The following is a 56,289-nucleotide window of genomic DNA, read 5'->3' on the forward strand; positions in this document are numbered from 1 at the left end:
CCCCCGCGAGGTCAAGCGCTCTCGCAGCAAGTTCCCAACAAAGAAAATGCCAGTCAGGGCTTAACTGACTGGCATTGGCCTTCGGGCGGTTTTTCTTTGCGGGCCTGTCGCTCAGGTCAGCAGGAAGTTCACCGGTTCCAACGCGGGCGGCAGGTCTTTTTCGCCCAGCGATTCGCGCAAATTGATCTCGATGGCCCGGCACAAAGTGTCGAGCGGCAGATCGTTGCTTTCCATTCCGAAGGGTTCCTCGATCTCGTCGCCCAGCGCGTCCAGGCCGAAGAAGGTGTAGGCCACGATGCCCACCACAAAGGGCGTCATGAACCCCGTGGTGTCCACCAGGCCGAAGGGCAGCAAAAAGCAGTACATGTAGGCCGTGCGGTGCAGCAGCAGCGTGTAGGAAAACGGCACGGGGGTGTTCTTGATGCGCTCGCACGAGGCGGCCGAGGCCGTCAGGGAGGACAGCGTGGCATCCACCGATGCCGCCAGGCAGGGCTCGATCTGGCCCTGGCGCACGCACTCGCCCAGGTCGCGGCCCATGTGCAGCATGATGGCGTCGGCGGGGCTCGAGGTGCTGCGCGCTTTTTCAAACTCTGCCGCCGTCAGCCAGCGCTGCAGCACGGCGTCATCGCGCTGGTCGCGCAACTGCAGCCGCAGCGCATGCACGAAGGCGATGGCGCGGTGCACCATGCGCACCCGCACATCGTCGTCACGCCGGGCGGGGTTGGGCGGCGCAGGCAGCTGGATCAGGCCCTGGCACTGGCGCGACAGCGTGCGCGTGCGGTGCACGATTTCGCCCCAGAGCTTGCGGGCTTCCCAGTAGCGGTCGTAGGCGGTGGTGTTGCGAAATCCCAGAAAAATCGCCAGCGGCAGACCGATCAGGGTGAAAGGAATGGCGGTGAGCGTGATCTTGAGCGTGAACAGGTTGCCGTGCACCAGCGTCACCAGGGTCGCCAGCAAGACGTTGAGCAGCAAGGTGAGGCGGATGCGGTGCAGCACCGAGCCGCGCAGGACCAGAAACAAGCGCAGTCCCGACGGACGCTCACGAACAATCATGCCAAAAAACCAAGGGAAAACCCTTATTGGACCACAGCCCACCCCGTGGCGCCAAGGCGGTGCGCCCCCCGATGGGCCACGGGCGGAACGGCCCGGTCAGACCAGCAACCGCGACGATTTGGGCACATGGGCCATCAAAAACTCCATCTGGTCGACCAGGATGCGCCGGTTGCGCAGGATGAAGTCTTCCCACAGGCTGGGCACATAGGGCGCATACAGCAGGGGCATGTGGGCCTGCTCGGGCGTGCGCGGGCCCTTGCGGTGGTTGCAGGGGCGGCAGGCCGTGACCACGTTCATCCAGTGGTTCTGGCCGTTGCGCGCAAACGGCACGATGTGCTCGCGCGTGAGGTCTTCTTCGTGAAAATGGCCGCCGCAATAGGCGCACACATTGCGATCGCGCGCAAACAGCTTGCTGTTGGTGAGGCTGGGCTTGAGATCGAAAGGGTTGATGCCCGGCACGCCGCGGGTGCCGACGATGCTGTTGACGGCAATCACCGATTGCTCGCCCGTGAGGGCACTGTAGCCGCCCCGGAAACGGGCAATCTGTCCGCCCGACTCCCAGCGCACCTCCCCGGCGGCATAGTGAATCACCGCCTGCTCCAATGTGATCCACGATTGGGGCAGCCCTTGGGCCGACAGCTTCAAGACCTTCACAACACGCCTCCTGGAACAAAAGTACACAAGGATTCGGAACGCAGATGGCACTGCGATCACAATATACTCCGTTTTCATGACAAATTGGCGTCTTGCGCTTGATACATCAGCGCAGGCTGCTATTAAAACAATATCAAACCGATGAAGATCTTTCGCGGCTTCCACCACCCGGACATCGCCCGCGCCTGCGCGCTGACCATTGGCAATTTCGACGGCGTGCACCGGGGCCACCAGGCCATGCTGGCCCTGCTGAACAGCGAGGCCACCCACCGGGGCGTGGACAGCTGCGTGCTGACCTTCGAGCCCCATCCACGCGACTATTTCGCCGGTGCGCTGCGCAAGCCGGACCTGGCTCCGGCCCGCATCGGCACGCTGCGCGACAAGCTCACCGAGCTGCAGCGCTGCGGCGTGCAGCAGGCCGTGGTGCTGCCATTCGATGCGCGGTTGGCCGCCCAGTCACCCCAGGCCTTCATCGACGAGGTGCTGGTGCGCGGCCTGGGCGCACGCTATGTACTGGTGGGCGACGATTTCCGCTTTGGCGCCCAGCGGGCGGGCGACTACGCCATGCTGGACTCGGCGGGCCAGCATCTGGGTTTTGACGTGGCCCGCATGAACAGCTATGAGGTCCATGGGTTGCGCGTTTCCAGCTCCGCCGTGCGCGATGCGCTGCAGCGCGGCGACATGGCCGCCGCCGCCAGCCTGCTGGGCCGGCCCTACACCATCAGCGGCCATGTCGTGCACGGGCGCAAGCTCGGGCGTGCGCTGGGGGCCAGCAACGCTGATGTCGGCGACGGTTTTCGCACCCTGAACCTGCGCTTCGCGCACTGGAAGCCTGCCGCCAGCGGCATCTTTGCCGTGCTGGTGCATGGCCTGGGCCATGCGCCCCTGCCCGGGGTCGCCAATCTGGGTGTGCGGCCCTCGCTCGATCCGGCGGATGTGAACGGCGGCCGCGTGCTGCTCGAAACCCATTGCCTGGACTGGCCCGCCGATCTGGGGCCCGAGGGGGCGTACGGTAAAATCATCCGCGTGGAACTGCTGCACAAACTGCACGACGAGCTGAAATACGACGGTCTCGATGCCCTGACGGCGGGTATTGCCAAAGACTGCGCCGATGCACGTGCCTACTTTGCGTCGGCCCACGCCCCCTCCGATACCGAGACCCGGCGCCAGACCACGCGCGACCGAATTTGAGGTGGCTGCCCTGCGCAGCGCCTGCTCGGGCGACCCATTCGCCTCCCGTGCCCTCCTCCCGTTTTGACCCGGGCCCGCCCCGGAATGCCCTGTTTTAAGGCTTATCCATGTCCGACAACGCCAGTCCCGCACCCACCGACTACCGCAGCACGCTGAACCTGCCCGACACACCGTTCCCGATGCGCGGCGATCTGCCCAAGCGCGAGCCGGCCTGGGTCAAGGAGTGGGAAGACCAGGGCGTCTACAAGAAGCTGCGCGATGCGCGCTGCGGCAAGCCCAAGTTCATCCTGCACGACGGCCCGCCCTATGCCAACGGGCAGCTGCACATCGGCCACGCGGTCAACAAGATCCTCAAGGACATGATCACCAAGGCGCGCCAGCTCGAAGGCTTTGACGCGCTGTATGTGCCCGGCTGGGACTGCCACGGCCTGCCCATCGAAAACGCCATCGAAAAACTGCACGGCCGCAACCTGCCGCGCGACGAGATGCAGGCCAAGAGCCGCGCCTTTGCCACCGAGCAGATCGCGCAGCAGATGCAGGATTTCAAGCGCCTCGGTGTGCTGGGGGAGTGGGACAATCCCTACAAGACCATGAACTACGCCAACGAGGCGGGCGAGTTGCGCGCCTTGAAGCGCGTGATGGAACGCGGCTACGTGTACCGCGGCCTCAAGCCCGTGTACTGGTGCTTCGACTGCGGCTCGTCGCTGGCCGAGTTCGAGATCGAATACCAGGACAAGAAGAGCCAGACGCTGGACGTGGCCTTCAAGGCGCACAACCCGGCCCGGCTGGCCGCCGCCTTCGGCCTGCCGGCCTTGGCCAAAGATGCCTTCGCGGTCATCTGGACCACCACCGCCTGGACCATCCCCGCCAACCAGGCGCTCAACCTCAACCCCGACCTGCCCTATGCGCTGGTGGACACCGAGCGCGGCCTGCTGATCGTGGCCGAAACGCTGGTGGAATCCTGCCTGCAGCGCTGGAACCTGCAAGGCCAGGTGCTGGCCGTGGCCCAGGGCCGGCAACTCGGCGGCCTCGAATTCGAGCACCCGCTGCACGATGTGGATGCCGGCTACCGCCGCCTGTCGCCCGTGTACCTGGCCGAATACGCCACGGCCACCGACGGCACCGGCCTCGTGCACTCCTCGCCCGCCTATGGGGTGGAAGACTTCAACTCGTGCGTGGCGCATGGCATGCAATACGACGACATCCTCAACCCCGTGCTGGGCAACGGCCGCTATGACGAATCGCTGGCGCTGTTCGGCGGCCTGAACATCTGGAAAGCCTGCCCCATCATCATCGAGGCGCTGCAGGCCGCCGGCCGCCTGCTGGGCACCACCACCATCACCCACAGCTACCCGCACTGCTGGCGCCACAAGACGCCCGTGATCTACCGCGCCGCCGCCCAGTGGTTCGTGCGCATGGACGAAGGCGAGGGCGTGTTCACCACCGACAAGGCCCCCGGCACGCTGCGCCAGACGGCGCTGGCCGCCATTGAGCAGACCCACTTCTACCCCGAGAACGGCAAATCGCGCCTGCGTGACATGATCGCCGGCCGGCCCGACTGGTGCATCTCGCGCCAGCGCAGCTGGGGCGTGCCCCTGCCGTTTTTCCTGCACAAGGATTCGGGCGAGCTGCACCCACGCACCATGGAGATCATCGACCAGGCCGCAGCCATCGTCGAGCAGGGCGGCATCGAGGCCTGGAGCCGCATGACGGCCGAAGAGGTGCTCGGCGCCGCAGACGCCGCGCACTACACCAAGAGCACCGACATCCTCGAAGTGTGGTTCGACTCGGGCTCCACCTTCTGGCATGTGATGCGCGGCACGCACGGCAGCATGCACCACGACGAAGGTCCCGAGGCCGACCTGTACCTGGAGGGCCACGACCAGCACCGGGGCTGGTTCCACAGCTCGCTGCTGCTGGCCAGCGCCATCTACGGCCGCGCGCCCTACCGCGGCCTGCTCACGCACGGCTTCACGGTGGACGGCCAGGGCAAGAAGATGAGCAAGTCGCTGGGCAACACCGTCTCACCGCAGGAGGTGAGCGGCAAGCTGGGCGCCGAAATCATCCGCCTGTGGTGCGCCGCCACCGACTACTCGGGCGACCTGGCGATTGACGACAAGATCCTGGCGCGCGTGGTCGATGCCTACCGCCGCATCCGCAACACGCTGCGCTTTTTGCTGGCCAACGTGAGCGACTTCGACCCGGCCCAGGATGCCGTGCCGTTCGAGCAGATGCTGGAGATCGACCGCTACGCGCTGGTGCGCGCCGCGCAGTTCCAGGAAGACCTGCTGGCCCACTACCGGGTGTACGAGTTCCACCCCGTGGTGGCCAAGCTGCAGCTGTACTGCTCGGAAGACCTGGGCGGCTTTTACCTGGATGTGCTCAAGGACCGCCTCTACACCACGGCCCCCAAGAGCCTGGCGCGGCGCAGCGCCCAGACCGCGCTGCACCAGATCACGCACGCCATGCTGCGCTGGATGGCGCCGTTCCTGTCGTTCACGGCGGAAGAAGCCTGGAAGATCTTTGGCAACTCCGAGTCGATCTTCCTCGAGACCTTCTCGGCGCTGGGCCACAGCGACGACGGCCTGCTGGCCAAGTGGCGCCGCATCCGCGAGATCCGCGACGCCGTCAACAAGGACATCGAGGCGCTGCGCGCCGCCGGTCAGGTGGGCGCCTCGCTGCAGGCCTGCATCACACTGACGGCGCCCCCCGAGGACCACGCGCTGCTCGCCAGCCTGGGCGATGACCTGAAGTTCGTCTTCATCACATCCACCATTGAATTAATAGCTGGAAGCGTTTTACAGGTGAGCGCCAGGGCCAGTTCCGACGCCAAATGCGAGCGCTGCTGGCACTACCGTGACGACGTAGGCCACGACGCGGCCCACCCCACCCTGTGCGGGCGCTGCACCAGCAACCTCTTTGGCAGCGGCGAAGAACGGAAGGTGGCCTGATGGCCCAGGGCAGCACCCCATTGATGCGCAGCCCGGGCGCCAGCCTGTGGCCCTGGCTGGCCTGGGCGGCGGTCATTTTGCTGGCCGACCAGTTCACCAAGACGCTGATCCTGGGCTACTACCGGCTCGGCGATGCCACCACCATCACCAGCTTTTTCAACATCGTGCGCGCGCACAACACGGGTGCGGCCTTCTCGTTCCTGTCCGATGCGGGCGGCTGGCAGCGCTGGCTGTTCACGGGCATCGGTGTGGCCGCCACGCTGTTCATCGTCTGGCAGCTGCGCGCGCACCCGGGGCAAAAGCTGTTCTGCTTTGCGCTGGCGAGCATCCTGGGCGGCGCCGTGGGCAATGTGGTGGACCGGCTGATGCACGGCTACGTCGTGGACTTCCTCGACTTCCATGCGCGCGGTTGGCATTTTCCGGCGTTCAACATCGCCGACGCGGCCATCACCGTGGGCGCGGCCTGCCTGATCCTCGATGAATTGCTGCGCGTGAAAAACGCGCGCTGAACACGTTCTGGCCGACCGGTTGCCGATCCCCTGAGGGACGGCGGCCGCCAGCGCGCACCCATCCACCCGCTGGCCGGCGCAGCCTTTGCGCCCAGGCACCGGCTTGCGGGCTATAGTTGCATGCTTCTTTTCCATGAAGCATCTTCTCAACCTTCTGGCCGCCGTGGCCCTGCTTGTGTGGGGCACCCATCTGGTGCGCACAGGCATCCTGCGCGTCTTCGGCACCAACCTGCGCCAACTCATTTCGCGCAGCGTCAGCACCCGCCTCACCGCCGTGCTCTCGGGCATCGGCGTCACGGCCCTGGTGCAGTCCAGCACCGCCACCGCCCTCATCGTGTCCTCGTTCGTGGGCCAGGGCCTCGTGGGCCTGCCGGCCGCGCTGGCCGTGATGCTGGGCGCCGACGTGGGCACCAGCGTGATGGCCGTGGTGTTCGCGATGGACCTGTCGTGGCTGTCGCCCCTGTTCATCTTTGTGGGCGTGGTGCTGTTCATCGCGCGCCAGGACACGCCCGTCGGGCGCGTTGGACGGGTGCTGATCGGGCTGGGGCTGATGCTGCTGGCCCTGCGGCTCATCACCGATTCGACCACGGTGCTCACGCAGTCGCCCACCGTGCGCACCCTGCTGGGGGCACTCACCAGCGACTTGCTCCTGGAGCTTTTCACGGGTGCCGTGCTGGCGGTGGTGTCCTATTCCAGCCTCGCCACGGTGCTGCTGACCGCCACGCTGGCGGGCTCGGGTGGCATTCCGGTGGAGGTGGCCCTGGGCCTGGTGCTGGGCGCCAACCTGGGCAGCGGCCTGCTGGCGGTGCTCACCACGCTCAAATCGAAGGTGCAAACGCGCCAGGTGCCGCTGGGCAATCTGGTGTTCAAGATCGTGGGCGTGCTCATCATGATGCCGCTGGTGGGCCTGTGGCTGCGCCATGTGCGCCCCTATGTTCCCGATGCGGCCACGCTGGTGGTGCTCTTCCATCTGGCGTTCAACACCGTGGTGGGCCTGGTGTGCATCGGCCTGACCGGCATGGTGGCGCGCGTCGTGCAGCGGCTGCTGCCCCACGAAGAGGCGCCCGCGGCCGGGGCCCGGCCCAGGCACCTCGATCCCTCGGCGCTGGCAACGCCTTCGCTGGCCATCTCCTGCGCGGCCCGCGAGGCGCTGCACCAGGCCGACGTGGTCGAATCCATGCTGATGGGCATGCACCAGGTCATCCGCACCGATGACCTCAAACTGGCCCACGACCTGCGCCGCCTCGATGACCAGGTGGACGACCTGTATTCGGCCATCAAGTACTACATGACCAAAATCTCGCGCGAGGCGCTGGACGAGCGCGAGGGCCAGCGCTGGGCCGACATCATCAGCTTCACCATCAACATGGAGCAGATCGGCGACATCATCGAGCGCGTGCTCGTCGACATTGAGGACAAGAAGATCAAGAAGGGGCGCCAGTTCTCCGATGCCGGCATGGAAGAGATCAACGAGCTGCACGCGCGCCTGGTGGACAACCTGCGCCTGGCCATGAGCGTTTTCTTGAACGGCAATGTGCGCGATGCGCAAAAGCTGCTGGAAGAAAAGGCGCGCTTTCGCGATCTGGAGCACGCCTACTCGGCCACCCACCTGGCCCGCCTGTCCGACAACACCGTGCAGAGCATCGAGACCAGTTCGCTGCACATCGACCTGATCAGCGAACTCAAGCGCATCAACTCGCTGCTGTGCTCGGTGGCTTACCCCATTCTGGAGTCAGCCGGCGCCCTGGCGCCCAGCCGGCTGCGCGCCTCGGTGCAGTAGCCGGCGAGAGCCCGTCCAAGATCAGGCTGCGGAGCGCAGCGGCGTTTCCCTCCGCGCTCACCAATGCGCTTGCGGCGCCATCGCCGCACAATGGTTTTCGCTATTAATAAATGAGCTCCCCGCGACCACCGGATAAGCGCCAGAGCCAAAAAAAGTCTGAAATATCCAGATGCTGGCTGCCCGGCACCCACGCCGGCGCCGTGCGCGGCTTCAATCGCCCAGACGGCCGGCCACCAGCCGCAGCACGCGGTCGCAGCGCGCGGCCAGCGACTCGTCGTGCGTCACCATCACGAACGCCGTGCCCTGCTCGCGCGCCAGTTGCAGCATGAGGTCGAACACGCCATCGGCCGTGCTGCGGTCCAGGTTGCCGGTGGGCTCGTCGGCCAGCACGCAGGCCGGCCGCGTCACCAGGGCGCGCGCAATCGCCACCCGCTGGCGCTCGCCGCCCGAAAGCTCTGCCGGACGGTGGTGCAGGCGGTCCTTCAAACCGACGGAGGTGAGCACCCCCTCGGCCTCGGCATGGCACTGCGCCAGCAGCAGGCGCCGGATGCGCAGCGGCATGGCCACATTGTCGAGCGCGCTGAACTCGGGCAGCAGGTGGTGAAACTGGTAGATGAAGCCCAGGTGCCGGTTGCGCAGCTGCCCCTGGCGTTCAGCCGACAGCGCGGACATTTCCTCGCCCTTGAGGCGTACCGTGCCCGTCGTGGGCGCATCCAGCCCGCCCAGCAGGTGCAGCAGCGTGCTCTTGCCCGAGCCCGATGCACCCACGATGGCCAGCGTTTCGCCGGCATGGATCTGCAGGTCCACGCCCTGCAGCACGGTCACATCCAGGCGGCCTTCGGTGAAGCGTTTGGTGAGGCCCCGCGCCTCCAGCACCACGGGGGCGCCCGACACGGCGTTTGCGGAGTTGGCAGCCGAGCCGCCGCCGGGCCGCCCCAAGGCAGCGAGCGCCCCCTCGGGGGGCAGCGAGGACACGCCAGTGCCGAGCGTGGGGGTGGTGTTACTCATAGCGCAATGCCTCGGCAGGATTGACACGGCTGGCGCGCCAGCTGGGGTAGAGCGTGGCCACGAAGGCCAGCACGAGCGAGATGACGCCGATGGGCACGATGTCGCTGCTCTGCGGCTCGCTGGGCATCTTGCTGATGAGGTAGATGTCCTTGGGCAGAAAGCTCGCATTCAGCGCGCGCTCGATGGCGGGCACGATCACATCGATGTTGAAGGCAATGCCCAGGCCCAGCAGCAGGCCCACCACCGTTCCGATCACGCCCACCATGGCGCCCTGCACCACAAAAATGCCCATGATGCTTTTCGGGCTGGCGCCCAGCGTGCGCAGGATGGCGATATCGGCGCGCTTGTCGGTCACCGTCATCACCAGCGTGCTCACCAGGTTGAAGGCCGCCACGGCCACGATCAGCGTGAGGATGATGAACATCATGCGTTTTTCCAGCTGCACGGCGGCAAACCAGGTCTTGTTCTGCTGCGTCCAGTCGCGGATCAGCAGCTGGTCGCTCAGGCTGCCGGCCAGTTGCCGGGTCACCTCGCGCGCCTGGTGCAGGTCCTTGAGCTTGAGGCGGATGCCCGTGGGGCCCTCGAGGCGGAAGATGCGCTGCGCATCCTCGTGGTGCAGCAGCACCAGGGCCGAGTCGTATTCGTAGTGGCCCGAGTCGAATGTGCCCGCCACCGTCATCTGCTTGAGGCGCGGCACCACACCCGCGGGTGTGACCTGGCCTGCGGGGGCGATCAGGGTCACCACATCGCCCGCACGCACGCCCAGGGCGCGGGCCAGCTCGCCGCCCAGCACCACGCGGAACTCGCCGGGCACCAGCAGCTGGAGCGTCTGCTCGTTGGTGGCCGCCAGATCGGTCACCGCGCCTTCGAGCGCCGGGTCGATGCCGCGCACCAGCGTGCCCTTCATGTCCTCGCCGCGGGCCAGCAGGGCCTGCGCGCCCACAAAGGGCGCGGCGCCGATCACGTTGGGGTTCTGCCGGGCCTCGGCCAGCGTGCGCGCCACATCGGGCAGGGCCGCGCCCTGGGGCGCAAAAATCTCGATGTGCGAGACCACGCTGAGCATGCGGTCGCGCACCTCTTTCTGAAAGCCGTTCATCACCGACAGCACGATGATGAGCGCCGCCACACCGAGGGCAATGCCCAGCATGGACACGCCCGAGATGAACGAGATGAAACCATTGCGCCGCGTGGCGCGGCCCGCGCGCGTGTAGCGCCAGCCCAGGGCCAGTTCGTAGGGAATTTGCATAAGCTGGCGATTGTGGCACCGCACGCCAGCGCGCCCAGTCTTCAGCTGCTCGCGCGCAGCCCACGCCCGCCCCGGCGCCGGTCGGCCTTGGGCAGGTCGGCGCCGCGCTGCATGGCATCGGCCTGGTGCTGCAACACTGCCAGCAGCGCGTCCAGCTGGTCTGCCTCGACCGGACTCAAGGGAGCCACCAACGCCTGGTGGATAGCCATCATCCGGGGCAGCACAGCCTCGTACAGGGCACGGCCCGCGCCGCTCAGGTGCAGGACCACTTGGCGGCGGTCGTGCGGGCGGGGCACACGCACGACCAGTTGCCTGGCCACCAGCGCCGTGACGGCCCGCGAGGTGCGCGCCCGGTCCAGCTGCGCCGCGTCGGCCAGCTCGGACGACAAAATGCCGTCACGCTTGCCCAGTTGCGCCAGCACCCGCCATTCGCGCCGGGTGATGCCGAACTCACCCTCGCAGATGCGGGTGACCAGGCTGCCGGCCGTTCCCAGTACCCGACCCAGGCGGTACAGCAGCATGTCGTCGATGCCCTGGGGGTTGAGGGTTTTCACGGTAATGAATTGATTAGAACAATGATCCACATCAATCTTACAGTCGATCCAGCCTCTTCATTTTTGCGAGCGAGACACCACGATGCGCACTCTTTTTCCCACCCGCCGCCTGGCCTTGCTGGCCCTCAGCACCTGTGCCCTGGCTCCGCTGCTGCACGCCCAAACCGCTGACTACCCCAACAAGCCGGTGAAGTTCGTCAACGCCTTCACGCCCGGCGGCCCGGCCGATGTGCTGGCCCGCTCGCTGGGCGAAGCCCTGCAAACGCAGTTCAGGCAGCCCTTCATCGTCGAAAACAAGCCTGGTGCGGCCGGCAACATCGGTGCTGACCTGGTGGCCAAAAGCCCGGCCGATGGCTACACGGTGATGTTCGGCATCGACACCACCTTCACCATCAACCCGCACATCTACCCCACCATGCCGTTCAAGCCGGGCGACCTCAAGCCGCTGATGGTGGTGGCCACGTCCGGGCTGATGGTGGTGGCGCACCCGTCCACCGGCTTCAAAAGCCTGTCGGACATGGTGGCCACGGGCAAGGCGAAGGGCGTGAACTTCAGCTCCGCCGGCAGCGGTAGCCCCGGCCACCTGGCCGCCGAGATGTTTGGCGGCGCCACGGGTATGAAAATCCAGCACATTCCCTACAAGGGCAACGCGCCCGCTGCCACCGCCGTGCTGGCCGGCGAGGTGGACGGCGGCGTGCTGGGTGTGCCTGCGCTGATGCCGCACGTCAAGGCCGGCAAGATGACGGCGCTGGCCGTGACCAGCCGCCAGCGCTCCAAAGTGGCCCCGGACGTGCCCACCGTGGTCGAAGCGGGCTACCCACAGCTGGTACAGGAAATCCTGTACATGGCCATGGTGCATGCCGCCACGCCCGAGCCGGTGGTGCAAACCCTGCAACGCAGCATGCTGGAGGCCCTGCGCCGCCCCGACATCCAGGCCCGGCTGGCAGCGCTGGACTTGCAGGTGGATGGCGCAGTGGGTGCAGCCGCCAGCAAACGCCTGGCGGATTTGTCGGCGCAATATGGCCGCGTCGCCAAAGCCACCAACATGAAGGTGGATTGAAAGCGCCCACCATGCAAAAACCCAATCTGATCTTTATCGTGGCCGACGACCTGGGCTTTGCCGACCTGGGCTGCTACGGCGGGCGCGATGCCGCGTTCGGCCCGGTCTCGCCAGTGCTCGACGGTCTGGCCTCCCACGGGCTCAAGCTCACCCAGGGCTATTCCAACTCGCCGGTGTGCTCGCCCACCCGCTTTGCCATGATCACCGGGCGCTACCAATACCGCTTGCGCGGCGCGGCGGAAGAGCCCATCAATAGCCGCAGCAAGGGCAGCACCACGCTGGGCCTGCCGCCCGAGCACCCCACCCTGCCCTCGCTGCTCAAAGAGGCGGGCTACCGCACGGCGCTGATCGGCAAATGGCACCTGGGCTACCCACCCGCTTTTGGCCCGCTGCAATCGGGGTACGAAGAGTTTTTTGGCCCCATGTCGGGCGGGGTGGATTACTTCAGCCACCACAGCAGTGCGGGCCACCACGATCTGTATTTTGGCGAGGAGAGCCATACCGAAGAGGGCTACCTGACCGACCTGTTCTCGCAGCGCGCGGTGGACTATGTGAACCGCATGGCCGACCAAGATGCCCCCTTTCTGCTCAGCCTGCACTACACCGCCCCGCACTGGCCCTGGGAGACGCGCGACGACCAGGCGCTGTCCGAAGAGGTGAAATCCAACCTCTTTCACCTGCATGGCGGTAACATCCACCAGTACCGCCGCATGATCCACCACATGGACGAGGGCATAGGCTGGCTGGTGGAGGCCCTGCGCACCAATGGTCAGCTGGACAACACGCTGATCGTCTTCACCAGCGACAACGGCGGCGAGCGTTTCTCGGACAACTGGCCGCTGGTGGGCGGCAAGATGGATTTGACCGAGGGTGGCATCCGCGTGCCCTGGATTGCCCACTGGCCCGCCGTGATCGCCCCGGGCCGCGAGAGCACCCAGCAGTGCCTGACCATGGACTGGACCGCCACGCTGCTGGACGCCGCCGGCGTGGCCGCGCACCCGGATTACCCGCTGGACGGCGTCTCGCTGCTGCCCGTGCTGCGCACGCCGGGACAAGAGTTTGACCGACCCGTACATTTCCGCATGAACCACCGTGGCCAGCGGGCGCTGCGCGATGGCGACTGGAAGTACCTGCGCGTCGATGGCAACGATTACCTGTTCAACATCCCGCAGGACGAGCGCGAGCGCGCCAACCTGGGCATGCGCCAACCCGAGCGCCTGGCCCAGATGCGCGCCAGCTGGGAAGCCTGGAACGCCACCATGCCCGCCATCCCGCCGGATGCCACGGTATCGCTGGGCTATTCGGTCAAGGACATGCCGCCGCGCTGACACGCCCATGCGCCTGTGGCAGGGCGCGCTTGAAGCTCCAGTCTTGGCGCCATGAAACACCTGTTTCCTTTTTTGCACTGGCCCCGGCCCACTGCGGCGCTGCTGCGCAGCGAAGCGCTGGCAGGCCTGACCGTGGGTCTGATGGTCTTGCCCCAGGGCGTGGCCTACGCCGCGCTGGCCGGCATGCCGCTACAGACGGGCATTTACGCCTCCATGCTGCCGGCGCTGATTGCAGTGCTGTTCAGTGCCTCCACGCGGCTGTCGGTGGGGCCAACGGCACTGAGCTGCCTGCTGATCAGCGCCTCCCTCAACGGCCTGGCAACGCCGGGCAGTGCGCAATGGGTCAACCTGGCGGTGTGGCTGGCGCTGCTCAGCGGCCTGCTGCAAACAGCGCTGGGGCTGCTGCGCTTTGGCTGGCTGCTGAACCTGGTCAGCGCACCGGTGCTGATGGCGTTTACCCAGGCGGCGGCGGTGCTGATCATGGCCTCGCAATTGCCCGTGCTGCTGGGTATGGGCAGCACGGAGCTGAGCGTGTGGGAAGGCGGCTGGCCCGACCTGCGCGCCATGGGCTTTGGTCTGGTCAGCCTGGCGCTGCTGGTGCTGGTGCGCCGCTGGCGGCCCGCGTTTCCGTCGGTGCTGCTGATTGTGCTGCTGAGCGCGGCAGTGTCGGTGGCCATCGGCTTTGCCACGCTGGGCGGCCCGGTGGTGGGGGTGCTGCCACACGGGCTGCCCGGGCTGTTTGTGCCGCGCTGGCCGGGCTGGGAGGCGCTGGGCCAGTTGGTGCTGCCCACGTTGGTGATCACGCTGGTGAGTTTTCTGGAAACCGCGTCGAGCGCGCGGGTGGACAGCGACCGCGCTGGCAAGCCCTGGAACCAGAACCAAGACCTGATCGGCCAGGGCCTGGGCAAGCTGGCAGCGGGTTTATCGGGCGCGTTTCCGACCAGTTCGTCGTTTTCACGCTCGGCGCTGAATTTGTACGCGGGGGCGCAGACGGGCTGGGCCACGATGGCCTCGGTGGTGGTGGTGGTGCTGGCGCTGCTGCTGTTCATGCCGGTGCTGCAACAGGTGCCCCACGCCGTGCTGGCGGCGATTGTGCTGGTGGCGGTGATCGGGCTGCTCAAGCCGCACGAGTTTGTGCGGCTGTGGCGCATCTCCCGCGTGGAAGCGGCCATTGCCGGTGCCACCTTTGTCGTCACGCTGCTGGCAGCGCCCCGGCTGTACTGGGGCGTGCTGACCGGCATCTTGCTGGCACTGGGCCATTTTTTGTACCAGCGCCTGCACCCGCGCATCATTGAAGTGGGCCAGCACCCCGACGGCAGCCTGCGCGACCGCCAGCTGTGGCATCTGCCGCCGCTGGCGCCGCGCCTGTACGCGCTGCGCATGGATGCTGCGCTGGACTTTGCCGCCGCCAGCAGCTTTGAGCGCACCATCGTCGAGCACCTGGCGCAGCACCCCGGCACGCAGCATGTGTGCCTGCTGGCCCAGCCCATCAACCGCATCGACGCCACGGGCATCGAGGTGGTGGCCAAGCTGTGCGCCCAGCTGCATTTGCAAGGCATCACGCTGCACATCAGCGGCCTGAAGCTGCCCGTAGAGACGCCCCTGCGCCGCGCAGGCGCCCTGCCTGCGGGCGACTCGCTGCGCCTGTACCGCACCGATGCCGAACTGCTGGCCGCGCTGGCCCGGCTGGACGAGGGGCCAGACGACCTTGCGGGGGCGGCGATTTAAAACGGCTTGCACAACTCAGCGAAGCGGTTCTGGCGAGGCGCTGCGCCGCAGGCCGTGCGAGTGGTGCGAGTGGTGCGAGTGGTGCGACACGACGCTGCAACGACGCCAGAAGAGGTTTTTAGCCGCCCTGAGGCCATCCCGGACAATAGTGCCCCATGTCCGACCCGCTCCATCTGCTCGTTCCCTACGCCGCCAGCCACCACCCCGGCTGCCAGCACGCGCTGCAAACGCTGTCCCTGCCCCACCTCAACTGGCTGCTGCGCCACCTGCAGCGCACCGGCAGCGACACCTTCGACGAAGACCACCCTGCCATGCCCCACGAGCGGGCGCTGGCGCGCGCCCTGGGCCTGCCGGGCGACGGCGCAAACGCGCCCTGGGCTGCCTGGCAGGTGCAGCAGCAAACACAGGCGGCGGATGCGCAGGCCTGGGCCTTTGTCACGCCCTGCCACTGGCAGGTAGGCACCGACCACATCACCCTGCGCGACCCGCAAGCGCTGGCGCTGGACGAAGCGGCCTCGCGCGCCCTGCTGGACATCGTGGCGCCCTGGCTGCAAAGCGATGGCATCGCCCTCACCTACGACCAGCCCACACGCTGGCTGGCCAGCGGTGCGCTGCTGGCGCACCTGGCCACACCGTCGCTGGAGCGCGCACAAGGCAGCGATGTGCGCGGCTGGCTACAACACCAGGCGCAAACCACCGGCCAGCAAAGCGCGCAGGTGCAGGCGGCGCAAACCTGGCAGCGCCTGCACAGCGAATTGCAAATGCTGCTTTATACCCACCCCTTCAACGACGCCCGCAGCGCCCAGGGGCTGCTGCCGGTCAACGCTTTCTGGGTGCATGGCGCAGGCCGCCTCGATACTGCCCCGCAGCCGAACGCAGTGCAGGTGCAAGACACCCTGCGCGCCAGCGCCCTGCGCCAAGACTGGGACGCCTGGGCCAAGGCCTGGACCGCACTGGACGCCGGCCCCCTGGCCCAGTTGCACGCCCAGGTGGCGCGCGGCGTCAGCGCGCAGCTCACGCTGTGCGGCCAGCGCAGCGCCATCACCTGGCACACCGGCCAACGCAGCCTGCGGCACAAATTTTTGAATCTTTTCCGGCCCCAGCGCTTTATTGATGTTCGCGAACAGCTATGAAAATAATAGTACGCGACATTCCCCCCCGCGCCGCCTGGGCGCTGGAGCAGGCCGGCGTGCATCCGCTGCTGGCCCGCCTGTATGCCGCACGCGGCGTGCGCGCCAAGGACGAGCTCGACGATGGCCTGGCGCGCCTGCTGCCACCCAGTGGCTTGAAAGGCATTGGTGAGGCAGCGCGCTTGCTGGCCGACGCCATGGCGCAGAACCAGCGTCTGGTCATCGTGGCCGACTACGACTGCGACGGCGCCACCGCCTGCGCCGTGGGTGTGCGCGGCCTGCGCCTCCTGGGCGCCCAGAACGTGGACTACCTCGTGCCCGACCGTGTGACCGACGGCTACGGCCTCACGCCCCCCATCGCCCGCCGCGTGGCCGAGCGCGGCGCCGACGTGCTGATCACCGTGGACAACGGCATTGCCAGCGTGGAAGGCGTGGCCACAGCCAAGGCGCTGGGCCTGCAGGTGCTCGTGACCGACCACCACCTGCCCGGCCCCGCGCTGCCCGCCGCCGACGCCATCGTCAACCCCAACCAGCCCGGCTGCCCATTTGAGAGCAAATCCATGGCGGGCGTGGGCGTGATGTTTTATGTGCTGCTGGCCCTGCGCACCGAGCTGCGCGCGCGCGGTGTTTTCGACACCGCCACCCAACCCAAGCTGGACACCCTGCTGCCGCTGGTGGCGCTGGGCACCGTGGCCGATGTGGTCAAGCTCGACGCCAACAACCGCCGTCTGGTCGCCCAGGGCCTCAAGCGCATCCGCGCCGGTGCCATGCCCGCCGGCATTGCAGCGCTGTTCAGCGCTGCAGGCCGCAAGGCGGCGCAGGCCACCACCTTCGACTTTGGCTTCGCTTTAGGCCCGCGCATCAACGCAGCAGGCCGCCTGGCCAACATGACGCTGGGCATCGAATGCCTGCTGACCGACGACGCAGGCCGCGCCGCCGAGCTGGCGGCCACGCTGGACGGCATCAACCGCGAGCGCCGCGAGATCGAGGGCGGCATGCGCGACCAGGCCCTGCTGATGGCCGAGAGCCTGTTCCAGGAGGACGAAGAGCCGCCGCCCGCCATCAGCGTGTTCGACCCCGATTTCCACGAAGGCGTGGTGGGCATCGTGGCCAGCCGCATCAAGGACAAGCTGCACCGCCCGACCTTTGTCTTTGCCGCCAGCAGCGCACCGGGCAAGGCGCACGAGCTCAAGGGCTCGGGCCGCTCCATCCCCGGCTTTCACCTGCGCGATGCGCTCGACCTGGTGGCCAAGCGCCACCCCGGCGTGCTGCTGAAGTTTGGCGGCCACGCCATGGCGGCGGGCTGCACCGTGGCCGAAGAAGCCTTCGAGGTGTTTGAGCGCGCCCTGGCCCAGGTAGCGCAGGAATGGCTGGACGCCGCCACCCTCACCCGCCGCATCGAGACCGACGGGCCGCTCGCGCCCGAATACTGCCACGCCGACATCGTGGACACCCTGCACCACGAGGTGTGGGGCCAGGGCTTTGCGCCGCCCACATTCAGCGAAGAAGTGCAGGTGCTGAGCCAGCGCCTGGTGGGCGAGGCCAAGAACCACCTGTCGATCAAGCTCATGCACCAGGGCAACCCCGTCGACGCCATCTGGTTCGGCCACACCGAGCAGCTGCCCGCGCGCGTGCTGCTGGCCTTTCGCCTCGACGTGAACGAGTGGAAGGGCGAGCGCAAGGTGCAGTTTCTGGTGGAAGGCGCGCAGACATGATCTGGCTGGTTTCAAGAAAACCCGCCTGCAGATCCGATGGATAAAGCGCCCAGCGCTATTCATCCAGAAGCATTCTGGCGTCTGGCGCAGTCCCGGTTTGCGTCGGGCCCCAAGGGGCTGCGCGGTTCGCCAACGCCAGCGCCCGACGCGGCAAACCCGTAGAATCGGTTGGTGACCACCTACCTCAACGCCGACCTGCACTGCCACTCCGTGGTATCGGACGGAACCATGGCGCCCGAAGACCTGGCGGCGCGGGCCAAGGCCAACGGGGTCGAGCTGTGGGCCCTGACCGACCATGACGAAATCGGTGGCCAGCACCGCGCCGCTGCCGCCGCCCGCAGCCTGGGCATGGCCTACCTCACCGGCACCGAAATCTCGGTCAGCTTTGCCGGCACCACGGTGCACATCGTGGGCCTGGGGTTCGACCCCGACAACCCGCAACTCGCGCAAGGCCTGGCCGCCACCCGCGGCGGCCGCGGCGGGCGCGCACGCGAAATGGCCGCGCAGCTGGCGCAGGCAGGCATTCCCGGCGCCTATGAAGGTGCACTGCAGTTCGTGGGCAACCCCGAGCTGGTTTCGCGCACCCACTTTGCGCGTTTTCTGGTGGACACCAAGGTCTGCCGGGACACCGCCGAGGTGTTTCGTAAATACCTGATCGAAGGCAGGCCCGGCTATGTGCCGCACCGCTGGGCGGCGCTCTCCGATGCGGTGCGCTGGATCACCGAAGCCGGCGGCGTGGCGGTCATCGCCCACCCCGCGCGCTACAAGCTCACCGCCAACGAGGAATACGCGCTGTTCTCCGAATTCAAGGCCCATGGCGGCCAGGGCGTGGAAGTGGTCACCGGCAGCCACAGCGCGGCCGAATACGTCACCTACGGGGCCATGGCCCACGAGTTTGGCCTGGCCGCCTCGCGCGGCAGCGACTTTCACAGCCCCGAAGAATCCCATACCGACCTGGGCGCCCTGCCCCTGCTGCCCGGCACCCTCACCCCCGTGTGGGAGCTGCTGGCCGAGCGGGTACAACCCGCCGCCTGACATTGACCTGGAGGCATTGACTGCCATGGCCCAGTATTTCGAAGTCCACCCCGAAAACCCCCAACCCCGCCTGCTCAAACAGGCGGCGGCCCTGCTGCAAAAAGGCGGCATCGTGGCCGTGCCCACCGATTCGAGCTACGCGCTGGTGTGCCACCTCGACGACAAGGACGCCGTCGATCGCCTGCGCCGCATCCGCCAGGTGGACGACAAGCACCACCTGACCCTGCTGTGCCGCGACCTGTCGGAGTTGGCCAACTACGCCCGCGTGGACAACCGCCAGTACCGCCTGCTCAAGCTGGGTACGCCGGGGCCCTACACCTTCATCCTGGAAGCCACCAAAGAGGTGCCGCGCCGCGTGAGCCACCCTTCGCGCAAGACCATCGGCCTGCGCGTGCCCGACCGCAAGGGCCTGCAGCTACTGCTGGAACTGCACGGCGCGCCACTGCTGGCCACCACCCTGATTCCAGCCGGCGAAACCGAGCCCCTCAACGACCCGCAGGACATCCGCGACCGCTATGAAAAACTGGTGGACGCCATCGTGGACGCGGGTGCCTGCCCCCTGGAGCCCACCACCGTGATCGACCTCACGCCCATGGGCAACGGCGGCGACCCCGAAGTGCTGCGCGAAGGCCGCGGCAGCGTGCAGGCCCTGGGGCTCTGAGCCCGGCCGCGCGCGCCAAGGTTCAAAGCCCTGCGGGCGGCCAGCCCGCCGGCGTCTGAGACAATCTGGCCGGTGGACATCTCCAATCTCATCCAAACCGTTCTGATCTACGCACTGCCGGTGCTGTTTGCCATCACCGTGCACGAGGCGGCCCATGGCTATGCCGCGCGCCACTTTGGCGACAATACCGCGGATATGCAGGGGCGCATCACCCTCAACCCCCTCAAGCACATCGACCCGGTCGGCACCATCCTGATGCCGCTGCTGCTGTACTTCGCCACCTCGGGCGCCTTCCTGTTCGGCTACGCCAAGCCGGTGCCGGTGAATTTCGGCAACCTGCGCAACCCCAAGCGCCACATGGTGTGGGTGGCCCTGGCGGGACCGGCCTCCAACTTCATCCAGGCCGTGCTGTGGGCCATTGTGCTGGTGGCCCTGGTGGGCACGGGCGTGGACGAGCGCTTCTTCGTCGAGATGGCGCGCGCCGGCGTGCTGGTCAACCTGGTGATGTGGGCGTTCAACCTGTTTCCGCTGCCACCGCTGGACGGCGGGCGCATCCTGGTGGGCCTGCTGCCCTGGAAGCAGGCGCACATGGTGTCGCGCATCGAGCCCTGGGGTTTCTTCATCGTGATGGGCCTGGTGATTGCCGGCGTGGTGGGCACGCTGTGGCTGCGCCCGCTGATGTCGCTGGGCTACAGCGCCATCAACCTGCTGCTCACACCCCTCACGGCGCTCCTGCGCTGACCCCCTCTCACTCTTTCTGCGGCTTCGTTTCATGAGCACCACCCGCTTTCTCACCGGCATCACCACCACGGGCACGCCCCACCTGGGCAATTACGTGGGCTCCATCCGCCCCTCGGTGGCGGCCAGCCGCACGCCGGGCGTGCAGAGCTTCTACTTCCTGGCCGACTACCACGCGCTCATCAAGTGCGAGGACCCGGCCCGCATCCAGCGCTCCACGCTGGAAATCGCCGCCAGCTGGCTGGCCGCGGGGCTGGACCCCGAGCGCGTCACGTTCTACCGCCAGTCCGACATCCCCGAGACCACCGAACTGACCTGGCTGCTCACCTGCGTCACCGGCAAGGGCCTGCTCAACCGCGCCCACGCCTACAAGGCCGCGCAGGACAAGAACGCCGCCGCTGGCCGCGAGCCCGACGATGGCGTGACGGCGGGCCTGTTCATGTACCCGGTGCTGATGGGGGCCGACATCCTGATCTTCAACGCCCACAAGGTACCCGTGGGCCGCGACCAGATCCAGCACATCGAGATGGCGCGCGACATGGCGGCCAGCTTCAACCACCTGTATGGCGAGCATTTCACGCTGCCCGAAGCGGCGATCGACGAGCATGTGGCCACGCTGCCGGGGCTCGATGGCCGCAAGATGAGCAAGAGCTACGACAACACGATCCCGCTGTTCTCCTCGCGCGAGCAGCTCAAAAAGCTGATCGGCGGCATCCTGACCGACTCGCGCGCGCCCGGCGAGCCCAAGGAGGTCGAGGGTTCGGCCCTGTTCCAAATCTACCAGGCCTTTGCCACGCCCGCCGAAACCGAGGCGCTGCGCAAGCACTATGCCGAAGGCATTGCCTGGGGCGATGCCAAGCAGCTGCTGTTCGAGCGCATCGACCGCGACGTGGCCCCCCTGCGCGCGCGCTACGAGGACCTGATCGCCCACCCCGAGCAGATCGAGCAGACCCTGCTGGCGGGTGCCGAACGCGCGCGCCAGATCGCCACGCCCTTTGTGCGCACGCTGCGCGCCACCGTGGGCCTGCGCAGCTTGGCCCAGGGCGCCGCAACGCCCAAGGCCGCCAAGGCCGCCAAGACCGCCCTGCCCAGCTTCAAGCAGTACCGCGAAAACGACGGCCAGTTCTACTTCAAGTTCGTGGCAGCCGACGGCCGCCTGCTGCTGCAAAGCACGGGCTTTGCCGCGCCCAAGGACGCAGGCCAGGCCATCGCCCGCCTGCAGCGGCAGGGCGAAAGCGCCCTGGCCACCCTGACCGGCCAGCTGGCGCCCGTGCAAGGCGTGCTGCCACAGGACGTGGCCGCCGCCCTGCAGCAACTGGCCGAGGCCGCCAACAGCTGATGGGCAGCACCGGATGCTATTATTTATATAGCGATTAGCGCTTGATACATAAGCACCGGAGGTCCAGAATGACTGATAAGCTTGCCCTCCTCCTGCTTTGTGCGCTGGCGCCCGTGGCCAGCGCCCTGGCGGCAGCGCCCAAGGCGCCTGGCCCCCAGATCTGGACCAACACGCTCGGCATGGCCTTCGTGAAGGTGCCGGCCGGCAGCTTCTGGATGGGCAGCGATGAAGCCCCCGAAACGCTGGCCGAGGCGTACCCCCAGCTGGAGCATGAGCGGTTCACCCTGCTCACCGATGAAGCCCCGGTGCACCGCGTGCGCATCGGCCGCGCTTTTTATATGGGGCAGCATGAAGTCACCGTGGGGCAGTTCCGGCGCTTCATCGAGGCATCGGGCTACCGCCCGGAATCAGAGGCCGATGGCACCGGCGGCTATGGCTACAACCCCGATTACGACCCCGCCACCACCACCCGCGGCGATGCCTTCGAAGGGCGCGACACACGCTATTCCTGGCGCAATCCCGGTTTTGCCCAGGATGACGACCACCCCGTCGTCAACGTGACCTGGAACGATGCCCAGGCGCTGGCCGCCTGGCTCAGCCGCACCGAAGGCCAGCGCTACCGCCTGCCCACCGAAGCCGAATGGGAATACGCCTGCCGCGCCGGCACCCGCACCCGCTACCCGCACGGCGATGCACCAACGGGGCTGGAGCGCGCGGCCAATGTCTTCGACCAGGCCGCCGCGCCCTATTGGCCGCGCTGGCAGCAGCACGCCCTGGCCGGCAGCGACGGCTACGCCTTCACGGCACCCGCAGGCCGCCTGGCCCCCAACGCGTTCGGGCTGCACGACATGCTGGGCAATGCCTGGGAGTGGGTGGCGGATTGGCATGGCGACCACTACTACGCCCAGTCCCCCCGCACCAACCCGCAAGGCCCCACCGACGGCAGCGTGCGGGTGCGCCGGGGCGGCTCATGGCACACGTGGCCATTCTATGCCCGCTGCAGCTACCGCAACTGGAACAGCCCCGACACACGCTACACACTGGTGGGCATGCGCCTGGTGCGCGAAATCGGGCGGCCCTGAGCGCGTTGGTACGAACGGATGTCTGCGCTGTTCTGCCCGCCGCCGGCGCAGGCGACAATGGCCCGCATGCCATGGGACTGTGCACAACCGTTCACGCAGGCCGCTGCACCGCAGGCGCACGACATAGACGGCCTGAACCACACCAACAACGCCGTCTATGTGCAATGGGGCGAAAAAACCGCCTGGGCGCACTCGCAGGCCCTGGGGCTGGACCTTGCCGAATACCACCGCCTGGACCGCGCCATGGCCATCCGCCGCAGCGCCTACGACTACCTGCTGCCCTCGGTGCTGGGCGACGCGCTCACCCTGGGCACCTGGCTGACGGCCAGTGACGGCAAGCTGACCATGGAGCGGCGCTTCCAGCTCATCCGCAACCGCGACCAGGCCACCATCTTGCGGGGCCACTGGGAGCTGGTGTGCATCGAGCTGGGCAGCGGCAAACCGCGGCGCATGCCCGAGGAGTTCTGCCGCATCTACCTGCCCGCCCTGGCCACACCAGCCGCCCGCTGAGTAGCGCAGGGGCCCCGCCACTGCCGGCGGTGTCGCCCACGCTGTCATCACCGTGCCATCCGCACGGGCGCTAATCCCCTTGAACTTGCGGAGACTCTACCGATGCTCAAGGAAAAAGCGGTGGCATCCCTGGGGCAGCCCTCGCTGCTGATGCCCGCGTGGATCCAATCCGCCCTGGCGGCCAATGACCGGCTCAAGCTGCACCTGACCCTGCTGCAATCGGCAGCGCAGCACGCATCCACGCCCGATGCACCGGCGGGGCAATGGGAAAAAGGCCTCGCGCACACAGAACTGCAGGACGCGCCCTGGACCCAGGAGCTGGTGGGCGGCGCCTATTGCGATGACGATCTGCTGATCCTGCCGCACCTGGAGAACCTGCTGGAGGCGCTGTCGAACGACCTGACCACCATGGCCCGCCCCCTGTGCGACACCGGGCAGCCCAGCGCCGCGGCGCTGGCAGTGCGGCGCGACCACTGGCTGCAGCAACTGCACGCCCTGGCCGACGATGAGGGCTTGCGCCATGCCGCCCTGACCGAACTCACCCACGGGGATCGCCAACGCGGCGATAGCCTGCACCTGCTGGTGATGGACCTGCACAAGCAGATCAATGCGCTGTCGAGCGAACTCGCCACCGAAGACATCGATGGCGCCCACGCCTGGCAGGTGCAGGACGACGACCGGCCGCTGATCCGCGCCTTCATGCGCGGACTGCACCGCACGGCCGCCCTGAAGTTCTCGCACCCCGGGCTGGACACCGCCGTGACGCGCGACGGCAAGCGGCTGCTGATCCAGAACGATATCGGCACCAACGACGTGCATGTGCTGGTGATCGAGGTGCAGGGCAGCACCATCTCGCTCACCTATTCCGACCTGCACCCGGGCCGCTTCGGATTTTTCCGGCAGATGCTCGAAGACCTGGGCTTTGCATGGCAGGTTTTCGACCCCCGGGTCTCCGAAGGGCTCAACGCCGGCAAGCCCTACCTGGTGGGCCAGGCCCGCCTGGAGGCGCAGGACAGCGCCCAGCTGCAAACGGGGCTGGACAACATGGCCTCGCGCATCGTCTTCGTGATCGACTGGAACCGGGCGCGCAAGCGCCTGCAGCATTTCGTGAACAAGCCCCGGGCGCAGCAGCTGCTCGCGCAGGCGGCACGCAGCGACTGGGGCCACATGGCCTGGCTGCTGGCCGGGGCCGAGCGCCTGGTCTACAACGCCATGCAGGCCGTGGACAGCGAAGCCTTCCACGTCGGCGACCGGCTCGATGACGTGCTCGGTGAAGCCACCGCCAGCGCCTACCTGCTGGAGCTGCTGCGCATTTCCAGCATGCTGCTGCGCCAGCAGCAGCCCGTGTCGCTGGTGGCCGATGAAGCCCGCCTGCTGCTGGCCCGCGTGCTGCGCCAGCGCACCTTCGAATTCGACCTGCTGGCCGAGCACGCTGCCTTCACGCACGCGCTGGCCGAGGGCCTGTGCGATGCACTGGAAAATCCCGGCGATGCCGCCCAGACCCAGGCCCAGGTGCTGCGCGCAAAAAACTGGGAACGCCAGGCCGACCACCTGCTCATGGACGCCCGCCAGCGGGCCGAGCGCCGGCCCCGCTGGCTGCTGGTGGTGGACTGCCTGGCCCAGGCCGACGATGTGGCCGATGCGCTGGAGGAAGCTACTTTCATGCACTCGCTCACCCTCATCCATCCGGCACCGGGCTTGCCCGCCGAAGTGCGCACCGCCCTGTGCCAGCTGGCGGCCACCACGCTGTCGGCCATCCAGGATCTGGTCAAGGCCATCGAAATCGCCCGCCAGGTCAGCCAGCGGGCCGACGGACCCGACAGCGAACTGTTCCTGCAGACGCTGTGGCGCATGCTGCGCGCCGAACGCCAGTGCGACGACCTGTTTCGCCAGGCCCGCACCACCATGGTCAAGAGCCTGCGCAGTGCCCCGGTGGACCTGATGCTGGCCAACGACCTGGCCGCCACGCTCGAAAAAGCCACCGACAACCTGCTGCGGGTGGGCTACGCACTGCGCCAGATGGTGTTCAACAAAACCGGAATGTCGGCATGAAATCCAGCTCCAGTCTGCCAAAGCATCTGTACCTCATCACCACACCGGCCAGCCCGAACCTGCACAAGCCCTCACCGGAAACCATGGGGTCCAAGGGTTTCAATCTGCACCGCATGACCCAGGCCGGGCTGAACGTGCCGGTTGCGCTGGTGATTGGCACGCACTACACCCACGCCCCGCAGGACTGCTTTCTGCCGGTGTTCTCCGTGGGCCTGCACGCGCTCGAAGAGAGCACCGGCCTGCTGTTTGGCGACGAGCGCAACCCGCTCATCCTGTCGGTGCGCTCGGGTGCACCGGTATCGATGCCGGGCATGCTCGAAACCCTGCTCAACATCGGCCTGAACGACCACACCCTGCCCGGCGTGGTGCGCCAGACCGGCAACCCCCGTATGGCCTGGGATGCCTACCGGCGCCTGGTGGCCAGCTACGGCGAGGTGGTGCAGGGGCTGCCCGCCGCCCTTTTTGAAACCGAGATCGAACGCATCACCCAGGGCCAGGACGAGCGGCTGCTCGATTTCAGCCAGCTGCGCCAGCTCACACGCAGCTTTCTCGCCCTTTATGAAACCCATGCCGGTCGGGCCTTTCCGCAGGACGCCCGGGAACAGCTCTCCGGCGCCATCGGGGCGGTGTTTGCCTCGTGGAATGCCGACAAGGCGGTGGCATACCGGCACATCCACCAGATCGACCATGGCATGGGCACCGCCGTGATCCTGCAGCGCATGGTGTTCGGCAACACCGGCGGGCATTCTGGCGCTGGCGTGGGCTTCACGCGCGACCCCAGCACCGGAGAAAACCGCCTGTGGGTGGACTTTCTGGCCAACGCGCAAGGCGAAGACGTGGTTTCGGGCCGGCGCAACGCGCACGGCCACGCCACCCTGGCGGCCGTGGCGCCCGATGCCTGGCAGCAGCTGCAGGCCTCGGCCCAGGCACTGGAGCAGCATTTCAAGGACATGCAGGATTTCGAGTTCACCGTGCAGGACGGCGTGCTGCATCTGCTGCAAACGCGCGCGGGCAAGCGCACGCCGCTGGCCACCGTGCGCATTGCCCTGGACCTGCTGGACGAAGGCCTGATCGACAGCACCGAGGCCTTGCGCCGCACCGAATCCATTCACGAAGACGCGCTGGGCACCGTGCGCATGGTTGCCAGCGACGACGCCGACAGCACGCCAACGCCCCTGGCCCTGGCCCTGGCCAACCCGGCCTGTTCTGGCGTGGTGTCGGGTGCCATTGCGCTGGATGCGCAGGCGGTCGAACGCCTGGTGCAGCAGGGTATGCCGGCCATCCTGGTCCGCCAGGACGCCGAAACCAGCGACATTGCCGCCATGCAGGGCGCGCAGGGCCTGCTCACCCAGCGCGGCGCCCGCACATCGCACGCCGCCGTGGTGGCACGGCAGATGGGCAAAACCTGCCTGGTGGGCTGCACGGCGCTGCACATCGACGAGGCCGCCCGCGCGGTGCAGATCGGCCACCTGACGCTGGCCGAAAACGAACTGATCACCCTGGACGGCAACGACGGCGCCATCTATGCCGGGCAAGCCACCAGCGCGCTCGTGCCTGACACGGCCCTGCAAGAGCGGCTGGAAGATCTGCGCAGCCAGCACCATGGCAAGAGAGTGCGCCACCATGAACACTGATCGCACTGAACAGGCGGCGTGGGATGGCCTGCATAACCCTCGCGAGTCGGTGGTCGTGCGGATCGGGATGGGCCACAAGGCGTCTTTTTGCGGCCAATAGCTCGGCTCTTGGCAAGAAAAGCAACGCAGTGGACCGCCCGAGGCCGCGCTAGCACAGACCGCAGGGAGTTATGCAGGGCATCCCATGGGGTGTTTGATACAGGCATTGGCCTCGGCCAGCACCGTTACTTATCCGGCCTGGTGAAGTTTGAACCCCTCGCACCGCCTGTCGAAGGGCTTCGACAAGCTCAGCCTGAACGGAAGTTGATACATCAAAGGGCCGGATCAGAAGTGCCAACTTCGCCGCGGCAGGGCCCAGCCGTGTGCAGCAGCGCGATGGCAAAAGACCAGTTGGCAACTGGTTTCAGCCCGCTTGGCTGGAAATGCTCACCGGGTTATCGCATGCGGTTGCGAAATCAAAAGGCGGTTGCGCCCTCCATGCTTGGCTTCATAGAGGGCTTCGTCGGCGCGGGCGATGAGTTGCTCCATCGTTTCATCGGGCTTGAGCGTAGCCAGGCCCAGCGACAGCGTGACCTTGCCAACTTCTGCGTCGCCATGGGCTTCGACGCGACGCCGGATGCGTTCGGCCAACACAACGCCAGGTGCCTGCTCGCAATGCTCGAGCAGCACCAGGAACTCTTCACCACCCCACCGAATGGCGCAATCTCGGCTGCGAACCGCTGAACGCAGGATGTGCGCCACATCACGCAGCACACGGTCACCCGCCAAGTGACCGAAGCGGTCGTTGACTTGCTTGAAGTGGTCAATGTCGCAAACAAGCAGCGTGAGTGGTCTGCCCTGCGTATGTGCAGCGAGGATTGCCTTGCCAAGGGTCTGTTCGCCATAGCGACGGTTGTGAAGGCCGGTGAGCTTGTCGTGGCTTGCCTCGTGAAGAAGGGCCTGCTCTTTCTCCACACGGTCGGAAATGTCCTTGCTGACGCTCACATAGTGGGTTACGCGCCCCTTGTCGTCGCATAGTGGGGAAATGCTCTGTTCAGAATGGTAAAGCGAGCCGTCGCGCCGGCGGTTGACGAAGGTGGCCCGGAAGTCTTTTCCGGCGTCAAGGGATGCCCTCAAGAAGCGATAGAAAGCTGCGTCGTGCGCTCCGGACTGAAACACGGCCGGCGTCTTCCCCCGCACTTCATCGATGGTGTATCCAGTGACTTTAGCAAAGGCCGTGTTGACGAAGGTGATCCGTGCACGGGCATCGGTCAGCACCACAGGGTCACTGGTGGCATTGAGCGCACGCGCAAGCAGCAGGTTCTCTTGTGCAGCGCGCACGGTATCGGAGATATCTTGCTGCACGGACACAAAATGCGTGAGCACACCTTCGTCGTCGCGCACCGGGGAGATATTCCAGCGAACCACGTAGCTCGCGCCATCCTTGCGGTAGTTGATCGTTGTGCCTTCGAAGTAACGTGCCTCCTTCAGGCAGGCGCGCAAGTCATCAATGACGGCCGGGTCGGTATCGGGGCCTTGCAGCATCTGGAGCGTGCACCCGCGCAATTCATCCAGCGCATAACCTGTCATCGAGCAAAACGCTGGATTGGCAAACTGCACACGGTAACCCGCCGCACCATCGGCATCGGTGATGACGATGGCATTCCAGGACTGCATGAAGGCAGCCTTGAATAAACTCAGTTCAGATGTGGTCATGCTTTGCAATGGTCTGCGTACCGACGACGGACTGTCGCTTCAATGACTGAGAGTCCGCTGGTCATACCCGGACCTGGTGGCTTCGCACGATAATTGCGCCAGTGCCGGATGCGCGGCCAATTGTGCATCAAAGCCACCGCAGCCAGATACACAGTGAACCCGGCAAAAGGCGCCGTTGGTCGCCGCATCTTGGTCGGCACCGCAGAAAAGCGGAGCGGGCACCATGACTCCATGAGTGGCCTTCTTGCTGACAGTGTCTGGCAAGGCGGCGCAGACCTGCGTAATGATGCCAGTCCGGTGCGTGCTGGAAAGGCACCGCTCGCACCCCGAAAAATCGATGAAAACCAGGTTGGACAGGTGGCCAGGTTGAGGACACGCATGTGCAAATTGCTGGTACCGACGCCAAAAGCAAAAAAGGTTTGCTGCCAAATTAATAGCAGCAAACCCTTGTGCATACTGGCGGAGAGGGTGGGATTCGAACCCACGGTAGTGTTGCCACTACGCCTGATTTCGAGTCAGGTACATTCGACCACTCTGCCACCTCTCCTGTGTGTCGAAGCCTGCGAGTATAGCAAGGTTTTCAGGGAGTGAGCACGGCCGTGCCGCCCAGGTAGGGGCGCAGCACCTCGGGCACCGTCACGCTGCCATCGGCCTGCTGGTAGTTCTCCAACACGGCCACCAGCGTGCGGCCCACGGCCAGGCCGGAGCCGTTCAGCGTGTGCAGCAACTCGTTCTTGCCTTGTGCGTTCTTGAATCGGGCCTGCAGGCGGCGGGCCTGGAAGGCCTCGCAGTTGCTCACCGAGCTGATCTCGCGGTAGGTGTTCTGCGCGGGCAGCCACACTTCCAGGTCGTAGGTCTTGGCGGCGCCAAAGCCCATGTCGCCGGTGCACAGGCCCATCACGCGGTAGGGCAGGCCCAGCTTTTGCAACACGGCTTCGGCGTGGCGGGTCATTTCTTCCAGCGCTTCATAGCTCTTGTCGGGGTGCACGATCTGCACCATCTCGACCTTGTCGAACTGGTGCTGGCGGATCATGCCGCGCGTGTCGCGGCCGTAGCTGCCGGCCTCGGAGCGGAAGCACGGCGTGTGGGCCGTGAGCTTGATGGGCAGGTCGGATTCGGCCACCACCACGTCGCGCACGAAGTTGGTCAGCGGCACTTCGCTGGTGGGGATCAAGTACAGGGCCGCGTTGTCGGGCACTGGTTCACCATCCTGGCCCCCCTTTTTGGCAGCGAACAGATCGCCCTCGAACTTGGGCAGTTGACCCGTGCCCTTGAGCGAGTCGGCATTCACGGCGTAGGGCACGTAGCACTCGGTGTAGCCGTGCTCCTGGGTCTGCACGTCCAGCATGAACTGGCTGAGTGCGCGGTGCAGGCGGGCGATGGAGCCCTTCATCACCGTAAAGCGCGAGCCCGAGAGCTTGACGCCCATGTCGAAATCCAGGCCCAGCGGGGTGCCCACATCGACGTGGTCTTTCACCTCGAAGGTGAAGGCGCCGGGCGTGCCCCAGCGGCGCACTTCCACGTTGCCGGATTCGTCACTGCCCACGGGGACCGATTCGTGCGGCAGGTTGGGCACGGCCGCCAGCATGGCCTGCAGTTCGGCCTGGATCTGGTCCAGGCGGGCGGCGGATTGTTCCAGCTCTGCCTTGCCCGCAGCCACCTGGGTCTTGATGGCTTCGGCGCCATCCTTGTCGCCCCGGCTCATCAGCATGCCGACCTGCTTGGACAGCTGGTTGCGCTGGGCCTGCAGCTCTTCGGTGCGGGTCTGCAGCGTCTTGCGCTCGGCTTCCAGGGCCTGGAAAGCGGAAACGTCCAGGAAGGCCTGGGGTTTTTTGCGGGTTTCCAGGCGCGCGATGGCGGTGTCGAGGTCTTTGCGGAGGAGAAGGATGTCAAGCATGGGCTGGATTTTAAAGGGGCGGTCGGTACCGGCTCAGGCAAGAGTTCCAGGGTCAAAGTTGGCACCGCACAGGATGAGGGCCACCGTCTCCTGCGGCTGGGGCCGGTAGGCGCCGGTCTGCAGCGCCGCCAGGCCCAGCGCGGCAGCGGGCTCCACGGCCAGTTTCAGCTCCTTCCACAGCCAGCGCTGGGCAGCGCGAATCGCGTCGTCGGGCAGCAGCAGCGCATCGTGCACATGCCGCTGGCTCACTTCCCAGCCGATGGCGCCGATGCGGCGCGCGCCCAGCGAGTCGGCGGCCACGCCACCCACCTCTACGTCCACCGGCTGGCCCGCAGCACGCGCGCAGTGCAGTGTGGGCGCGCGTTGGGGCTCCAGCGCCACCACATCGGCGCGGCTCTCCACCCACGCAGCCACACCGCCGATGAGGCCGCCGCCGCCCACGCTGACCAGCACGCTGTCGGGCAGACGTCCGGCCTGCTCCTCCATCTCCAGCGCCAGCGTGCCAGCACCCGCCACCACCTCGGGCTGGTCGTAGGCGTGGGCCTGCAGGGCGCCGGTGACCTGCTGGCGGACCACGCAGGCTGCAAACGCCTCTGCATAGGCCGCACCCGTGACGACCACCTCGGCCCCCAGGTCGCGCAGGCGTGCACGCTTGGCCTCGGGCGAGGTCTCGGGGACGAAGACTTCGCAGCGCACGCCCAGGGCCCTGGCGGCAGCGGCCACGGCAATGCCGGCGTTGCCGCCGGATGCGATGATCACGCCGCTCTCGGGCACGGGGTTGGCCAGCAGGCGGTAGAGCATGCCGCGCGCCTTGAAGCTGCCGCCCACCTGCAGGTGCTCCAGTTTCAGCCAGACCTCGCCGCAGCCCACCCCCAGGGATCGTCCCGGCACGCGCATCAGCGGCGTGGTGCGCAGAAAGTCAGGCTGGGCGGCCAGTTGGCGGCGGGCAGCGGCAATGGCGTTGCGGTCGATCATGCAGGGGCTCCGGGCGGGCAAAGACAGGCAGTTTAGAAGGCGGTGCAACGCGAAGCCGGGCAGAGCAGACCCACAAACTGGCGCCGCCCCCCCAAGCTCTGCGCACGCGCAGCGCGGAAGTGAGCGACATGCCACCGCTGGATCTGTGGCGCGGGCCGGCGGTGCCGCTGTAGCAAGCGGGGTGCGGAATTTGGATCAAAAAGACCGCCAGCGCATGCCCATCAAATGCAAGAAGCTATCAATAAAGAAGCAATCGCAAAGCAACCACTCAATGCCCCGCCGGCCCCGTCTCGGGCAGGCGCGCGGAAATCTCCAGACCGGTGGCCGCATCGATCTTGAGGCCCTTGGGCAGCGGGAACTTGATGGTTTCCTCGATGCCCTGCATCTTGCGCACCGACACCGCGCCCAGCGCCTTGATGCGCTCGATCACCTGCTGCACCAGGATTTCGGGGGCCGAGGCGCCGGCCGTGAGGCCCACGCGCGCAATGCCGTCAAACCACTCGTGGCGCAGCTCGTCCACGCTGTCCACCATGTAGGCCGTGGTGCCCAGGCGGGCCGCCAGCTCGCGCAGGCGGTTGCTGTTGGAGCTGGTGGGGCTGCCCACCACGATCACCAGGTCCACCTGCGGGCTCAGCAGCTTGACGGCGTCCTGCCGGTTTTGGGTGGCGTAGCAGATGTCCTGCTGCTTGGGCTCGCGCACCTTGGGAAACCGCGCGCGCACGGCGGCGGTGATCTCGGCGGCGTCGTCCACGCTCAAAGTGGTCTGCGTGACCACGGCCAGCTTGTCGGTCTGCGCGGGCTGCACATGGGCCACATCGGCCACTTCTTCCACCAGGTGGATGCCGTGGTCGAGCTGGCCCATGGTGCCCTCCACCTCGGGGTGGCCCTTGTGGCCGATCATGATGAACTCGTAGCCCTCTTTGGCGAGCTTGGCCACCTCGACATGCACCTTGGTCACCAGCGGGCAGGTGGCGTCGAAAATGCTGAAGCCGCGCGCCTGCGCCTCCTGCTGCACCGCGCGGCTCACGCCGTGGGCGCTGAACACCAGCGTGGCACCGGGCGGCACGTCGGACAGCTCTTCGATGAAGATCGCGCCCTTGGCCTTGAGGTCGTTGACCACATAGGTGTTGTGCACGATTTCATGGCGCACGTAGATGGGGCGGCCAAATTTCTGCAGCGCGCGCTCGACGATCTCGATGGCGCGGTCCACGCCGGCGCAAAAGCCGCGCGGCTCGGCCAGCAGGATTTCCTGGGGCTTGTTCATGGCTCAGAGCACGCCGATGATCTGCACTTCGAACGTCACCGGCTGGCCCGCCAGCGGGTGGTTGAAGTCAAACAGCACGGCACCGTCATCGCGCACCTGCATCACCGCGCCGGCGTAGCTGCCCTGCCCGTCGGGCGTGGGGAACTGCACCACGTCGCCCACGTTGTATTTCTCGTCCGGATCGCCCAGCTCGGTCAAAAGCTTGCGCGCCACCCATTGCTGCATGTCGGCATTGCGCTCGCCAAAGGCCTCGCCGGCGGCCAGCTCGAACGTGGCGTGCGTGCCTTCGGGCAGGCCCAGCAGGCGCTGCTCCATGGCAGGCGACAGCTCGCCCGTGCCCAGCGACAAGGTGGCCGGCTTGTCCTCGAAAGTGTTGATCACATCCCCGGCCGGACCGGCCAGGCGGTAGTGCAGCGTGAGGAAAGAACCCGGCTGGACGGCGGGAAGGGGGGTGGCAGTAGTGGTCATGAGAGTCCCGATAAACTGCCCCGATTGTAGAAAACCGGGCAAACCCCTACCGGCAGCACCCACCGGTGCACAGCCCCGTACGCACTTTCCTCGCGCCATGCCCCTCAAAGACCTGCCCACCGACGCCCAACCCCGCGAAAAACTGCTGGCGCGCGGCCCCGCTGCCCTGGCCGATGCCGAGCTGCTGGCCATCCTGCTGCGCACGGGCATCGTGGGCAAGGGCGTGCTGCAGATGGCGCAGGAGCTGCTCGACCCGCCCGGCATGGACCCGGCCACGGGCTGCATCACCGGCGGCTTCGGCGGCATTGCCGGGCTGCTGCACACCAGCGCGGCCGACCTCGAACGCATCAAGGGCCTGGGCCCTGCCAAGCGCGCCGAGCTGGTGGCCGTGCTCGAACTGGCCCGCCGCGCCCTGGCACAGCAGCTGCGCGAGCGCGAGGTGTTCGACTCGCCCGACGCCGTCAAGCACTACCTGCAGCTGCACCTGGGCGCCAAGGGCCATGAGGTGTTTGGCGTGCTGTTCCTCGACAGCCAGAACCGCCTGCTGGCCATGGAAGAACTCTTCAGGGGCACGCTCACCCAGACCAGCGTGTACCCGCGCGAGGTGGTGCTGCGTGCCCTGCACCACCAGGCCGCAGCCGTGGTGCTGGCCCACAACCACCCCAGCGGCAGCGTGCAGCCCAGCCGCGCCGACGAGACGCTGACCCAGACCCTCAAGACCACGCTGGCGCTGGTGGACGTGCGCGTGCTCGACCATGTCATCGTGGCACCAGGCCAGGCCTTGTCGATGGCCGAGAAAGGGCTGGTGTGACGCCACCAGCCAAGACCCAGCGCACGCCGGCCCGCCCGCGCCGCCCCAGCGTGCGCCTGCATGACCTGCACGACCTGGCGGCTGTGGGCCGCCGCCTGCGCGAGGAGCAGCAGCGCGCCGAAGCCGAGGCCCTGGCCCGCCGCGAAGCCGCTGCCCGGCAAGAGGCCGAGCGCACCCTGTTCAGCCGCAGCGTGGGCCGCATCACGCCCCTGCGCCAGCCCAACCTGGCGCAGCTGCCGCAGCAGCAGCCCCCGCCCCTGCCAGTGCAGCACTGGCTGGACGAAGAGCGGGTGCTGCTCGAATCCATCAGCGATGACTTTGATGTGAGCACCTTGCTCGATACCGATGACCAGCTGAGCTTTCGCCGACCGGGCATCGGGGTGGAGATCACCCGCCGCCTGCGCTCGGGCCACTGGAGCATTCAGCGCCAGCTGGACCTGCACGGCCTGCGCGTGGATGAAGCCCGACAGGCCCTGGGCGAATTCATCCGCCTCGCCCACAAGCTGGGCCTGCGCTGCGTGCGCGTGGTGCATGGCAAAGGCCTGGGCTCGCCCGGCAAAAGCCCGGTGCTCAAGGGCCGGGTGCAAAGCTGGCTGGTGCAAAAGAAAGAGGTGCTGGCCTTTGTGCAGGCCCGCCCCATCGATGGCGGCGCAGGGGCACTGCTGGTGCTGCTGCAGCCTGCGGGTGGGCGCAACGCCTGAAATATGCAGGCATTCAAGCAAAAATCGGCTCTACCAACCGTCTGAAAAGCGCCAATAGCTGCTATTCAGATAGCAAAAAACCCCGCAGATGCCCACGGGGTGGCTTGAACGACGCGGCCTGCCCGGCCCATGGGGTGGGCAGGCCCGTCTGCTTACTTGGACAAGTCCACCGCGTACTTGGACGTTCCCTTGCCGCTGCCGTCGTCGGCGGCCACCAGGCTCACATTGTTCAGACCTGCGGCCTGTGCCACGGCCAGCGCGTTGGCGCCCGAACTGAACACCACCGGCCCGGCCACGCTCACCGAGGCAAAGCGCCAGCTCTTGGCGGCACCGTTGGCGGCGCGGGTCACGGCGGGGTTCTTGCGGATGTAGTCGATCACCACGTCGCGGTTGGCATCGGGCGAGGCCCAGATGGTGCCCGAGCCGTCGAGCTTGTCGCTGAAGCTCTTGCCGCTGGTGGCGCGGTAGTTGTTGGTGGCGATCACGAACTCCTGCGCGGGGTCAATGGCCTTGCCCAGGTACATGAGGTTCTTGATGCGGCTGCCCTTGGCCTGCGTCACATCAATCTCGTACTGCACGTCGGCCGTGGTGAACATGTCGAAGTTGTAGCCCGGGAAGGTGCTGATGAGCGCCTGCTCGGTGGCCTTGGCCGGGTCGATCTGGTTGAAGCGCTGGGCTGCGGCCTCCAGCCAGTTCTTGATGTCGGCACCGTTCACCTTCACCGCAGACACGGTGTTGGGGTACAGGTACAGGTCGGCCGCGTTGTTGATGGCCAGCGGGCCCACGGCCACGTCGGTGTAGTCCGACCCGCCCTGGAAGCCGCTCTTGAACGGCGCGCTCACCGACAGCACAGGCAATGCCGCGTACTGCGGCAGATTGGCCTGGATGTAGGCCGCCACATAGGCCTGCTGGGCCTGGTTGACGATCTGGATGGCGCCGGGGTCGCCCACGTCGGCAAACAACGTGCTCATGCGGAAGTCGGTCTGGCCGATGGGCGTCTTCACATACTGGATGGCGGCCTGGTGCTGCGTTTCGATCAGCGGCGCCACGGTGGCATCGGGATCGACGTAAACCGTGGTGCCGGCAGCATTCTTGCTCTGGATGTTGCGCAGCTCGCTCTTGCTGGCCGCCTTGTTGACGGCCCACTTGGTGCCGTCCCACTGCAGTGCGAGCTGGATGACGCCCAGCGCCTTGCCCCAGGAGCTCGCCATGACGGCGGGCACGCCATTGATGGTGCCGGCCTTGTTGTCCACGCCCGCCTGGCTATAGGCGGGCTTGGCCGCCGTGTCGGGGAACACGCTGTGCTGGTGGCCCAGCACCATGGCGTCGATGCCGGGCACCTTCGAGAGGTACAGGCCGGGGTTCTCCATGGTGGGCGAGTAGGCCGAGCTGTCCAGCCCGCCGTGCAGCAGAGCCACCACGATGTCGGCGCCCTTGGCGCGCAGCTCGGGCACGTACTTGGTGGCGGCCTCCACAGCGCCTTCGGTGTAGACCTTGCCTTCGAGGTAGCGCTTGTCCCAGTTCATGATGCCGGGGGTGGTGAAGCCGATCACACCCACCTTGATGGGCAGCTTCACGTCCTTGCCATCGGTGCCCTTAGCAATGAGGGAGCGTTCCAGCAGCGTGTAGGGCTGCACCAGCGGCTTCTTGGTCTTGCTGCTGTACACGTTGGCCAGCGCCATGGGATAGCCGGCGCCCGCGCATTTCTTGCTGGCGCCCACACCCTCCACGTCCAGCCCGCCGCCCAGCACCTGGTTCAGGAAAGGCAGACCGTAGTTGAACTCGTGGTTGCCCAGCGTGCCCGCATCAAAGCCCAGCGCGCCCATGGCCTTGTACATCGACAGCTGCTGCGTGCAGGGGATAGGGCTGATCGTGGCCTCGTAATCGGCCAGCGCCGTGCCCTGGATGGTGTCGCCGTTGTCCACCAGCAAGGTGTTGGCAAACTCTTTGCGGGCGGCGCGCACCAGCGTGGCGGTGCGCTCAAAACCGTAGGTCTTGTCTTCGGCCAGCTTGAAATAGTCGTAGCTACGCACATTGAAGTGCAGGTCGGTCGTCTCCAGCACGGCCAGCGTGGCGGTGGCACCGGCGTTGGTGGAACCGTCACCGCCGCAGGCGGTCAGGAGGGCCGCCACAGCGACCACGCCGAGGGTGGCCACACGGCGCGAAATACGGATCGGGTCGCGGAAAGAGGGTTCCAGCATGAAAAGGCCCATGGGTTGAAGAAGGGCCTGAGTGTCTGGACACTGTTTGACAGGGCTGTGACCTGTGCAGGCACCTTGCGGCATGGCTGCCACAGGCCCGCTTGCACGCGTCCCGTGGCTCCAGGTTCGATGGCGGCATCTCCGGGCTGGTGATCATCCATTTTTCGGCGTCGGCCGCCATGGAGAGGTACCAGAGCTATCGGCCCAACTTGGGCATGCCGAAGGCGGATCACTGGGCATGCCACGCCAATGGACTCCGGCGGGCGGGCTAGAATACGCCGCTTCCAACCCGGAGACTTGGGTGAGTGGTTTAAACCAGCAGTCTTGAAAACTGCCGACGGGCAACCGTCCGTGAGTTCGAATCTCACAGTCTCCGCCAGACAGCAAACAAATACGGGCCTTTCGGCCCGTATTTGTTTTCTACCCATCAAAGAATCCAACCAAGGCGGAGCATCGATCGCCAGTCAAGTTGACGAGGACACGCCGCCCCCAGCCTTATATCTGCTGAGAGCTCGTACTACTTGGCGGAGCGCAACACAGAGCGCCGATCCGCCGGTCAAGTCGATGGTGTTGTGCGTGGATGAAAAGAGCCAGATCCAGGCGCTGGATCGCACTCGGTTTTCGAAGCGATGGAGCGCATCAGCCCCAGCACTCGCCAACTCATCATGCGCGAGGGGTGTGAACACTGGGCCGCCAGGCATTGACGATCGCCACCAGAGAGAGCATCACCGGCACCTCGACCAGCACGCCGACCACCGTGGCCAGGGCAGCGCCCGAGTTGAGGCCGAAGAGAGAAATCGCCACCGCCACTGCCAGTTCAAAGAAGTTGGAGGTACCGATCAGGCAGGCAGGGCCGGCGACATTGTGGGGCAGCTTGAGCAGCTTGGCGCCCCACCAGCCGATGAAGAAGATGCCGTAGGTCTGCAACACCAGGGGAATGGCAATCAAGCCGATGACCGCTGGTTTTTCAACGATGGTGCCCGCCTGGAAGCCGAACAACAGCACCACGGTTGCAATGAGGCCCACGATGGACCAGGGCTTGAGCTTCGCCACCAACGCTCCTACCGCCAGGGGAGATCTTCTGGCCAGCAGGTGGCGGGTCGCCATGCCGGCGGCCAAGGGCAGCACCACATACAGCACGGTGGACAGAACCAGGGTTTCCCAGGGCACGGTGACGTTGGTCACACCCAGCAAGAACGCCGCAATGGGCGCAAACGCCACCACCATCACCAGATCGTTCACCGACACCTGAACCAGCGTGTAGTTCGCATCGCCTTTGACGAGCTGGCTCCAGACGAACACCATGGCGGTGCAAGGCGCAACGCCCAGCAAAATCATGCCGGCGATGTACTCGCTGGCCGATTGGGGATCCACCCAGGGGGCGAAAAGGTACTGAAAGAAGAGAACGCCCAACGCTGCCATGGTGAACGGCTTGATGAGCCAATTGACAGTCAGTGTCAGCAGCAGCCCCTGCGGCTTCTTGCCGACGTCCTTGATGGCGGCCCAGTCAATCTGAATCATCATCGGATAAATCATCACCCAGATGAACACCGCCACCACGAGATTGACCTGCGCAAGCTCCAGGCCCGCGACGGCCTGAAAAAAATCCGGAAGAACCAGCCCCAGCGCCACGCCGGCGGCAATGCCCAGCGCAACCCAGATCGTCAAATACCGCTCAAACAGCCCCATGGTGGCCCTCTCCCTCTTTCAATGCAAAAGGCCTGGACCATGCACGGTCCAGGCCCGTCAAAATGTGAATGCCTCAGCCTCTGGTTTGCCCGATCTGGGCCAGCTCTTTCTGCAACGACATTTTGTCCAGCTTGTCGATGGGCAAGCTCAGAAAGAGCGCAATGCGGCGGCTCATCACGATGAACGCGTCCTTGAACGCCTTGTTCACGGCTTCCTCATCGCCTTCCACTGCAGCCGGATCTTCGACACCCCAGTGCGCCGACACCGGCTGGCCTGGCCAGACGGGGCACACCTCGCCCGCCGCCTTGTCGCACACCGTCAGCACATAGTCCATGACCGGTGCACCGGGGGCCGCAAACTCATCCCAGTTCTTACTGCGCAAGCCCGCCGTCGGAAACCGGTTTCTTTCCAGCAAATCCAGCGCGTGCGGGTTGACCTGGCCCGCGGGGTGGCTGCCGGCGCTGAACGCACGAAACCTGTCTGCGCCGTGCTGGTTGAGTATGGCCTCGGCGAGGATGCTGCGCGCGGAGTTGTGCGTGCAGATGAAGAGCACGTTGTAGATGCGGTTTGACATGGAAAGAGCCACTTTCTGAAGCAACGGTGGAGAGGATGGCGGTTCACGCCGCAGCCGGCGCCTTATGGCCCGCAGTCAACGGCAAAGCCAGCGTGACCAGCCAGCAGATGGCCAGCATCACGGCGGACCCGATGAGGGCATACAGCAGCCCGCCCCACTGGTACAGCAGGCCGGACATCAGCGTGCCCATGAAGCGCCCCAGGGCGTTGGCGGCGTAGTAGAAACCAACATCCTCGGCGGCTTTCTCCGAGCCGGCGTAGGCGAGAACGAGGTAGGAGTGCACGGAAGAGTTGATCGCAAACGCAAAGCCAAACAGCCCCAATCCGCCCACCACCACCCACTCCAGATAAGGTGCCTGCAGGGCTACCGCCACGGCCATCGCAACGGGAACCACCGCCAGAATGGCCGACCACAGGCGCGCGGCGGGCACCTCGGTGCTCAGGCCGTCCTGGCTGCGCCGGACCAGTTGCGGCGCCATGGCCTGCACCAGTCCGTAGCCGATGGTCCAGGCGGCCAGGAAGCCGCCCACCATCGTGAACGTCCATCCCTGCGAATACAGAAACACCGGCACGCCCACCACAAACCACACATCGCGCGCGCCAAACAACACCACCCGGGCGGCAGCCAGCGCATTGATGCCCGCGTTCTTGGCGAACAGCTCCTTGGCCGATTTCGAAGCCTTGTTTTTGCCCATCATCTGCGGCAGTGAGGTGACCACGCCCACCAGCACCAGTGCCAGCAGAGCGGCCATGGCCCACAGCGCCTGCCGAAAACCCAGCGCCTCCAGCAGCAATCCCCCCAGAAAGAATCCCACGCCCTTCATGGCGTTCTTGCTGCCCGTAAACCAGGCCACCCATTGGAAGAGCTGGCCCGCGCCCTGCTCTTTCGCTTCTGCCGAGGTGACCTTGATGGCAGATTTGCTGGCGGTTTTGGTGAGGTCTTTGGCCACGCCGCAGATGCCCTGCGCCAGCACCACCCAGGCCACCGACATGGCTACCGACCATGCGGGGTTGAGCTGCGACAGCAAGGTGAAACCGATGATTTGGGTCACCAACCCTACCGTCAGCATGCGCGTGATGCCATAGCGCGTGGCCAGCCAGCCGCCAATCAGGTTGGCCAGCACGCCGGCCGCTTCGTACAGCAAAAACAGGAAGGCCAGCGTGAACGGCGAATACCCCAGACGGTAGAAATGCAACAGCACCAGCATGCGCAGCGCGCCGTCGGTGAGTGTGAAACCCCAATAGGCCGCGGTGACGATGGCGTAGTTGCGCGTGGCGTGGCCCTGCATTTCAGAACCCCACGTCGCGCATGTGGCAGGCCAGATCCACCATGCGGCAGGCATAGCCCATTTCGTTGTCGTACCAGGCGTACACCTTCAAGAGCGTGCCGTCCGTCACCATGGTGGACAGGGCATCGACGATGGAACTGCGCGTATCGCGGGCGTAGTCGGCGCTCACCAGCGGCAACTCTTCATAGCCCAGAATGCCCGACAGGCAAGACGTGGCAGCTTGCTGGAACAGCGCGTTCACCTCCTCCGCCGTGGTCTCGCGCTGCAGCTCGAACACGCAGTCCGTCAGCGAGGCATTGAGCACCGGGGCGCGCACCGCATGGCCATTGAGCTTGCCCTTGAGTTCGGGGTAGATCAGCGCGATGGCGGTGGCGCTGCCGGTGGATGTGGGTGCCAGGCTTTCCATGGCACTGCGGGCACGGCGCAGGTCTTTGTGTGGCGCGTCCACCACCAGATTGGTATTGGTGGGGTTGTGGATGGTGGTGATTTGCCCGTGGCGTATGCCCAGGTTTTCATGCACTACCTTCACCACTGGCGCCAGGCAGTTGGTGGTGCACGAGGCGGCGGTGACGATGCGGTTTCTGGTCGGGTCGTACAGCGCGTGGTTCACACCGACCACGATGTTGAGCACATCCCCCACCTTCACGGGTGCGGCCACGATGACGCGCTTGGCACCACGATCCAGGTGGCCCTGGATGGTGTCGGGCGTCAGGAACTTGCCGGTGCATTCCAGCACCACGTCCACCCCCAGATCCCCCCAGGGGATTTCTGCCGCAGTGGCGTGCGCGCTGAACGAAAGCCGCTGGCTGCCGATGGCGATGGCGCTGTCGCCCTCGGCGTGAATGCGCTCGCGCCACTTGCCTTGCACCGTATCAAACGCCAGCAGGTGGGCGGTGGTCGCTGGGCCGCCTTTGATTTCGTTCAGGTGCACCACCTCCAGGCGATTGCCGGCACGGGGGTCATCCAGCGGGCGCTCTGCCGCACCCATGGCCGCACGCAGCGCCAGGCGGCCAATGCGGCCCATTCCGTTGATGCCGACTTTCATGGCATGCCTTCCTCTATTAATTCTACATTCATTGAAATATTGTATTTTTTAATGACAGCTGCATGACAGACACCGAAGCGGCCGAGTACCGCCGCAAGCCACCCTGCTGTCGAAGGCCTGGCTCAATAACTTTTCAGCATGGACCCGGTGCGCAGCAAGCCGACGACGCCTTTTCACGGGCTGGCGCGGGCGCACAGCATGCGCCGTCCGCAGTGGTTTTGCCCGGTTCGTTGAACACCGGGATATTGCCCAGCGTGTGGAAATGCTCCCACGCAATGCCCTGCGGATCGGTGACCCAGTGCTTCTCGCTGCGGGCATAGCAGCAGCTGGTGGCGCCCTCGTCCAGCAGCGCCATGTCGGCCGATTCCGCCCGGGCCTTCAGTTGCGCCAGCTCGGCGGCATCGTCGACCTGGAAACCCAGGTGATCCAGCCCCGGCTGGTTGCCCCGGGTGGAGATGGCAAAGTTCACGCGCGGGTCGTCCAGCATCCACTTGGCGTAATCGGCTTCAACGCGTGCTGGCTCGGCCGCGAAGAGCCTGGAATAGAACGCAATGCTCTTGGCGAGGTCATCGACATGGATGTGGACGTGGAATCTTTTCATGAGGGTCTCCTTGATTTTCAGCAAGCGCAGGACCTTGCCTGGGGCGCCAGGCAGTCCGCGCCCTGGCAGCAGTTTTCGGTGAGAAAGCCCAGCAGCTCGTTCATGCTGGTGATCGAGGCGCGGTAAATCAGGTGGCGGCCCTGGCGCTCCTGGCTGACCAGGTCCGCATGGGTGAGCTCCTTGAGATGGAAGGACAAGGTGTTGGGCGCCACCTCCAGCAGCTCGGCCAACGCACCGGGTGTCAGCCCCTCATTGCCGGCAACGACCAGCGCACGAAACACCCGCAGGCGCACTTCCTGGGCCAGGGCAGCGAGGGAACGGACAGCGTCGATTTCGTTCATGCAATAACTATACAACGATTATCGAATTATTGTAAAGTGAGCCATCTTCTCCCTCTGCAAGCCCGGCGGTTCAGCGCCACCAAGGAATTCCATGCCCGCCTCCATTCGCCTACTCGACCAGCCCACCAAATACCTGTTCTTCACCGGCAAGGGCGGCGTGGGCAAGACCTCGGTGTCCACGGCGGTGTCGATCGCGCTGGCCGATGCGGGCAAAAAAGTGCTGCTCGTCAGCACCGACGCGGCCTCCAACCTCGATGAAATGCTGGGTATCACGCTGAGCAACCAGCCCGTGGCGGTGCCGGGCGTGCCCGGCCTGCAGGTGCTCAACATCGACCCCGATGCGGCTGCGGTGCATTACCGCACCCGCGTGGTCGAGCAGATGGGTCCACAGGCCAGCGACCAGGACATTGCCACCGTGCGCGAACAACTGTCGGGCGCCTGCACCACCGAGATCGCCACCTTTGACGAGTTCTCCAGCCTCCTGTCGCAGGGCGGTGCCGCCTATGACCATGTGGTGTTCGACACGGCCCCCACGGGCCACACGCTCCGGCTGCTGAGCCTGCCCAAGGCCTGGAGCGGTTTTCTGGAGGGCAACGACCGGGGCGCATCCTGCCTGGGGCCGCACTCGGGCCTGAAGATGCAGGAGCAGCTTTTCAACGCGGCCCTGGCGGCGCTCAACGATGCCACGCTGACCACCGTGGTGCTGGTGGCCCGGCCCGAGAAAGGCGCGTTCGAAGAGGCCGCCCGGTCGTCGGACGAGCTGCGCGCGCTGGGCCTGGTGAACCAGCGGCTGGTGGTGAACGCCGTATTCCAGCGCAGCCACCCGGACGACCCGATTGCCGCCGCCATCGAAGCGCTGGGGCGCAAGGCACTTGACGAGATGCCCGCCGCGCTGCAACCCCTGGCGGCCGACCATATTCCCCTCAGGGCCGTGGATTCGGTGGGCCTGCCCGCACTGCGCGGGCTGCTGGCCGCCGAGCCCACGCGAACGACGGGCACAGCCACCCCGTCAGCACCCGAACTCGACCACCACAAGCTGTCCGAACTGGTGGCCGAGCTTGCGCAGGGCGAGCGCGGCCTGATCATGGTCATGGGCAAGGGTGGGGTCGGCAAGACCACCCTTGCCGCGGCCATTGCGCTGGGCCTGGTCCACCACGGCAAGTCGGTGCACCTGACGACGACCGACCCGGCTGCGCACCTGGCCGCCACGCTCAACGCCGAAGTGCCCGGCCTGCGCGTGGGCCGCATCGACCCCAAGGCCGAAACGCAGAAATACGTGGACAAGATCGTGGCCGCCCGCGCCGCCACCCTGACCGAGGACGAGAAAGCCCTGCTGCTGGAAGACCTGCGTTCGCCCTGCACCGAGGAAGTGGCGGTTTTTCACGCCTTCTCGCATGTGGTGGCGCAGGCACGCAGCGCGTTTGTGGTGCTGGACACCGCACCCACCGGGCATTCCTTGCTGCTGATGGACGCCACCGGCGCCTACCACCGCCAGATGGTGCGCGAATTCGAGGGCAAGGCCGCAGGCCGCATCGTGACGCCACTGATGCGCCTGCAGGATGCGGACTACACCCGCATCATTCTGGTCACGCTGCCTGAGGCCACCCCCGTGTCCCAGGCCGCTGCGCTGCAGGACGATCTGCGCCGGGCCCACATCGAGCCCTTTGCCTGGGTGGTCAACAAATCGCTGCTGGCCACGGGCACGGCCGACCCGCTGCTGCAGGCCCGCCTGGACAGCGAGCGCAAACAGATGGAGCGGGTGGCCGCTTACACCCGCCACCCGGTGCTGGTGGTGCCCTGGACGGTGGAGCCCCCCATTGGCCCCGGCGCGCTCGACCAGCTGCTGGGTTGACGGCACGCATTGCCCCTTGCGACCGTCTCCAAGACCGCAAAGCAACACGGTTACCCGTGGTGACAGCCAAAGGCTCTGGCGCAAGATAAGGTGTCCCCTCACCCGGCGCGCCACGCCCCAGATTCCCACCGGAGAAAACCATGCAGATAAGCCGAACCTTCACCCTGACCACCTGCCTGTGCGCCGCCTTGCTGGCGGGCTGCTCGGGCTTGCCGGGCGGGGCGGCGCCTCCGGCCTCGGTGGGCCCTGGGCCACGGGGCGGTGTGTGCAATGCGGCGCCCGCCCACAGGGTGATCGGCAAGCAGGGCACGCCCTCGGTGATCGAGCAGGCCCGGGTGGCTTCGGGCGCCGCCATGGCACGCCTGCTGCACCCGCGCCAGGCGGTGACGCAGGAGTTCAACACCGAGCGCCTGAACCTGGTGGTGGACAGCAATGGGCGCATCACGGCGGTGCGCTGCGGCTGAACAACGCTCCGCCGCCAGAAGCACCACGGGTGCCATCGCCCTTTTGCTCCCGTTGAAATGGCTTCAAGCGCTTGCCACGCAAGCGCTGGAGGCCAATTTCATGCCAACCACATCCCACAGAATGGGACGGTGTGCCAGGCGGTCAGTCGGCCAGAAACAGTGCCTGCAGATCGTTCAGAAAATCGAATCCACGCTCGGTGGGGCGCATATGGGCCATGTCGCGGGTGATCAGGCCCTTGCGTTCGGCTTCCTCCAGCGCCTTGGCAATGGCGGTCAGGGGCAGGCCCGTGCGTTCCACAAAGTCCTGCAGCGCAAAGCCCTCGCGCAGGCGCAGCGCATTGAGCATGAACTCGAACGGCAGGTCGGCACGGCGCACCTCCTCGTCCTGCGCCAGGGCGTGGCCCGCCAGTGCGTTGTCCATGTACAGGCGCGGATCGCGAAAGCGCGTCTGGCGCACCACGCGGTGGGCAAAGCTGAGCTTGCTGTGCGCACCCGCGCCCAGCCCCAGGTAGTCGCCAAACTGCCAGTAGTTGGTGTTGTGAAAACACGCATGGCCCGGCCGGGCGTAGGCCGAAATCTCGTAGCGCGCCAGCCCGGCCTGCCCCGTCATTTCGGTGATGCGGTCCAGCATGGCGTAGGCATCGTCGTCCGGAGGAATGGCGGGCGGAAACTTGGCGAAGTAGGTGTTGGGCTCGATGGTCAGGTGGTAGATGGAGATGTGCGGCGGCGCCAGCGCCAGCGCCGTGGCCATGTCCTGCGCCAGTTCGGGCAGCGTCTGGCCCGGCAGCGCGTACATGATGTCGAGGTTGAAGGTGTCGAAGGCCTGCGCCGCCTCCTGCACGGCGGCCAGGGCCTGGGCGCGGTCGTGCACCCGGCCCAGGGCCTGCAGGTGCCGGTCGTTGAAGCTTTGCACGCCCACCGACAGGCGCGTGACACCCGCCGCGCGAAAGGCGCGGAACCGGTCTTTTTCGAAGGTGCCGGGGTTGGCCTCCAGGGTGATCTCGCAATCGGCGGCCAGCGGCAGGCGTGCGCGGATGTCACCGATCAGCCGGTCGATGGACCGGGGTGAAAACAGGCTGGGCGTGCCACCGCCGATGAAGATGCTGTGCACGCTGCGACCCCACACCAGGGGCAGCGCCGCTTCGAGGTCGGCCACCAGGGCGTCGAGGTAGCGGGCCTCGGGCAAGGCGCCCGCAGCGCCCACGCCACCGGCATCGCGCCACTCGTGCGAGTTGAAGTCGCAATAGGGGCACTTTTTCAGGCACCAGGGCAGGTGCACATACAAGGCCAGCGGCGGCAGGCTGGTGAGCTGCAGCAGCCCCGGTCGCATGTAGTGCTGGATGTCGCGCACCACGGCGGGGGCGGCATCCGTGGTAGGAAGGATGGGGATAGCCATTGAAAGCATCAAAGGTTCAGAGCGCTCACGCCGCAGCAGCCGCTTGCGGCATGAGCGGCCCTACGCGCGACCGCCGCGCAAGGGCCGCCAATGCATCGGCGCACATGCGCTGGCGGTGTCCCCCTGGGGGGAAGGCGCGAAGCGACTCAGGGGGGTACTTCATACAAACCAGCGCTCGCGCATCAGCGCCAGCATCTGCTGCGCCGCACGGCCGCGGTGGCTGTGGGCGTTCTTGACTTCGGTGGGCAGCTCGGCAAAGGTCTGGCCGAACTCGGGGATGAACATCACCGGGTCGAAGCCGAAGCCGTTGCTGCCACGCGGCGCGCGCGTGATCTCGCCCACCACGCGGCCCACGGCAATCAGGGGCTCGGGGTCCTGCGGGCTGCGCACGGCCACCAGGGTGCTGACCATGGCGGCGCGGCGGTTGTCCTGGCCCTGCATCTGCTCCAGCAGGGCACGCACGTTGGTGTCGTCGCCCTTTTCGTAGCCGAACTGGGTGGCGTAGTAGGCCGTGTCCACACCGGGCAGACCGCCAAAGGCGTCCACGCACAGGCCGGCGTCGTCGGCCAGCGCGGGCCGGCCGGTGTGCGCGCTGGCAAACCGCGCCTTGGCCAGCGCGTTCTCGACGAAGGTGCGGTGCGGCTCTTCGGCCTCGCCCACGCCCAGGTCGGCCTGGCGCACCAGCTCAATGCCCAGCGGCGCCAGCATGGCCTGCAGTTCGGCCAGTTTGCCGCGGTTGTTGGAGGCAAGAACGAGTTTCATGGTCAAGATGGCCTGTGGTGCTTATGCATAAATCGCCATTAGCTATTATTTTAATAGCGATTTTTGTTGCAGACCCACCAGTTCGGCAACACCCTTGTCGGCCAGTGCCAGCAGCTGGTCCATCTCGGCCCGGGTGAAGGCCACACCCTCGGCCGTGCCCTGCACTTCCACGAAGTGGCCCGCCCCCGTCATGACCACGTTCATGTCGGTGTCGCAACCCACGTCTTCCACATACTCCAGGTCCAGCAGCGGCGTGCCCTGCACGATGCCGACCGAGATGGCGGCCACCGGCCCCAGGATGGGGCTCGCCGTGATCTTGCCGCTGGCCAGCAGCTGGCTCACGGCGTCCTGCGCCGCCACCCAGGCACCGGTGATGGCGGCGGTGCGCGTGCCCCCGTCGGCCTGGATTACATCGCAGTCGAGCTGGATGGTGCGCTCGCCCAGCAGCTTCAGGTCAAACACCGCCCGCAGCGAGCGGCCAATCAGGCGCTGTATCTCCTGCGTGCGACCGCTCTGCTTTCCCTTGGCCGCCTCGCGGTCGCTGCGCCTGTGCGTGGCGCGGGGCAACATGCCGTATTCGGCAGTCACCCAGCCCTCGCCGGTGCCGCGCTGGTGCGGCGGCACTTTTTCTTCCACCGAAGCCGTGCACAGCACCTTGGTATTGCCAAACTCGATCAGCACCGAGCCCTCAGCATGCATGGTGTAGTGGCGCGTGATGCGCACGGGGCGCAGCTGGTTGGCGGCGCGGCCGTCGGTGCGGTTGAAAGTGGTCATGTGGTTTCCGGTGTCAAAAATGGGCAGAACGCCTGCAGGGCCCAGGGGTCATGTCAGCGAGCCGGTCCGTCAGATCAAGCCCCTGCGATGCGCGCGGCCCAGGCCAGCAACCGCCGCGCGGGCGGTGTTCCCCTTCCCGAATTGCCACGCCAAGCGAGAGAAGGGGGACGGCGCGAAGTGACTCAGGGGCTTGTCATGCTTTGCGTGCAGCGGACTGGCGGATGGCTTCGTTGATTTCTGCAATGGATCGCTCAATGGCATCATCGTCGAGATCATCCACCAACCCATCGAGCGGGCCGGCCTGGATGGTCGAGGCGAAAACATCGTCGCTGATGCTGTCGGTCGACACACCTTGCGTGGACTCGAAGGTGTCAGGGGTTTCCCACTCGAACGCCACCACGGTGACGTTGTCACTGCCCTCGCCCGCCTTGCGCAAAGCGTTCTCGACCAGATCGGGCACCGCATGCGACACCGTCTTCTGGCTGAGCTGGGTGGCAATGTCCTCATCGCTGAGCGAGCCCCACAGGCCGTCCGAGCACAGCAGGATGCGATCGCCCTGCTCCAGGTGAACGGGGCCGGTGACATCGTAAATGGGCTTGGTGGGCGAGCCCAGGCAGGTGAACAGCACGTTGCGATTGATGAGGTCCAGCCCCGGTGGCGGGGCATTGCGCAATTCGAGGTAGGAGTGGTCGCGCGTGCGGCTCAGCAACTCTCCATCGCGCACCATGTACAGGCGCGAGTCGCCGCAATGGATCCACGAGGCGGCGCCGGCCTGCACCACGGCAGCCACCAGCGTGGTGCGCGGCGTGTCGAGCATGCCTTTGTCGGAGGCATAGCGCAGGATCTGGTGGTGGGCCGCCAGCAGGGCGGACGACAGGAACTCCTGCACATTGTCGAGCTGCGGTTTGGCTTGGCGCTGGAACAGGGACGAAATGGTTTGCAGCGCTATCTGCGCAGCCACCTCGCCCTCGGGGTGCCCGCCCATGCCGTCGGCCAGCACGAACAGGCCCGCTTCGCGCGTGTAGCAGTAACCCATGCGGTCTTCGTTCTTCTCGCGCCCCCCGCGGCGGCTGATCTGGAATACAGAGAATTTCATTTGGGTTTGGCCCCGATTCCCGTGGCTTCACCCACTTTTTGCACATTTTTCTTGGTGTCGGACACCAGGGTGTCGAGCTGCAGACGCATTTTCTCGGTCACCGAAAGCTTGGTATAGCGACGCTCGCCTTCGCGGCTGAGCTCTTTTTGCAGCGCAAACACCGACTGCGGGCGCGACAGCGGATCGAGTGCCATGCACCACTCCACCACCTCGATGAGGTTGTCCGAATACACGCCACGCAGCTTGGTCAGCGCCAGCGACAGGCGGTCCTTCTCGATGCGCTGGGGCGCCTCGTTGGGCGGAAAGCCCTGCATGCAAGCGTAGATGCAGGCGCCAATCGCATAAATATCGGTCCAGGGGCCCATGGACGAATCGCGCCTGTACATCTCGGGCGCGGCAAAGCCGGGGGTGTACATGGGGCGGATGAAGTTGCCCTCTTTGGACAGCACCTCGCGCGCGGCACCGAAGTCGATCATCACGGCCTTGTTGTCGTCGGTGATGAAGATGTTGGCGGGCTTGATATCCAGGTGCAGCATCTTGTGCTGGTGCACGATGCGCAGGCCGCGCAGCACCTCGTCAAACAGCGAGCGGATGGTGGACTCGCGAAACACCTTCTGCGTCTTGAGGTCGCGCGCGGTGATGATGAAATCCTGCAGGGTGGCCCCTTCCAGGTAGTTCATCACCATGTAAACAGTTTCGTTTTCACGGAAGAAGTTGAGCACACTGACCACCGAGGCATGCGAGATCTGGGCCAGCGCGCGGCCTTCTTCAAAGAAACTCTTGAGACCCAGACGGTAGAGCGACAGCTTTTCGGGCGGCACCTTGGGCAGCAACTCCCCCGGGGCGCGGGTGGCCAGGGAGGATGGCAGATACTCCTTGATGGCGATCTGCTGGCCTTCGGCATCCAGCGCCAGATAAACCACACCAAACCCGCCGGAAGACAATCGGCGTACCACACGGTAGCCCCCAATGGTGGTGTCGGGAGGCAATGGCGCCGGCTTGATTTTTGACATATTTTGCGAAGATGACGCGGGTGTAGAGCGGAACCCGGATAATCGCCGGATCGCAAGCAACCATCAAAAAGTCCAATGCCAGTTTACAGCATGACCGGATACGCCAGCGCTCAGCATGGCGCCTCTGCCACTGGCGCTGATACCGACACCCGCGCCCCCCACGGCCGCCGGCTGGGGCTTGAAATCCGCTCGGTCAACAGCCGCTTTCTAGACCTGTCGTTCCGACTTCCCGACGAACTGCGCGCCCTGGAACCCGTCTTGCGCAGTCTGCTGACCGCGCAGCTCAAGCGGGGCAAGGTGGAAGTGCGTGCCGCGCTGGAAAGCGACGATGGCAGCAGCCTCCAGGATCCTGCGCCGCGCCTGCTGCAACGCATCAACTCGCTGCAGGATGCCGTGAAATCCTGGCTGCCCCAGGCGGCGCCCCTGACTGTCGCGGATGCGCTGCGCCTGTGCGCCAATGCTGGCGCCGGCCCCGAGGACTGGAGTGAGGCCGTGCCCCCCCTGGCGGAACAGGCACTCGCACAATTGCTGGCGGCACGCGCACGCGAAGGCGAGCGCCTGGCCGCCATGCTGCACGACCGGCTCGGCCAGCTGCGCAGCCTGGCGCAACAGGCGGGCCCCATGGTGCCCCTGCTGGTCGAGCAGCAACGCCAACGTTTCATGGAACGCTGGAAAGAAGCCATGGCCCTGACCGACGGCTCCACCCTGCCAGAAGCGGCGCGCGATCGCGCGCTCACCGAGGCCACGGCCTTTGCCATCCGCATCGACGTCGCGGAAGAAATCACGCGCCTGAACTCGCACCTGGACGAAATCGAGCGCTTGCTCCAAAAAGGCGGCGAAGTCGGCAAGCGCCTGGATTTCCTGATCCAGGAACTGCACCGCGAAGCCAACACCCTGGGCTCCAAATCGGCAGCCCTGGACCTCACCCGCATCAGTGTCGACATGAAGGTGTTGATCGAGCAGATGCGCGAGCAAGTGCAAAATATCGAGTGATACTCATTTTTGATAGCACCCAGCGAACATCAACCATGGATTACCCTGGAAATCTCTTTGTAGTGGCGGCTCCCAGCGGTGCCGGCAAATCCAGCCTGGTCAAGGCACTTCTCGAACTCGACTCCCACGTTCACCCGTCTGTTTCGCACACCACCCGTGCGCCGCGCGGGCAGGAAAAGCATGGCCGCGAGTACTTTTTTGCGTCAGAACCGGAGTTCGACGCCATGGTGCAGGGCAACGCCTTTGTGGAATGGGCCAGGGTGCATGGCAACCGCTATGGCACTTCCAAGAAAGCCATCGAGGAGCGCATCGCACAGGGTTCGGACGTGATCCTGGAAATCGACTTTCAGGGGGCGCTGCAGATCAAGAAAGCTTTTGCCAACGCCATCCTCGTCTTCATCTTGCCGCCCAGCTGGGAAGAGTTGCGCTCGCGCCTGGAACGGCGGGGCGAAGATTCGGCGGATGTCATTGAAGTTCGCCTCAAGAACGCAGCCATAGAGATGGCCCAGGTGAGCAAATTCGACTTCGTTATAATCAACGAGTTGTTTGAGCGCGCGCTTTTCGACCTGAAAGCCGTAGTTCACGCCCAGCGACTCAAGTACGCCGCCCAGCGCCGCGCCCGTGCTGACACCTTCCAGTCGCTCAATATCACCTGATTCCCGGAGAACCCCGATGGCACGCATCACCGTAGAAGACTGTCTGGAAAAGATTCCCAATCGCTTCCAGCTCGTGCTCGCCGCCACATACCGCGCGCGCATGCTGAGCCAGGGCCATGCCCCGCGCATCGAAAGCCGCAACAAACCCGCCGTGACGGCCCTGCGCGAAATCGCCGAAGGCAAAGTTGGCCTGGAAATGCTGAAGAAGGTTCCCGGTTGATTGCTCAACGGGCACCTTGGACAAAAAGCACCGCACAGCGGTGCTTTTTTTTGCGTGGTAGGCGTCTCCTGCACTGCCGCGCTACATTTAAGGCATGAACGCGGTGCTCAATTCATTTTCTGCAACGCAAATTCGGCCCGACGACAACCCCGTTTCGGGCGCGGTCAGTGCGTCAGCGGCAGCTGCCAATGCAGCGGCGGCCAGCTTTGCCGCGCTCACGGACCGCCTTGACTACCTGGACCCCGCCGGCATCGAACTCGTGCGACAGGCCTACCGCTTTGCCGACGAGGCGCATTTGGGCCAACTGCGCAACAGCGGCGAACCCTATATCACCCACCCGATCGCCGTGGCTGCGTTATGCGCCAGCTGGAAGCTGGACGCCCAGGCATTGATGGCGGCACTGCTGCACGACGCCATGGAAGATTGCGGTGTGACCAAGGCGGACCTGATAGACCGCTTTGGAGCGCCGGTGGCGGAGCTCGTGGATGGACTCACCAAGCTGGACAAGCTTCAGTTCAATACGCGCGAGGAAAACCAGGCCGAGTCCTTCCGCAAGATGCTGCTGGCCATGGCGCGCGACGTTCGCGTGATTCTTATCAAGCTGGCAGATCGTACGCACAACATGCGCACGCTGTCCGACATGCCGCGCACCAAATGGAGCCGGATTTCTTCTGAAACGCTGGAGATCTATGCACCGATCGCCCACCGGCTGGGTTTGAACCAGACGTACCGCGAGTTGCAGGATCTTTCCTTCCGGCATTTGCATCCGTGGCGTTATCGCACCCTCTCCAAGGCGATCAACAAGTCGCGCAACCGGCGCCGTGATCTGGTGCAGAAGGTGCAGACGGAAGTGGATGCTGCGTTTTCCCGCATTGGCATGTCGGTTCGCCTGGCAGGGCGCGAGAAAACGCTGTATGCCATCTACCAAAAGATGGATCTCAAGCATCTGAGCTTCGCACAGGTTACGGACATCTATGGCTTCCGGGTGATTGTGCCCAACGTCACAGACTGCTACACGGCCCTGGGCATCCTGCACCAGATGTACAAGCCGGTGCCCGGAAAGTTCAAAGACCACATTGCCATTCCCAAGCTCAATGGCTACCAGTCACTGCACACCACCCTGGTGGGTCCTTCGGGCGTGAACATCGAGTTCCAGATGCGCACCGACGAAATGCACGTGGTTGCTGAGGCAGGCGTTGCGGCCCACTGGCTTTACAAGGCCCAGGACAGCGACGGCAACACGGCCGAGCGCCTGGGAACAAAATGGCTGCAGTCCCTGCTGGATATCCAGAATGAAACCCGTGATGCCGCCGAGTTCTGGGATCACGTCAAGGTCGACCTGTTCCCGGATGCCGTGTACGTCTTCACACCCAAAAGCCAGATCATGGCCATGCCACGGGGGGCGACCGTGGTCGACTTCGCTTATGCCATCCATAGCAACGTGGGTGACCGCACCACTGCGGGCAAAATCAACAATGAATTGGTGCCGCTGCGCACCGAGCTGAAAAATGGCGATGTGGTGGAAATCATCACGGCCCCCATCTCCACTCCCAATCCAGCATGGCTCGGGTTTGTACGAACGGGCCGTGCACGGTCCAAGATACGCCACTATCTCAAAACACTGGCGCAGACAGAATCGGAAGGCCTGGGCGAAAAGTTGCTGACCCAGGCCCTGCGTGCCGAAGGCCTGGTGAGCCTCCCACCCATGGATGCCGAAACCCAGCCCATGTGGGACAAGTTGCTGCGCTTCACCGGAAACCGCACGCGCAATGAGCTGATGACAGACTTGGGCCTCGGCAAGCGCATCGCCAGCATTGTGGCCAAGCGCCTCATGGTTCTGATGTCAGAGCATGGACACCGGCCCGATGCGCTGCTCATGACCCGCGAACGCTATACATCCCATGAAACATTGTCTCAAGGCGCAGTGACGCTGGATGGCAGCGAAAATGCTTCAGTCCAGTACGCACACTGTTGCCGCCCCGTCCCGGGAGACAGCATTGTCGGATATCTCGGCCGCGGAGAGGGTCTGGTGGTTCACAATGCGCACTGCGGCGTAGCCAAACGACTGCAGCACAAGGACAGCGAACGCTTTATCGCCGTGGACTGGTCGGATGAACCCGCTCGCATGTTTGAGACGGGGGTGGTGGTGACCGTAAGCAACGGCAAAGGCGTGCTGGCACGCGTGGCCGCAGAACTCGCCAACTCGGAAGCCGATATCACCCATGTGGACATGGATGACGAGGCAGCGCTGGACACCACAGATCTGCGCTTCGTGGTGGCGGTGCGGGATCAAGCCCATCTCGAAACGGCATTGCGGGGCCTGCGGCGCACACAGGCCGTGATTCGCGCGTCTCGCGTCATCCCGCACGCCTGATGAAAGACGGAGCATCGGCAATACAGCGTCAGATCCCCTTGCGCACTGGTTTGCCGGGATACCGGACGTCCAGCACTTCCAGGCGATGCAAGCCACTCGGTGCGGCCAGTGAGATTTCGTCACCCACCCTGGACTTCAGGAGCGCACGCGCTACCGGAGATATCCAGCTCACCTGACCACGTTTGCCGTCGGCCTCATCAATTCCCATGATGGTGACAGTACGCTCCACGCTGCCATCTTCCAGGTACGTAACGGTCGCGCCAAAAAACACCTGATCGCCACCTTGGTGGATGGCTGGATCCACGATCTCTGCGATCTCCAGTCGCTTGGTCAGAAACCTGATACGCCGGTCAATTTCGCGCAACCGCTTCTTTCCATAGAGATAGTCCCCGTTCTCGGAACGATCGCCATTGCTGGCTGCCCAGTGAACGATGTCCACGATCTTGGGGCGCTCGGTGTCGATCAACGCCAAGAGTTCTGACCGCAATCGAGCGTAACCTTGCGGGGTGATGTAGTTTTTTCCACCGACCGGCAGCGGCGGCGCAGTCAGATCGCCATCATCGTCGGCATCCGCTTCCTTGGTAAAGGCTTTGCTCATGGCTGCATCTTGCCCGAAAGAGGAAAAGCAATTGACAAATGAAAAAGCCTGCAACTTTTCAGTTGCAGGCTTTAAACATTGGTGCGGCTGGCAGGAATCGAACCCACGACCCCTTGGTTCGTAGCCAAGTACTCTATCCAGCTGAGCTACAGCCGCTAAGCTTTGAATTATAGCATGAAAATCAAATGCATCTGAACTTCACACTATTTTTGACGACCACTTATCGCATCATCTGCGTCAGCGTTCAATCATTCAAATCACAGATGCGATTGTAATGCAACCGGACGGGTCCCTCCTCCAGATTCATGAATTTTCTCGTTCAAGAAAACTTGCGGGTGTCGTGATGGCAAAACCGTTTCCATTCGGCGCGAAACCGCGCCGAAAGCCGCAACCCCGGACCGGACGTTTGACGGTCCGGTCCGGGAAACCTGAACAACATTGATGCCCCCTCTGGTGATCGGTACGGTCTACCAGAGGCGATGGCCAAAAGACCGGACGCGGGCCGCCGGTCATTTTTCGGGTCAGATGGCTGCCGCCGTGTCGCCACTGCCGCCAACAAACTCGTCCCGTTGGGGTGTGTCACCGACCGCGTTCCTGAAGCTCTCGAAGGTACCTCGCACAAGCAAGCGCTTCAGGCTGCGCAGCTCTTCCGGATCAAGGTCGAGGTGGTTTCCATGGTGTTTGATGAAGGGGGCCTCGATCTCTCTCTGCGAAGCTGCTGTTCCCCGGCCAAAGTCATGCACACAAGCCAGCACGCTGCTGCTTCGCCCTCAACAGAGGGCCATTCCTCCACGGCTCGTTGGTTTGCTGCTGGAATGTGGGGTGAGTGTGCCCTCTGGCGATGGAGCGCCAAAGTACTGCTTCGACAAATCGGCCCAAAGAAAGGCCAAGGCCTAGCGACGGCGCCACCAAAGAAGCAGCCCTGTCACGGCATACGCAGCCAAAGCCACACCCATGCCAAAGGTTGCAACCATCCATGGCAACCCCCACAGCTCCCCCGTGTGCAGAGGATAGATGTACGAATAAGCGCGTGTCCCCAGGTCCAATTCTGTCCAGCGCGTGACCTGGAGGATTTGTGCTGTGCTCGGGTCCAGCCAGACGTACGTTAGTCCATTGGGATGCGGGTCATCCGACAGGCGCAGACGAACTCGGATGGGTTGATCCGCTTTTGCAGGTATTTGGACGTACCCGACTATTGCGCTTGCATACACCTCCTCGGCCCGTCGCACCGCAAGTTCGACGATTTCGTCTTGCGCAGGACCTCCCATCACTTTGGGTGGCACGGCTGGGGATGCCCCCATCAGAGCGGAGATCGATTTGGCAAGCGGAGGCCAGGCCATATAGGCCCCGGACGCAACAGAAACCAGGACCACCCCTCCCAACAGAACCCCGGTGACCCGGTGCCAGTCAAACAAGGCACGCAACCCGCCAGCCGTCCAGCGCACCGTCAATGCGTGACGCCAGCGCGCGGGCCACCACAGGTACACGCCCGAGACAAGCATGAACAGGTAGGCCAGCGCCGCCAAGGTCAACACGGCTTTCCCGGTCTCCCCGGCAAACAGATTGCTGTGCAGGGTGAAGAG

At 65.5% G+C, this 56,289-nt stretch carries 50 protein-coding genes and 3 tRNA genes (1 of these 53 only partly in view); 27 read left to right on the forward strand and 26 right to left on the reverse strand.

Annotated elements, in window-relative coordinates; genetic code table 11:
• Positions 1-111: 111 nt before the first annotated feature.
• Both AC1Q5S_RS01885 and AC1Q5S_RS01890 read right to left on the reverse strand, forming a co-directional pair.
• On the reverse strand, positions 112-1,053 hold the full coding sequence (locus AC1Q5S_RS01885) for a bestrophin family protein (RefSeq protein ID WP_492238235.1): 942 nt from the start codon (positions 1,051-1,053) through the stop codon (positions 112-114).
• A 96-nt stretch (positions 1,054-1,149) separates the two neighbouring features.
• Complete coding sequence (locus AC1Q5S_RS01890; RefSeq protein ID WP_303836973.1) at positions 1,150-1,707, reverse strand: HNH endonuclease; 558 nt, start codon at positions 1,705-1,707, stop codon at positions 1,150-1,152.
• A 141-nt stretch (positions 1,708-1,848) separates the two neighbouring features.
• On the opposite strand from AC1Q5S_RS01890, the gene AC1Q5S_RS01895 reads away from it, so the two are divergent.
• The 4 genes from AC1Q5S_RS01895 (at position 1,849) to AC1Q5S_RS01910 (ending at position 8,138) form a co-directional block, all read left to right on the forward strand.
• Positions 1,849-2,898, forward strand: coding sequence for a bifunctional riboflavin kinase/FAD synthetase (locus AC1Q5S_RS01895; RefSeq protein ID WP_492238236.1), 1,050 nt, complete (start codon positions 1,849-1,851; stop codon positions 2,896-2,898).
• 107 nt (positions 2,899-3,005) lie between these two features.
• Positions 3,006-5,849 (forward strand): isoleucine--tRNA ligase, encoded by a 2,844-nt coding sequence (gene ileS, locus AC1Q5S_RS01900; protein ID WP_303836969.1) that lies wholly within the window; start codon positions 3,006-3,008, stop codon positions 5,847-5,849.
• Positions 5,849-6,358 carry a signal peptidase II gene (gene lspA, locus AC1Q5S_RS01905; protein ID WP_303836967.1) on the forward strand — a complete coding sequence of 170 codons (510 nt, stop codon included), beginning with the start codon at positions 5,849-5,851 and terminating at the stop codon, positions 6,356-6,358. Before ileS ends, lspA begins: the two co-directional genes overlap by 1 nt.
• A gap of 133 nt (positions 6,359-6,491) precedes the next feature.
• Positions 6,492-8,138, forward strand: coding sequence for a Na/Pi cotransporter family protein (locus AC1Q5S_RS01910; RefSeq protein WP_303836966.1), 1,647 nt, complete (start codon positions 6,492-6,494; stop codon positions 8,136-8,138).
• 210 nt (positions 8,139-8,348) lie between these two features.
• Here the strand turns inward: AC1Q5S_RS01910 and lolD are convergent, their stop codons facing one another.
• From lolD to AC1Q5S_RS01925, 3 genes are read right to left on the reverse strand one after another with little or no spacing between them, the layout of a single operon-like run.
• Positions 8,349-9,146, reverse strand: a complete 798-nt coding sequence (lolD, locus tag AC1Q5S_RS01915; RefSeq protein ID WP_492238237.1) for a lipoprotein-releasing ABC transporter ATP-binding protein LolD — start codon at positions 9,144-9,146, stop codon at positions 8,349-8,351.
• On the reverse strand, positions 9,139-10,392 hold the full coding sequence (locus tag AC1Q5S_RS01920; protein WP_303836963.1) for a lipoprotein-releasing ABC transporter permease subunit: 1,254 nt from the start codon (positions 10,390-10,392) through the stop codon (positions 9,139-9,141). The genes lolD and AC1Q5S_RS01920 overlap by 8 nt, the downstream gene beginning before the upstream one ends.
• Positions 10,393-10,433: 41 nt before the next feature.
• Positions 10,434-10,946: a MarR family winged helix-turn-helix transcriptional regulator gene (locus AC1Q5S_RS01925; protein ID WP_492238238.1), complete on the reverse strand. Its 513-nt coding sequence runs from the start codon at positions 10,944-10,946 to the stop codon at positions 10,434-10,436.
• Between the two features lie 82 nt (positions 10,947-11,028).
• Here AC1Q5S_RS01925 and AC1Q5S_RS01930 point away from each other — a divergent pair, with 82 nt between their 5' ends.
• The 13 genes from AC1Q5S_RS01930 (at position 11,029) to AC1Q5S_RS01990 (ending at position 26,958) form a co-directional block, all read left to right on the forward strand.
• A complete protein-coding gene (locus AC1Q5S_RS01930) occupies positions 11,029-12,006 on the forward strand; it encodes a Bug family tripartite tricarboxylate transporter substrate binding protein (RefSeq protein ID WP_422203521.1) in 978 nt (325 codons plus the stop codon).
• 11 nt (positions 12,007-12,017) lie between these two features.
• Complete coding sequence (locus tag AC1Q5S_RS01935; RefSeq protein ID WP_422203523.1) at positions 12,018-13,334, forward strand: sulfatase family protein; 1,317 nt, start codon at positions 12,018-12,020, stop codon at positions 13,332-13,334.
• 51 nt (positions 13,335-13,385) lie between these two features.
• Complete coding sequence (locus AC1Q5S_RS01940) at positions 13,386-15,062, forward strand: SulP family inorganic anion transporter (protein ID WP_492238239.1); 1,677 nt, start codon at positions 13,386-13,388, stop codon at positions 15,060-15,062.
• Positions 15,063-15,217: 155 nt separating this feature from the next.
• A complete protein-coding gene (locus AC1Q5S_RS01945) occupies positions 15,218-16,195 on the forward strand; it encodes a phosphoglycerate mutase (protein WP_422203527.1) in 978 nt (325 codons plus the stop codon).
• Positions 16,192-17,907, forward strand: a complete 1,716-nt coding sequence (recJ, locus tag AC1Q5S_RS01950; protein WP_492238240.1) for a single-stranded-DNA-specific exonuclease RecJ — start codon at positions 16,192-16,194, stop codon at positions 17,905-17,907. Before AC1Q5S_RS01945 ends, recJ begins: the two co-directional genes overlap by 4 nt.
• 171 nt (positions 17,908-18,078) lie before the next feature.
• Positions 18,079-18,942, forward strand: a complete 864-nt coding sequence (locus tag AC1Q5S_RS01955) for a 3',5'-nucleoside bisphosphate phosphatase (protein ID WP_422203531.1) — start codon at positions 18,079-18,081, stop codon at positions 18,940-18,942.
• Positions 18,943-18,967: 25 nt separating this feature from the next.
• Entirely contained in the window at positions 18,968-19,603 is a 636-nt protein-coding gene (locus tag AC1Q5S_RS01960) for an L-threonylcarbamoyladenylate synthase (protein WP_092699196.1), read from the forward strand.
• A 72-nt stretch (positions 19,604-19,675) separates the two neighbouring features.
• Complete coding sequence (locus AC1Q5S_RS01965) at positions 19,676-20,344, forward strand: site-2 protease family protein (RefSeq protein ID WP_492238241.1); 669 nt, start codon at positions 19,676-19,678, stop codon at positions 20,342-20,344.
• A 31-nt stretch (positions 20,345-20,375) separates the two neighbouring features.
• Complete coding sequence (locus tag AC1Q5S_RS01970; protein WP_492238242.1) at positions 20,376-21,680, forward strand: tryptophan--tRNA ligase; 1,305 nt, start codon at positions 20,376-20,378, stop codon at positions 21,678-21,680.
• A 68-nt stretch (positions 21,681-21,748) separates the two neighbouring features.
• On the forward strand, positions 21,749-22,762 hold the full coding sequence (locus AC1Q5S_RS01975) for a formylglycine-generating enzyme family protein (protein ID WP_422203534.1): 1,014 nt from the start codon (positions 21,749-21,751) through the stop codon (positions 22,760-22,762).
• Between the two features lie 66 nt (positions 22,763-22,828).
• Positions 22,829-23,272 carry an acyl-CoA thioesterase gene (locus AC1Q5S_RS01980; RefSeq protein ID WP_492238243.1) on the forward strand — a complete coding sequence of 148 codons (444 nt, stop codon included), beginning with the start codon at positions 22,829-22,831 and terminating at the stop codon, positions 23,270-23,272.
• Positions 23,273-23,374: 102 nt separating this feature from the next.
• Positions 23,375-25,324 (forward strand): phosphate transport regulator, encoded by a 1,950-nt coding sequence (locus tag AC1Q5S_RS01985; protein ID WP_492238244.1) that lies wholly within the window; start codon positions 23,375-23,377, stop codon positions 25,322-25,324.
• The gene (locus AC1Q5S_RS01990; RefSeq protein ID WP_492238245.1) at positions 25,321-26,958 is read left to right on the forward strand and encodes a PEP/pyruvate-binding domain-containing protein; all 1,638 of its coding nucleotides are present in this window, start codon (positions 25,321-25,323) and stop codon (positions 26,956-26,958) included. The genes AC1Q5S_RS01985 and AC1Q5S_RS01990 overlap by 4 nt, the downstream gene beginning before the upstream one ends.
• 426 nt (positions 26,959-27,384) lie before the next feature.
• Here AC1Q5S_RS01990 and AC1Q5S_RS01995 read toward each other — a convergent pair whose 3' ends face one another.
• From AC1Q5S_RS01995 to AC1Q5S_RS02020, 6 genes are all read right to left on the reverse strand, one after another.
• Positions 27,385-28,653: a sensor domain-containing diguanylate cyclase gene (locus AC1Q5S_RS01995; RefSeq protein WP_492238246.1), complete on the reverse strand. Its 1,269-nt coding sequence runs from the start codon at positions 28,651-28,653 to the stop codon at positions 27,385-27,387.
• Positions 28,654-29,110: 457 nt separating this feature from the next.
• Positions 29,111-29,200 (reverse strand) — tRNA-Ser (locus AC1Q5S_RS02000).
• Positions 29,201-29,233: 33 nt separating this feature from the next.
• Entirely contained in the window at positions 29,234-30,550 is a 1,317-nt protein-coding gene (gene serS / locus AC1Q5S_RS02005) for a serine--tRNA ligase (protein ID WP_303837896.1), read from the reverse strand.
• 33 nt (positions 30,551-30,583) lie between these two features.
• Entirely contained in the window at positions 30,584-31,525 is a 942-nt protein-coding gene (locus tag AC1Q5S_RS02010; protein WP_422206002.1) for a threonine/serine dehydratase, read from the reverse strand.
• A 268-nt stretch (positions 31,526-31,793) separates the two neighbouring features.
• Positions 31,794-32,789, reverse strand: coding sequence for a 4-hydroxy-3-methylbut-2-enyl diphosphate reductase (gene ispH, locus AC1Q5S_RS02015; RefSeq protein WP_492238247.1), 996 nt, complete (start codon positions 32,787-32,789; stop codon positions 31,794-31,796).
• Positions 32,790-32,792: 3 nt separating this feature from the next.
• Complete coding sequence (locus AC1Q5S_RS02020) at positions 32,793-33,257, reverse strand: FKBP-type peptidyl-prolyl cis-trans isomerase (protein WP_092699176.1); 465 nt, start codon at positions 33,255-33,257, stop codon at positions 32,793-32,795.
• A 97-nt stretch (positions 33,258-33,354) separates the two neighbouring features.
• Between AC1Q5S_RS02020 and radC the strand changes: the two genes are divergently transcribed.
• Complete coding sequence (gene radC, locus AC1Q5S_RS02025) at positions 33,355-34,068, forward strand: RadC family protein (RefSeq protein ID WP_492238248.1); 714 nt, start codon at positions 33,355-33,357, stop codon at positions 34,066-34,068.
• A 50-nt stretch (positions 34,069-34,118) separates the two neighbouring features.
• A complete protein-coding gene (locus tag AC1Q5S_RS02030) occupies positions 34,119-34,769 on the forward strand; it encodes a Smr/MutS family protein (protein ID WP_492238333.1) in 651 nt (216 codons plus the stop codon).
• A gap of 152 nt (positions 34,770-34,921) precedes the next feature.
• Here the strand turns inward: AC1Q5S_RS02030 and AC1Q5S_RS02035 are convergent, their stop codons facing one another.
• The gene (locus tag AC1Q5S_RS02035) at positions 34,922-36,970 is read right to left on the reverse strand and encodes a bifunctional 2',3'-cyclic-nucleotide 2'-phosphodiesterase/3'-nucleotidase (RefSeq protein WP_492238249.1); all 2,049 of its coding nucleotides are present in this window, start codon (positions 36,968-36,970) and stop codon (positions 34,922-34,924) included.
• A 101-nt stretch (positions 36,971-37,071) separates the two neighbouring features.
• On the opposite strand from AC1Q5S_RS02035, the gene AC1Q5S_RS02040 reads away from it, so the two are divergent.
• Both AC1Q5S_RS02040 and AC1Q5S_RS02045 read left to right on the forward strand, forming a co-directional pair.
• Entirely contained in the window at positions 37,072-37,242 is a 171-nt protein-coding gene (locus tag AC1Q5S_RS02040) for a DUF3334 family protein (RefSeq protein ID WP_492238250.1), read from the forward strand.
• A 19-nt stretch (positions 37,243-37,261) separates the two neighbouring features.
• Positions 37,262-37,349 (forward strand) — tRNA-Ser (locus AC1Q5S_RS02045).
• A gap of 284 nt (positions 37,350-37,633) precedes the next feature.
• On the opposite strand, the gene arsB is transcribed toward AC1Q5S_RS02045, so the two are convergent.
• From arsB to AC1Q5S_RS02075, 6 genes are all read right to left on the reverse strand, one after another.
• Positions 37,634-38,659 (reverse strand): ACR3 family arsenite efflux transporter, encoded by a 1,026-nt coding sequence (gene arsB, locus AC1Q5S_RS02050; protein ID WP_492238251.1) that lies wholly within the window; start codon positions 38,657-38,659, stop codon positions 37,634-37,636.
• Positions 38,660-38,732: 73 nt separating this feature from the next.
• Positions 38,733-39,233, reverse strand: coding sequence for an arsenate reductase ArsC (locus AC1Q5S_RS02055; RefSeq protein WP_026435795.1), 501 nt, complete (start codon positions 39,231-39,233; stop codon positions 38,733-38,735).
• 43 nt (positions 39,234-39,276) lie between these two features.
• Entirely contained in the window at positions 39,277-40,521 is a 1,245-nt protein-coding gene (arsJ, locus tag AC1Q5S_RS02060) for an organoarsenical effux MFS transporter ArsJ (RefSeq protein WP_034712006.1), read from the reverse strand.
• 1 nt (position 40,522) lies between these two features.
• Positions 40,523-41,566: an ArsJ-associated glyceraldehyde-3-phosphate dehydrogenase gene (locus tag AC1Q5S_RS02065; protein WP_422205993.1), complete on the reverse strand. Its 1,044-nt coding sequence runs from the start codon at positions 41,564-41,566 to the stop codon at positions 40,523-40,525.
• A gap of 133 nt (positions 41,567-41,699) precedes the next feature.
• Positions 41,700-42,167, reverse strand: a complete 468-nt coding sequence (locus AC1Q5S_RS02070; RefSeq protein WP_026435793.1) for an ArsI/CadI family heavy metal resistance metalloenzyme — start codon at positions 42,165-42,167, stop codon at positions 41,700-41,702.
• Positions 42,168-42,184: 17 nt separating this feature from the next.
• Complete coding sequence (locus AC1Q5S_RS02075) at positions 42,185-42,508, reverse strand: ArsR/SmtB family transcription factor (protein WP_303837418.1); 324 nt, start codon at positions 42,506-42,508, stop codon at positions 42,185-42,187.
• Positions 42,509-42,599: 91 nt separating this feature from the next.
• Here AC1Q5S_RS02075 and arsA point away from each other — a divergent pair, with 91 nt between their 5' ends.
• Both arsA and AC1Q5S_RS02085 read left to right on the forward strand, forming a co-directional pair.
• Positions 42,600-44,360: an arsenical pump-driving ATPase gene (gene arsA / locus AC1Q5S_RS02080; RefSeq protein ID WP_492238252.1), complete on the forward strand. Its 1,761-nt coding sequence runs from the start codon at positions 42,600-42,602 to the stop codon at positions 44,358-44,360.
• Between the two features lie 140 nt (positions 44,361-44,500).
• Positions 44,501-44,824, forward strand: a complete 324-nt coding sequence (locus AC1Q5S_RS02085) for an I78 family peptidase inhibitor (RefSeq protein WP_492238253.1) — start codon at positions 44,501-44,503, stop codon at positions 44,822-44,824.
• A 142-nt stretch (positions 44,825-44,966) separates the two neighbouring features.
• Here AC1Q5S_RS02085 and hemW read toward each other — a convergent pair whose 3' ends face one another.
• From hemW to AC1Q5S_RS02110, 5 genes are all read right to left on the reverse strand, one after another.
• Complete coding sequence (hemW, locus tag AC1Q5S_RS02090; protein ID WP_492238254.1) at positions 44,967-46,220, reverse strand: radical SAM family heme chaperone HemW; 1,254 nt, start codon at positions 46,218-46,220, stop codon at positions 44,967-44,969.
• Between the two features lie 159 nt (positions 46,221-46,379).
• Positions 46,380-46,982 carry an RdgB/HAM1 family non-canonical purine NTP pyrophosphatase gene (rdgB, locus tag AC1Q5S_RS02095; RefSeq protein ID WP_492238255.1) on the reverse strand — a complete coding sequence of 201 codons (603 nt, stop codon included), beginning with the start codon at positions 46,980-46,982 and terminating at the stop codon, positions 46,380-46,382.
• Between the two features lie 45 nt (positions 46,983-47,027).
• On the reverse strand, positions 47,028-47,756 hold the full coding sequence (rph, locus tag AC1Q5S_RS02100) for a ribonuclease PH (protein WP_422205984.1): 729 nt from the start codon (positions 47,754-47,756) through the stop codon (positions 47,028-47,030).
• 193 nt (positions 47,757-47,949) lie between these two features.
• The gene (locus AC1Q5S_RS02105) at positions 47,950-48,852 is read right to left on the reverse strand and encodes a PP2C family protein-serine/threonine phosphatase (protein WP_492238256.1); all 903 of its coding nucleotides are present in this window, start codon (positions 48,850-48,852) and stop codon (positions 47,950-47,952) included.
• Positions 48,849-49,865, reverse strand: coding sequence for a serine/threonine protein kinase (locus AC1Q5S_RS02110; RefSeq protein ID WP_092699156.1), 1,017 nt, complete (start codon positions 49,863-49,865; stop codon positions 48,849-48,851). The genes AC1Q5S_RS02105 and AC1Q5S_RS02110 overlap by 4 nt, the downstream gene beginning before the upstream one ends.
• Positions 49,866-49,940: 75 nt before the next feature.
• On the opposite strand from AC1Q5S_RS02110, the gene AC1Q5S_RS02115 reads away from it, so the two are divergent.
• From AC1Q5S_RS02115 to AC1Q5S_RS02130, 4 genes are all read left to right on the forward strand, one after another.
• Entirely contained in the window at positions 49,941-50,858 is a 918-nt protein-coding gene (locus AC1Q5S_RS02115) for a YicC/YloC family endoribonuclease (protein WP_492238257.1), read from the forward strand.
• A gap of 35 nt (positions 50,859-50,893) precedes the next feature.
• On the forward strand, positions 50,894-51,514 hold the full coding sequence (gene gmk / locus AC1Q5S_RS02120; protein ID WP_492238258.1) for a guanylate kinase: 621 nt from the start codon (positions 50,894-50,896) through the stop codon (positions 51,512-51,514).
• 16 nt (positions 51,515-51,530) lie between these two features.
• A complete protein-coding gene (gene rpoZ, locus AC1Q5S_RS02125; RefSeq protein WP_005794722.1) occupies positions 51,531-51,734 on the forward strand; it encodes a DNA-directed RNA polymerase subunit omega in 204 nt (67 codons plus the stop codon).
• Between the two features lie 94 nt (positions 51,735-51,828).
• Positions 51,829-54,108 (forward strand): RelA/SpoT family protein, encoded by a 2,280-nt coding sequence (locus AC1Q5S_RS02130; RefSeq protein ID WP_492238259.1) that lies wholly within the window; start codon positions 51,829-51,831, stop codon positions 54,106-54,108.
• Between the two features lie 28 nt (positions 54,109-54,136).
• Here the strand turns inward: AC1Q5S_RS02130 and greB are convergent, their stop codons facing one another.
• The 3 genes from greB to AC1Q5S_RS02145 form a co-directional block, all read right to left on the reverse strand.
• Positions 54,137-54,706 carry a transcription elongation factor GreB gene (gene greB / locus AC1Q5S_RS02135; RefSeq protein WP_303833238.1) on the reverse strand — a complete coding sequence of 190 codons (570 nt, stop codon included), beginning with the start codon at positions 54,704-54,706 and terminating at the stop codon, positions 54,137-54,139.
• A gap of 79 nt (positions 54,707-54,785) precedes the next feature.
• A tRNA-Arg gene (locus AC1Q5S_RS02140) sits at positions 54,786-54,862 on the reverse strand.
• Between the two features lie 737 nt (positions 54,863-55,599).
• Positions 55,600-56,289, reverse strand: partial view of a PepSY-associated TM helix domain-containing protein gene (locus tag AC1Q5S_RS02145; protein ID WP_492238260.1) — the 3' portion only. Its footprint extends 420 nt past the window's final position; the window shows 690 of its 1,110 coding nt (coding positions 421-1,110); its start codon lies off the right edge, out of view — the gene reads right to left on this strand; it ends in the stop codon at positions 55,600-55,602.

The organism is Acidovorax sp. GW835-FHT14B10 (genome assembly GCF_058793725.1).

Bases quoted from the DNA above. Each gene is read 5' to 3' on its own strand.
- AC1Q5S_RS01885 (WP_492238235.1), bottom strand. From the start codon at position 1,053: ATGATTGTTCGTGAGCGTCCGTCGGGACTGCGCTTGTTTCTGGTCCTG.
- AC1Q5S_RS01895 (WP_492238236.1), top strand. From the start codon at position 1,849: ATGAAGATCTTTCGCGGCTTCCACCACCCGGACATCGCCCGCGCCTGC.
- ileS (WP_303836969.1), top strand. From the start codon at position 3,006: ATGTCCGACAACGCCAGTCCCGCACCCACCGACTACCGCAGCACGCTG.
- lspA (WP_303836967.1), top strand. From the start codon at position 5,849: ATGGCCCAGGGCAGCACCCCATTGATGCGCAGCCCGGGCGCCAGCCTG.
- AC1Q5S_RS01910 (WP_303836966.1), top strand. From the start codon at position 6,492: ATGAAGCATCTTCTCAACCTTCTGGCCGCCGTGGCCCTGCTTGTGTGG.
- lolD (WP_492238237.1), bottom strand. From the start codon at position 9,146: ATGAGTAACACCACCCCCACGCTCGGCACTGGCGTGTCCTCGCTGCCC.
- AC1Q5S_RS01920 (WP_303836963.1), bottom strand. From the start codon at position 10,392: ATGCAAATTCCCTACGAACTGGCCCTGGGCTGGCGCTACACGCGCGCG.
- AC1Q5S_RS01930 (WP_422203521.1), top strand. From the start codon at position 11,029: ATGCGCACTCTTTTTCCCACCCGCCGCCTGGCCTTGCTGGCCCTCAGC.
- AC1Q5S_RS01935 (WP_422203523.1), top strand. From the start codon at position 12,018: ATGCAAAAACCCAATCTGATCTTTATCGTGGCCGACGACCTGGGCTTT.
- AC1Q5S_RS01940 (WP_492238239.1), top strand. From the start codon at position 13,386: ATGAAACACCTGTTTCCTTTTTTGCACTGGCCCCGGCCCACTGCGGCG.
- AC1Q5S_RS01945 (WP_422203527.1), top strand. From the start codon at position 15,218: ATGTCCGACCCGCTCCATCTGCTCGTTCCCTACGCCGCCAGCCACCAC.
- recJ (WP_492238240.1), top strand. From the start codon at position 16,192: ATGAAAATAATAGTACGCGACATTCCCCCCCGCGCCGCCTGGGCGCTG.
- AC1Q5S_RS01960 (WP_092699196.1), top strand. From the start codon at position 18,968: ATGGCCCAGTATTTCGAAGTCCACCCCGAAAACCCCCAACCCCGCCTG.
- AC1Q5S_RS01970 (WP_492238242.1), top strand. From the start codon at position 20,376: ATGAGCACCACCCGCTTTCTCACCGGCATCACCACCACGGGCACGCCC.
- AC1Q5S_RS01975 (WP_422203534.1), top strand. From the start codon at position 21,749: ATGACTGATAAGCTTGCCCTCCTCCTGCTTTGTGCGCTGGCGCCCGTG.
- AC1Q5S_RS01980 (WP_492238243.1), top strand. From the start codon at position 22,829: ATGCCATGGGACTGTGCACAACCGTTCACGCAGGCCGCTGCACCGCAG.
- AC1Q5S_RS01985 (WP_492238244.1), top strand. From the start codon at position 23,375: ATGCTCAAGGAAAAAGCGGTGGCATCCCTGGGGCAGCCCTCGCTGCTG.
- AC1Q5S_RS01990 (WP_492238245.1), top strand. From the start codon at position 25,321: ATGAAATCCAGCTCCAGTCTGCCAAAGCATCTGTACCTCATCACCACA.
- AC1Q5S_RS01995 (WP_492238246.1), bottom strand. From the start codon at position 28,653: ATGACCACATCTGAACTGAGTTTATTCAAGGCTGCCTTCATGCAGTCC.
- serS (WP_303837896.1), bottom strand. From the start codon at position 30,550: ATGCTTGACATCCTTCTCCTCCGCAAAGACCTCGACACCGCCATCGCG.
- AC1Q5S_RS02010 (WP_422206002.1), bottom strand. From the start codon at position 31,525: ATGATCGACCGCAACGCCATTGCCGCTGCCCGCCGCCAACTGGCCGCC.
- ispH (WP_492238247.1), bottom strand. From the start codon at position 32,789: ATGAACAAGCCCCAGGAAATCCTGCTGGCCGAGCCGCGCGGCTTTTGC.
- AC1Q5S_RS02020 (WP_092699176.1), bottom strand. From the start codon at position 33,257: ATGACCACTACTGCCACCCCCCTTCCCGCCGTCCAGCCGGGTTCTTTC.
- radC (WP_492238248.1), top strand. From the start codon at position 33,355: ATGCCCCTCAAAGACCTGCCCACCGACGCCCAACCCCGCGAAAAACTG.
- AC1Q5S_RS02035 (WP_492238249.1), bottom strand. From the start codon at position 36,970: ATGCTGGAACCCTCTTTCCGCGACCCGATCCGTATTTCGCGCCGTGTG.
- arsB (WP_492238251.1), bottom strand. From the start codon at position 38,659: ATGGGGCTGTTTGAGCGGTATTTGACGATCTGGGTTGCGCTGGGCATT.
- AC1Q5S_RS02055 (WP_026435795.1), bottom strand. From the start codon at position 39,233: ATGTCAAACCGCATCTACAACGTGCTCTTCATCTGCACGCACAACTCC.
- arsJ (WP_034712006.1), bottom strand. From the start codon at position 40,521: ATGCAGGGCCACGCCACGCGCAACTACGCCATCGTCACCGCGGCCTAT.
- AC1Q5S_RS02065 (WP_422205993.1), bottom strand. From the start codon at position 41,566: ATGAAAGTCGGCATCAACGGAATGGGCCGCATTGGCCGCCTGGCGCTG.
- AC1Q5S_RS02070 (WP_026435793.1), bottom strand. From the start codon at position 42,167: ATGAAAAGATTCCACGTCCACATCCATGTCGATGACCTCGCCAAGAGC.
- AC1Q5S_RS02075 (WP_303837418.1), bottom strand. From the start codon at position 42,508: ATGAACGAAATCGACGCTGTCCGTTCCCTCGCTGCCCTGGCCCAGGAA.
- arsA (WP_492238252.1), top strand. From the start codon at position 42,600: ATGCCCGCCTCCATTCGCCTACTCGACCAGCCCACCAAATACCTGTTC.
- AC1Q5S_RS02085 (WP_492238253.1), top strand. From the start codon at position 44,501: ATGCAGATAAGCCGAACCTTCACCCTGACCACCTGCCTGTGCGCCGCC.
- hemW (WP_492238254.1), bottom strand. From the start codon at position 46,220: ATGGCTATCCCCATCCTTCCTACCACGGATGCCGCCCCCGCCGTGGTG.
- rdgB (WP_492238255.1), bottom strand. From the start codon at position 46,982: ATGAAACTCGTTCTTGCCTCCAACAACCGCGGCAAACTGGCCGAACTG.
- rph (WP_422205984.1), bottom strand. From the start codon at position 47,756: ATGACCACTTTCAACCGCACCGACGGCCGCGCCGCCAACCAGCTGCGC.
- AC1Q5S_RS02105 (WP_492238256.1), bottom strand. From the start codon at position 48,852: ATGAAATTCTCTGTATTCCAGATCAGCCGCCGCGGGGGGCGCGAGAAG.
- AC1Q5S_RS02110 (WP_092699156.1), bottom strand. From the start codon at position 49,865: ATGTCAAAAATCAAGCCGGCGCCATTGCCTCCCGACACCACCATTGGG.
- AC1Q5S_RS02115 (WP_492238257.1), top strand. From the start codon at position 49,941: ATGCCAGTTTACAGCATGACCGGATACGCCAGCGCTCAGCATGGCGCC.
- gmk (WP_492238258.1), top strand. From the start codon at position 50,894: ATGGATTACCCTGGAAATCTCTTTGTAGTGGCGGCTCCCAGCGGTGCC.
- rpoZ (WP_005794722.1), top strand. From the start codon at position 51,531: ATGGCACGCATCACCGTAGAAGACTGTCTGGAAAAGATTCCCAATCGC.
- AC1Q5S_RS02130 (WP_492238259.1), top strand. From the start codon at position 51,829: ATGAACGCGGTGCTCAATTCATTTTCTGCAACGCAAATTCGGCCCGAC.
- greB (WP_303833238.1), bottom strand. From the start codon at position 54,706: ATGAGCAAAGCCTTTACCAAGGAAGCGGATGCCGACGATGATGGCGAT.